Below are 56,443 nucleotides of genomic sequence, written 5' to 3' on the forward strand. Positions count from 1 at the left end.
ACTCCAGCCTCGCTGGCCTGACGCCATACGAATATGCTAACCGGTCAGAAGAGGACCAAAACCTGAACAGTGCTAACCTATAAACACGGACTCTCAGGGGAGCAGGTCAGGGGGCGTTCTGGCGGCAAATAAGTCTTTTGACACGCTGTGTCGGCCTCTCGGGCCCCACTTTCGTATCGCACATAGCCTATCCCGCTGGCCGCACCCAAAACTTTACCCATTTGCACGATGACAGCGTGGCCCGAAACACGACACGTCAGGTTGGCCCCGTCACGGATCGACCTGTAGGCCCCCGCGTCGTTCAGATTTTGCAACGCCGGGCCCTTGCGTCATTGGCGCAGTCACGTGTCTGTTTGGGTTCCGCGAAACCCGGTCGCAACCACGAATTTCTCTGAACTGTCGGACCGTGATGCCGGGGGTTTGACGTTTGCCACCTTGTCAAAACGCTGTTTCAGCAGTTTCTGCAAGCTGCCCTCGGCCCCGCCTGCGAGCACTTTGGCGACGAATGTGCCGCCATCTTCCAGCACGTCGAAGGCAAAATAGGCTGCCGCCTCGCACAGCGAAATAATCCGTAGGTGGTCGGTCTGTTTGTGCCCGGATGACGCAGCCGCCATGTCCGACATGACCACATCCGCCTTGCCACCGAGCCATTCCTTGACCTTGAGGTCGGCGTCATCTTCCATGAAATCAAGCTGGTGCAATTCGCAACCCGCGATGGGTTCCATTTCCTGCAAATCCACACCCAGAATGGTGCCGACCGCCTTGCCCGAGCGTTCGTTTAGCGCATTGACCCGCTTGACCGCCACCTGGCACCACCCGCCCGGCGCCGCGCCAAGGTCCACCACCCGTGCGCCGGGCACGAGAAAGCGGAACTTGTCGTCGAGCTCGAGGATCTTGTAGGCCGCGCGCCCGCGATAGCCCTCGGCCTGGGCGCGTTTCACATAAGGGTCGTTCAACTGGCGTTGCAGCCAGCGGGTCGAGGACAGCTTGCGCCCGCGCGCGCTCTTGACCTTGACCTTCAGCTCGCGCTGACCACGCCCGGAAGTGTTCTTGCCTGTCGGGGTCTTGCCCACGATGTGCCGCCTTTCGCATGTCAGGCACCCGCCCTACACCGGCGCGCGCACCGCTTCAAGTCAGACCGATTGTTCCTCAAGCACGCCGTCCACGCTCATCTGCGCATAAAGCAGCCCCTCGCGCAGGCCGCGATCTGCGACCGACAGCCGGTCCGTGGGCCAGCAGCGCATAAGCGCTTGCAGGATCGCCGCCCCCGACATGATCAACGCATGCCGGTCCGAGCCGATGCGGGGGTCAGCCCTTCGCCCGCCCGGCCCCATGCTGAGGTAGGAGCGGATCACCGCATCAATCTGCGGCGAGGTCATGCGCAACCCATCGACCTTTGTGCGGTCATAGCGTTTGAGCCCCAAATGGGACGCTGCAACGGTGGTCACGGTGCCGGAGGTACCGATGATCTGAAAGCCTTCTGTCAGTTCGGTGTCGTGATAGGGTGTGAAATCGGCGAGGTTCTCTTCGAAATACCAGCTCATCAGCGCAAAGCGGGCCGCGTCGTCCTCAACGTCGTTGAACTGTTCGCGCAAGGTGGCGACGCCGAGCGGCACGCTGATCCAATCCACGACGCGCGCCTCTGGAATGTCCGTCACCGCCTGCACGAACCCGGAATGCAGCCGCATGATCGCCTGTGGACGGTCGGGGCCCGGCACGTGGGACAGGTCAATCCAGACCAGTTCGGTCGAGCCCCCCCCGATATCCACCACCAACAGGTTCTCGGTCTTGGGGCTGACCAGCGGCGCGCAGGAGATCACGGCCAGCCGCGCCTCTTCCTCGGTTTCGATGATATCAAGGCGCAGGCCGGTTTCGCGGTGGACACGGTTGATGAATTCGCGGGCATTGGCTGCGCGTCGGCACGCTTCGGTCGCGACCAGCCGCATCCGCTTCACGTTGTGGCGTTTCAGCTTTTGCTGGCAGATCCGCAGGGCCTGCACCGTGCGCGTCATCGAGCCGCGCGACAGCATTCCCGAACGTTCAAGCCCCAGCCCCAACTGCACCGATTTCGAGAAACTGTCGACAACATGAAACCCCGCGCCTCGCGGCTCGGCGATCAACATACGACAACTGTTCGTGCCCAGATCCAGCGCGGCATAAAGCTCGGGCGATCCTGGGGCACGCGGCACGGGCTGGGACAGATGCGACCTGTCCCGCTTTTGTTGCGCGCCCGCACCATGGGGACGCTTTGGCGCCATCTTGATGCGCCTTTCATATCGAGTTGCCTTGACGATATGGGCTGCACGCAATCCGCGCAAGTGGGTTGCGATGTATTATGACATAGAGTGCGGATTTGGCTGATATTCTTTATGAACCCTTTGACGTTGAACGGGCTGGGCAATCGGCGTTACCCATGCCCCGCCGGTGTCCCTGCCCGGCCCCGCGTCGCAACCGTCTTCGCACTTGTCGAAAACAGCCCGCGTGGATGGGTGCACGGCTAGTATGGAGGGGCAACCGACCGAGGAGGAATCACATGCCTGACGTCACCATCGTTTACTGGCGCGATATCCCGGCCCAAGTGATTGTGGGCAAGGGCCGCCGTGGCTCGAAACGGCAATTGCCCGAACGGTTTGAGCAAGCCATTGACCGCGCCGCGATGAAGGTGAACGCCAAGGATGCGGACGCCTATCTGGCGGAATGGCGCAAGGCGGACCCCTACCCGATGGACGGCGAGCCCGATGCGGTCGCTGACGCCGAAGCCACCCGTCTGGATGCCGAATATGACACCGCGCGCATCAAGGCGCTGATCGACAACGAAGGCTGGGCCTGACCCACCCGCTCACTGCGAAAGGTGCCGCTATGGCGTTGCTGAATTTCAAGAAAGACGACGGCCCGGTGCCCGGCAGCCTGTCCCCCGAGGTCGAGGCGTTTCTGGACGGCTATTCCATCGAGGTGATGCCGCGCACGGCTGAAAAGGTCGAGGATTTCCGCGCCCTGCTGCCCGCTGGCACCCGCGTCTATATCGCCCATATCGAAGGCACGCCGATCGAGGATATGGTCGCCACCGCCAAGCGCCTGAACGCCGAGGGTTTTCCGGTGATGCCCCATTTCCCCGCCCGTATCATCAAGGACACCGCCACCCTCAAGGACTGGATCGCGCGCTATCAGGGTGAGGCGAATGTGGATCAGGCGCTGTTGCTGGCCGGTGGTGTCGATCAGCCCCATGGCGACTTTCACAGCTCCATGCAGTTGATGGAAACCGGGGCCTTTGAAGCGGCGGGTTTCAAGCACCTGCACGTTGCAGGCCATCCCGAGGGCAACCGCGATATCGATCCCACTGGCGGCACGGCCATGGTGGACGAGGCGCTGCGCTGGAAACAGGATTTCGCCAATCGCACCGACGCCAAGATGGCGATTGCCACCCAGTTCGCGTTTGAGGCGGCACCCATCATCGCTTGGGCTGACAGCCTCAAGGCGGCCGGGATCGACCTGCCCATCCATATCGGCATCGCTGGCCCGGCCAAGTTGCAGACCATGATCAAGTTCGCCATCGCCTGCGGTGTCGGCCCGTCCCTCAAAGTGCTGCAAAAGCGGGCCAAGGACGTGACCAAGCTCTTGCTGCCCTTCTCTCCTGCCGAAGTGATTTCGGATCTGGCCACCCATAAGGCCGCCAACCCGGATTTCAACATTACTCAGGTCCACTTCTTCCCCCTTGGCGGGATCAAGACCAACGCCCACTGGGCCATCGAAAACGGGGGCCGCGCCGCGGTCCCGGCCAACGCCTAAAAGGACTGCCCATTCATGGTACGCACCATCGTCGAATCCAAATCCAAGACGGCCGTGATCGGCTTTGACCAGCCCTTTGCCGTGATCGGAGAGCGGATCAATCCCACCGGACGCAAGGTTCTGAACGAAGAGCTCGAGCGCGGCGATTTCTCCCGTGTCGAAGCCGATGCAGTTGCCCAGGTCGCCGCCGGTGCCACGATCCTCGACATCAACTCAGGTGCCGTGTTCTCGAACAAGATGGCCGAAGATCCCCGCTATGCGGACAACAACTTCGTCGAGCCGACCCTGATGAAAGAACTTGTGGAGCGCGTGCAGGCCGTCACCGATTGCCCGCTCTGCATCGACAGCTCCGTGCCCGGTGCGCTTGAAAACGGGTTGGCCGCTGCGGAGGGCCGTCCGCTCCTGAATTCCGTCACCGGCGAGGAAGAACGGCTGGAGTTGGTCCTGCCGCTGGTCAAGAAATACAACGTCCCCGTTGTCGCCATCTCCAATGACGATACCGGCATTTCCGAAGACCCCGATGTGCGCTTTGCGGTCGCCAAGAAGATTGTGGAACGCGCTGCCGATTTCGGCATTCCAGCCCATGACATCGTGGTGGACCCGCTGGTGATGCCCATCGGCGCGATGGGCACGGCGGGCTTGCAAGTCTTTACCCTGGTGCGCCGTCTGCGCGAGGAATTGGGGGTCAACACGACCTGCGGGGCCTCGAACATCTCCTTCGGCCTGCCAAACAGGCACGGCATCAACAACGCCTTCCTGCCGATGGCCATGGGCGCGGGCATGACCTCTGCGATCATGAACCCCGTCGCCCTGCCCGTAGGTCCGACCAAGATTGCCGAAAAACGGGCCGAGATCGAAGCGGCCGGGATCATCCTGCCTGACGGCATGGACGATGAAACGCTGGTGCAGATGTTCGGTCTTGGCTCGACCAGACCGCGTGCGGGCAAGGAGATGGAAGCCATCCGCGCCGCCAATTTCCTGACCAACAATGACGAGGGCGGAGGCGAGTGGATCAAGTTCAACCGCATGCCTCCCAAGGCCGGTCAGGAAGGACGCGGACGGGCCGGTCGCAGCGGCGGACGCCGCCGCGGCTAAGTCACGGTTAGCTAAAATTTTTGGAACCCGCGTTTGGATCGAGCGCGGGTTTTTTTGTGCGCTTTACGTGGTCTTAACATAGCGTCCGCTACACCGACGACGACATGGTTGTTTGGCGAAAGGTCGGTCTGTTGAAACCCTATTTTGTGTGGGCGCGGGTGCCCTATGTCTGACTCGCTGGTGTTACCTGCCCGGCTGGATGTGGCGGGTGTGGGGGATGTTCATGCGCGTTTGCACGCTGTTCCTGCGGGCGCTGAACTCCGCGTCGACGCATCCAAAGTGACCCTGATGGGGGCGCTTGGCGCGCAACTGTTGCTCAGCGCCGGAAAAACGGCACGCAATGCGGGTGGAACTCTTGATCTGATCGATGTGTCCGAGCGTGCCGTGGAGCAATTGGCTGACATGGGGCTGACCCCGGAAATTCTGATGGAAGGTGCAACATGAACCTTGAAGTCCTGGCTGTGGATGACAGCCGCACGATGCGCGACATGATCCGCCTGGCGCTTGAGCCCGCAGGGTTTCGGGTTCACACGGCCGATGATGGCGTGCACGGCACCGAAGTGTTGGCCAATATCGCGCCCGATGTGATCATCACAGACATCAATATGCCGCGCATGGACGGATTTGGATTCATCGACGCGGTGCGGGATCAGACGGGGCACCGCACAACCCCCATCCTGGTCCTTACGACCGAAGCGGCCCCCGAATTGAAGATGCGCGCACGCGCGGCAGGGGCAACAGGCTGGATCGTGAAACCCTTTGATCCCTCCAAACTGGTCAAAGCCCTGCAAATGGTTGCTGGATAGGATCGTCACATGACCACGCCCGATCCCATGGCAGAAATTCGGGCCTCTTTCTTTGTCGAATGCGACGAATTGCTTGAGGCGATGCAGGACGGTCTGCAAGCCTTGGAAGACGGCACCGATGACGCTGAAACGATTCATGTGGTCTTTCGCGCGGTTCACTCGATCAAGGGCGGGGCCGGCGCGTTTGGGCTTGAGGCATTGGTGCGGTTTTCCCACCACTACGAGTCTGTGCTTGACCGGGTGCGCAGTGGTGAGCTCGCTGTCGATATCGATTTGCTCAAGCATTTCTTCCGCGCGGCAGATCACCTGTCAGACCTTGTCCGCGCAAACCGGGACGGCACCGAAATTCCATCCAGTGCGGGCGATGCCATTTTGGCGGAGATGGATGCGCATATCGGCGCGGGTGTGCCCCCGGATGAAGTCGAGCCGGAGATTGAGTTTCAGCCTCTGGGCTTGGCCCTCGATCTTGATCTGGACCTGCCAGCTCTGGACGATCTTCCGCCCGCACCGCAGTTCAAAATCTGCTTTGCCCCCGATGCAGAGATGTTTGAAACTGGGAATGATGTCTTTCCGATCCTGCGCTCGTTGGCGGCTTTGGGGACGTGTGATATTCAGTGCGATACGGCGCGGGTGCCTGCGCTGTCTGACATTGTGCCGGAGACCTCCTATCTGTCGTGGACGATCTTGCTGACAAGCGAGGTGGACGAGGCCGAAGTGGCCTCTGTCTTCGAATTCGTCGAAGGGCTGTGCAAGCTGAGCATTGAACGGCTCGCCGGTTCAGACACAACAGATAACCCCACACCGCCACCTGTTTCGGATCAGGTTTCCGAGCCGCTTCCTGAGCCCGAAACCGACAGTGCTGAACCGGAACAGGCCCCACAGCGCGCCACGCCTGCGGCAGCAAGATCAGTGGTGCGCGTGGATTTGGATCGGATCGAACGGCTCGTCAATCTGGTTGGTGAGTTGGTGATCAATCAGGCGATGCTGGCTCAAAGCCTGCAAGGCGCCGGGTTGTCCCCGCACTCGGACGCCATGAATGGGCTCGAGGAGTTTCAGCGTCTCACACGCGACATTCAGGACAGCGTGATGATGATCCGCGCGCAGCCGGTCAAACCACTGTTTCAACGGATGTCCCGGATCGTGCGCGAGGCGTCCGCCGCTGTGAACAAGGATGTGCGCCTGATCACGGACGGTGACGCGACCGAGGTCGACAAGACGGTGATCGAACGGCTTGCCGATCCGCTAACCCATATGATCCGCAACGCCGTTGATCACGGGCTGGAGCCGACGCATGAACGCGTCGCCAACGGTAAGGACGCGCAAGGGCGTGTGACACTCAGCGCCGCGCATCGCTCCGGCCGGGTGATCATCGAGGTCAGCGATGATGGGGGCGGTATCAACCGGCCCCGTGTCCTTCAAATAGCAATGGATAAAGGTCTGATACCGACCGACGCGACCCTGTCCGACAGCGAGATCGACAACCTTTTGTTCCTGCCTGGATTTTCGACGGCCGACACGGTGTCCGATCTCTCCGGACGAGGCGTTGGGATGGACGTCGTGCGCACTGCGATCCAATCGCTTGGCGGACGCATTTCAATAACCTCGACCCCCGGTCTGGGCACCAATTTTTCGATCTCGCTGCCCCTCACATTGGCCGTGTTGGACGGGATGGTCATCGAAGTGGCGGACGAAACGCTGGTCTTGCCGCTGAACGTGGTCGCGGAGACCGTGACACTGTCAGCGGAAACCCTCGACGCGATCCAGCCCGGGCTGGACGTGGTGCGGGTGCGGGATGGTTTGGTGCCGCTGTTCGATCTTGGCTACCTGCTTGGCTACCGCGCGCGCAAAGACAGTTATGTCGACGGCGTCGCGCTGCTGATCACCCATGATGATGGTTCTCTGGGCGCGCTTGTGGTGGACGAGATTCAGGATCAGCGCCAGGTGGTGATCAAAGGGTTGGACGATACACTGTATCGCGCGCCGGGCATCGCCGCGGCGACCATTCTTGGCGATGGACAGATCGCGCTGATCGTCGACCCGTCCGACATTATCGCCCGCGCCGGCGAGCCCCCGCACGCAAAATCTCAAAAGATAAGAATGGAGTCATAAGATGGAAGATTTGCAAACATCCCACCCCGTAGAACTCCTCACGTTTGAGTTGGGAGAACACGAATACGCCCTAGATATTATGTGTGTGCGCGAGATCCGGGGTTGGGCCAAGGCAACCCCCCTGCCCCACGCGCCCAGTTTCATGCGTGGTGTCATCAATCTGCGCGGTGCCGTCTTGCCCGTTATGGACCTGGGGGAACGGCTCGGGCTGCCAACCCGCCCGCATTGTGATCGCAACGTGATCATTGTGGTCAGTTTTGAGGAGACGATGACCGGGCTCTTGGTCGATGCGGTCTCCGACATCATTGCGCTGCCGCCAGATGCCTTGCAGCCGCCACCTGATGCGGCAAATTACGGCGCACAAACGGTCGTGAAGGCGCTGACCCTGATCGAAGATCGCATGATCCGCGTGCTCGACCTGAACAATATCGTCGTCCTTTCGCAAGGCGAGGCCGCTTGATGACGAGTGAGGTCGGGTACGCGCGACTGAGCGAGGCGACCTTTGATGCGATCGCCGCTCTGACCTACCGCGAAAGCGGGCTGAAGCTCGTGCCCGAAAAGATACTGATGGTGCAATCGAGACTGCGCCATCGGCTGCGCGCGTTGAATATTGGCGATTTTGACCATTACTGCGATCTCGTGAAATCAAGGCGCGGCGCGGACGAACGACGGTTCATGATTTCGGCGCTGACGACCAACGTGTCCCATTTCTTTCGGGAACCGCATCATTTTGACCTCTTGGCAAAACAGCTGGCGTCAAAGCTGAGGAATAGCCCCGATAGCGATCAGCGGATCCGCATTTGGTCAGCAGGATGTTCGAATGGCCAGGAACCCTATTCGATCGCAATGCACTTGCTTTGTGTCGAGCCGCGCCTTGCAGACATGGATTTCAAGATATTGGCAACGGACATCGACCCCAATGTCATCGGGTTTGCGCGCCGGGGACAATACAGCGCCCGACAATCTGCCGAAATTCCCGATGAGGTCCGAGGGCGTTTTCTGGCACCGCACAAGAAGGGTTCGGCGGCGATCCATATTCCCGACGAAGTAAAGGCCCGCGTGGTATTTCACGAACTCAATCTGTTGACCCAATGGCCGATGAAACATGCCTTCGACGCGATTTTCTGTCGAAATGTCGTCATCTATTTCGATATCGAAACACAGTGCCGCCTGTGGCCCCGATTTGAGCGTGCGCTGAAACCCGATGGTCAATTCTTCTTGGGTCATTCCGAGCGCATTACCGATGCCGCCACATATGGGTTCAAATCAATAGGTCCCACCGCCTACGCCAAGACCGGTACCGGCATATGAATCTTAGATTGGAAGAATAGTCATGGCCCTTCGAGATCAAATTCGCATCATGGTGGTGGATGATATGTCCACCAGTCGTGGCATCATCACGCAAAGCCTTGATGGCATGGGCATTCGCCACATCTCGACAGCCGAGGACGGTGCGGATGCCTTGCGCACCTTCGCAGCCTACCCGGTGCACTTGATCATTTCCGATTACAACATGCCAAATATGGATGGTTTGAAGCTGCTGCATCATTTGCGCAGTGGTCCGAGGACCAAAGGTGTGGGATTTATTTTGATCACCGGGCGGGCCGAGCAGCAGATCATTGATTACGGTCAGAAACTGGGGATGAACAACTATCTGAAAAAACCATTCCAGCCGGCCGACTTGCGCAAGTGTATTGAGACCGTTGTGGGTCCGCTTTGATGTCTGCGCGATCCGCCGATCATGGGCGCGACAGCACCACCCTGACGAACATGGCGGCCCACCTGAATGTATTGGCCGCGAACGTTGCTGAAATCGAAAATGTCCTCGTTGCGGCGGTACAAAATACCTCGCTCGAAACGCCAGACATCGTCCATTTGCAAAAATTTGATGCGATTGGTCAGTCGCTCAGGGATTTGTCACGGCTTGCAACGGCTTTGGCCGCAACGGGACCCGGCCGCGAGACAGCGCTGAGCGCCGTGATTTTGGAAAGTACGCGCCTGCTGATTGATACGCCCGCGGCCACATCTCAGCCCAATTCCGGTGCTGTCGATCTGTTTTGAGATTGATCGACATCTCACCGCACCTGGCACACTGGCTCCACCCGAGTGTTGGGCTAAAATAGCTCCAATCCAGAGGGTGGCGGATGCGGGGGCTTAACCTCGACTTCATGCATCCGGGTGTTGGTCAGTTTTTGCATCACCCGCCCGGTGGTCGGCCAAAAGCGCAGGCTGCGCGCTTGCGTGCCCCCCAGGGACTGCGTCACCAACGGGATCCGCTCTTGCGACAGATAGGAGACAGAAAATTCAGCATTTTCGGCACCGATGTCAGACAGACCCGATATCATCCGGGCACCGCCAAAGACTTTGGCTTTCAACCGATCACGCCGCGCCCCAAGCTTGATCAGATCGTTGATCAAAACCTCCATTGCGTTTATCCCCGACAGCGTGCGCGCAGTGCTGCCACCGGTCCCATTGGCCAGCAATATATGGTTCATCCCTCCAACCCTGACCGCGGTGTCCCACAAGCAGCACGCCACGCATGACCCGAGCAGCGTGGCGATCACAAGGTGATCAGTGACCCCGGTCGCATGCTCACCTTGGGCGATATATATGCGATGTTCCGAGGTCATAAGGTCGCCTGACCCGCGCGTTTGCCCTGCATCCGCGACAGGATTTCGGCACCGATGGTGTCGATATCGGCCTCGGCCTCTGATGCGTCCAGCGCGAGCGCGGCCCCGGGCATGCCGTAGATGACGCAGCTGTTTTGGGATTGGCCCATTGTGCGCGCGCCATTGCGACGCAGCGCCAACATGCCCTTGGCGCCATCACTGCCGAGCCCGGTCAACAGCAGAGCGCCCACCTGAGGCGCCCATGTCGTTGAGGATGCGAAAAGAACGTCGATAGATGGGCAAAATCTATGCGCGTTGTCCCGCGCAATTTCCTGGATGTGCCAGGCGTTGCTGTGCCATGTGACACATGTCTGAACGTCAAAGGACGGCGCGATGCGGATGTCGCCCGGTGCCAGCTGCATGCGACTGCGTGTGAAATCAACGCGGTGCGGTCCAAGCCGGTCAAGCCGTCGCACGAAACTCTCGAGAAAGCTTTGCGGCATATGCTGAGCGATCACGATGGGGGGGATGTCATCGGGCAGCCGCGCAAGCAGCCGCTCGATCGCGGTGACCCCGCCGGTCGATGCACCGATCAACAGGATCTTGTTATGATATGCGCTCTGATCTGCGTCATGTCCGTTTTGGGCATGACCGTGCGCGGCTGCAAAAACGCTGTCACACAGAGCCGCCATAGACTCTGGTGTCGGCAGCGTCGGTTTTGGCACGCAAGCCACAGCCCCTATCGCCAATGCGCGCCTGACCAATGCACTGTCGGGACTGACGGCTGAGGCCAACATAACCACCGGCATGGGCCGCAGTCTCATCAGGTGTGCCAGAAATTCGATACCGTTCATGCCCGGCATCTCGATGTCCAGGGTCAGCACATCCGGGTTTGTCGCCTTGATGACGGCGCGCGCCTCGGTCGCTGAGCCAGCAACACCGACAAGGTCCAACCGTGGATCCTTGGACAGAACGCTGCGCAACCAGCGTTGCATCGTGACTGAATCGTCCACGACGACCACGCGCACAGGTGCCTGATCAGAACCCCGCAGCCCCATCAGACAAAGCGCAAGCGCACGGCATATGCCGTGCACGACTGCATCTGTTTGCTTGCCCGATTACGTGGCCACACCATCAACTTTGCCTGCGAAAGCCCTGTTTCCCCAAGGCACTCTATCGCTGCAAGTGTGAAGGCTACCTTAATCGCAGGGGCCAACCGCGCATAGGGGAGCGGTTGACCCTGATTGTCAGGCCCCGACGGCTTTCATAAACCGATCCTTGATCACGACCGGGTCCATGGTGATCACCGGCAGTTTGATGTTGCCGCTGTCGCATTTCACCACAATCACCGTCATCTTCTTGCTGTCGATCGCCGCCTGCAGCACCTCACCTGTGTCCACATCCTGACACGTCACCACATTCTCGCACCCACAGGCCGCCGCGACCGCTTCGAGCTTGGTCTTTTTGCCCGCATAGGTCGGCTGATCCCCCGTCGAGCCGTAAGAGCCATTGTCGATGATCATCAGGATGTAATTGTCGGCCACGTTGTTGGCGATGGTCGGCAAGGTCCCCAGATTGGTCAGAACCGAACCATCCCCGTCAATGGAAATCACCGTCTTATCCTGGGCCAGCGCCAGCCCCAGACCGATGGAGGACGACAGGCCCATCGTTCCGAGCATGTAGAAATTCGTGGGTTGATCGTCGATCATGTGCAGCTCCTGGCTGGGCAGACCGATATTGCACACGACCAGATGGTCACGCAGGATGGGCGCGATTTCGCGCAGGATTTCAGAACGGATCATTGGTCGCCATAGCCTCCCCAAAAGTTGGCATCCGTCAGGATCGCCACGGGTTTGTTGCACATGAAGGTGTATTTCAGGATCATATCCAGCTCGTCCACATCGGACTGTTTGTGGAAGTGATAGGTGGGGATGTTCATCTGGGCCAGAAGCGCCTTGGTGTGCACGGCCATTTCGACCTGACAGGCGACGGGTTCGCGCAGCTCGCCGCGGTAGGAAATCAGCATGGGAAGCGGCATCCGGTAGTACTGGATCAGCGTGGCCAGGGTGTTGATGGTGACCCCGATGGCGGTGTTCTGCATGATGATGGCCGGGCGTTTGCCGCCCATCCAGGCACCGGCACACAGGCCCATGCCCTCGTCTTCCTTGTTGGAGGGGATATGGAAAATCTCGTCCCGCGCCTCGATCTCGTCAATGACCCCGGCCAGTTGCTTGCACGGCACGGTCGTCACAAACGAGACGCCATTGGCTACCAGATCGTCCGTGATCTTCTTGTCTATGTTCATGATTTTTCGAAACCTTCCTTGGATTTGAGATGCGACATCTTTACTGCGATGCGCGTTGTACATGGACGGCGCAACCGGCTTGGCGCACCACGCGAGAGGCGGTCGAGCCGAGGAAACAATCGGACAGCCCCGGTTTGTGAGAGCCGATCAAGATGCCGTCGATGTCGTTGGCATTTGCATAATCGATCATGGTCCGGGCCGAGTGCCCCTTGACCATGCAGGGTGTGACGCCCGCTTGATCCGCCAGCTTTTCGGCAAGGTCGGTGCGCACCTTTTCAAACCCGGTCGCCACTGTTGCTTCGTCCAGATAGGCGCTGACAGAGCCTTGCGGGGCCTCGTGAACGTGCAAGGCGATGATCTCGGCCCCACTGCCGCGCAGGGCGTTCTCAATCTCGAGCGTGTGGATCGACACGCCATGATCCAGCGCCATTGGAACGAGGATTTTAGTGTACATGACCTGTCTCCAATTCCGTCGCTGTTTGTGTCATGCCCACGGATCCAGAACGATCTTGGGCGCAGCAACGGTGCCTGCCCGCAGGTCGGCAAAGGCTTGCGGCGCTGCGTCAAGGCTGCGCTGTTCGATCCAGTCGAGCGGGCCGAGCGCGCCATCAAAGATCGCGCTGCAGGTATCGCGGAAATCCCGCGGCGTGTAGGTATACGTGCCGATGAACGTGATTTCCTGCAAGGTCATGCGGCGAATATCGAGACCGCCCATGTCCTCGCCCAGACCGATATGCACGATGACGCCGCCCGGGGCGCAGCGCGCAGAGGCTAGCGACCGCGTCGCTGCATAACCCACCGCATCGATGACCATGGCATATGTACCGTCGCTTTGTGCAACGGCGCGCTGGTCGCACTGGTCTGTCAGGAAGGCGCGGCGCACCTCGTTGGGTTCGGCGATCGTAACATCCTCGATGCCTTGCGCCCTCAGCGCAAGCGCAGCGGCCAACCCGATGGCCCCGCCCCCGATCACCAGCGCATTTGCACCAAGCGCATGGTCCAGCGTTTCGAGCCCCAGTCGCACCGAATGCCAACTGACGGCAAGCGGTTCGGCCAGCGCCGCCTTTTCCAGCGGCACATGATCGGGCACCACGACAAGGTTGTCATCCGCCATCGCCACATATTGCGCAAAGGCCCCTTCGCGCGGCGGCATGGAGATGATCAGACGCTCCGGGCACAAGTTTGAGCGCTCCGCGCGGCAAGCCGGGCAAGTGCCGCAACTGACCAGCGGATTGATCGTGACGCGGGTGCCGTCCCGGTGCCCGCCCTCAATGATACCCGCCGCTTCGTGGCCAAGGATCAGCGGCGCGGGGCGGCGCGCGTCATGGCCCAGATAGGCATGCATGTCCGACCCGCAAATCCCCGAGGCCGTGATGCGGACCAAGGACTGCCCGGGCCCGACTTCGGGGTTTGGCACGTCGCGGACGTGCAGCGTTTCGACCCCTTCATAGACCAATGCTCTCATTTCGCCGTGAACCCTCCGTCAACCATCAGCGTCTGACCGGTAACATAGCCAGACGCATCCGAGCACAAGAACAGCATTGGGCCGTCTATATCTTCAAGCCGCCCGTTGCGTCCCATGCAGGTTTGGGCTGCATTGCGCTTGGCCCGTTCTGGATCCGAAAACACCGCTTGGGTCAATTCGGTTGGGAAAAAGCCAGGGCCGATGGCGTTGGCGGTGATCCCGTGGGGTGACCATGCTTCGGCCATGGCGCGGGTCAACTGAGCGATACCGGCCTTGGTCGTGCCATAGGCAATCCCGCCCGGAAAGGCGCGGGTTGTCTGCAGCGAGGCAAAATTCACGATGCGCCCCCACCCCTTGGCTTTCATCGCGGGCACGAGGGCCTGGGTCAGGAAAAACGGGGCCGAGATGTTGAGAGCCAGCGTTTGGTCCCACCCCTCGGATGTCACCTCATCCGCAGTCTGGCGTGTATTGATGCCCGCCGCATGCACGATGATGTCAGGGCTGCCGAAGGGTGCAGCGATGGCTGATACGACCTCGGTCACCGCATCGCGCAAGGCAACATCCGCCACAACCGCCGCTGCGTTTGCGCCAATCTCGGCCGTCAACGCGTCCAGATCATCCGTCCGCCGGGCCACGCCTACAACTTGCGCCCCGGCTGCGGCCAAGGCCACTGCCGCACGTCGCCCGAGGCCGGAGCTGGCCCCGGTGACACAGGCTACACGGCCCGTCAGGTCAAAGAGATCACGTGGGTCAGCCATCAGCGGACAGGTCGAAATTCTCACCGGGGAAATATTTGGCCAACCGCACATCAGCGGCACGCGCATGCCCTTCCATCCCCTCGAGCCGCGAGATGCGCGCGGTGGCTTCTGCCACGGGTTTTGACCCTTCGCGCGTGGCGCGCTGCCATGTGACGATCTTCATGTACTTGTGCACGGACAGCCCACCGGTATAGCCCGCCGCCCCCGAGGTCGGCAGCACGTGGTTGGTGCCCGACGCCTTGTCGCCATAGGACACGGTCGTTTCCTCGCCCAGGAACAGCGAGCCATAGCAAGTCAGCCGGTCCAGCCACCACTCCAGATCATCGGCCTGCACGGTGAGGTGTTCGGGGGCGTATTCGTCCGAGCAGGCGGCCATCTCTTCGCGGTCCGCACAGACGATCACCTCCGCATAGTCGCGCCATGCGGCAAAGGCGTTTTCGCGGTTCAAGTCCGGCAGATCGTCGATCAGTCCCGGCACCAGCCCCATGACCGTTTCGGCCAGCGCCTGATCATCCGTGACCAGCCAGACGGGCGAGTTGTAGCCGTGTTCGGCCTGCGAGACCAAATCCGTCGCCACGATCAGCGGATCGGCAGTCTTGTCCGCCAGAACAAGACTGTCGGTAGGTCCGGCAATCATGTCGATGCCGACGCGACCGAACAGGATACGCTTGGCTTCGGCCACGAACTGGTTGCCAGGCCCCACCAGAATATTCGCCTTGGGCAGTCCGAACAGACCAAAGGTCATCGCCGCAACACCCTGTACACCGCCCATCGCGAGGATCTTGTCCGCCCCGCAGATATGGGCTGCATAGACGATGGCCGGGGCCACACCGACGCCCGGGCGCGGGGGCGAACATGCTGCGATATGCTTGCAACCCGCCACCTTGGCCGTCGTCACGGTCATGATGGCCGACGCGATATGGCTGTAGCGCCCACCGGGCACGTAGCACCCTGCCGCATCCACCGGGATCGCCTTTTGACCAGCCATCAGGCCCGGCACGACCTCTACCTCGAAATTGGCGACAGTGCTTTTCTGGGCTTCGGCAAAGGTGCGCACATTCTGGTGGGCAAACTGGATATCGGCCTTGAGCTTGTCTGACACCTGCGCGCAGGCGGCCTCGATCTCGGCGGCACTCAGCACCACATTGCCCTCATAGCGATCAAACTTCGCCGCATAATCGAGTGCTGCGGCATCACCGCCCTTTTCGATATCCGAAAGAATGCCGGTGACAATCTCGCTCACGTCGGACGCGCCGGATTGGGCGGTGAGGGTTGCTTTCTTGAGGTATTGGCGTGCCATAAATGATCAAATCCCTAAACTGTACGGGGGCATAGGCCGAACCGGCCCCATGCGTTGACCTTAGGTACGCGCGCGGGCGTGCTGCGCGCAAGCGGCATGCGGCGTGGAAAGATCGGCTTTGAAAACAATCGATCCGATTTTTGTGTTTTTGAAATGTGCGTGCGGCATTGGCGTACTTTTCGTCAACACTGCGCACGTCGGAAATATCAACGTGGCCTGCGAAGCGTCGCGATGCCTATGAACCGTTCCAGCGACAGGGGGTGGCGACGCGGTTCGAACAAGGGTCGAACCCGAGCCATCGTGCTCAAGTCGCCGGAGGCAATAGCGCAATCAGAAAGTGGCGGACAGACAGGGATTCGAACCCTGGAGACGGTCTCCCGCCTACACACTTTCCAGGCGTGCGCCTTCGACCACTCGGCCACCTGTCCGTTGACGCGTCTCTATCCAATTGTCGTGGTCAAATGCAAGCCGCAAGATGAAAGAAAACCTCGGCGTGATCTCAGCTGTCCAGATGCAGATAGATGCGACGGTTCATCCGGCCCTTCTTTTCGATCTTGCCGATGCGCAGCGCGCCGATTTCGCCGGTGCGTGCCACATGGGTGCCGCCGCAAGGTTGCAGGTCGATCACGTCGTCGCCGTCCCCGATCCGCACAAGACGGATGCGCCCTGCATTGCGCGGGGGCTGCACAGACAGGGTTTTGACCATGCCGGGGTTGGCGTCGAGATCGGCTCCGGTGATCCAGTCTTCGCTGACCCGCAGATCGGCGGCGACATATCCGTTCAACATCTCTTCGAGTGCGTCGCGGTCTTCGGGGGCGTGTTCCATATCGAAATCGAGCCGCCCGCGCGTCGCCCCGATCGAGCCGCCCGTCACCCCAAAGGGCACAGCGACCGACAACAAATGCAGCGCGCTGTGCACCCGCATGTGCCCAAAGCGGCGATCCCAGTCGAGCACCTGTTCGACCTCCGCCCCAATCGGCGGCAGGGCACGTGGTTCGGAGGGCACCAATATGATCGCCTCGCCGTCGCCCTTGATGGTTGTGGCGATGCCCATGTCAGCCCCATCCCACCGCAGCGCACCGCTGTCGCCGGGTTGGCCGCCGCCCGTGGGGTAAAAGATGCTTTGATCCAGCACGATCCCGCCCTCAGTGGTGTGGGCCGTCACAGTGGCAGACGCCTCGCGCAGATAGGCGTCCTGTCGAAACAGCATATCGGTCATCGCCCGTCTCCGTCCGTGTCCATGTCGCCGTCGGTGGGCGTCATGATCTCGGGCTCTGCCGCCGGTTCGGCGCCTTGCGAGCCGCGTGCATCGCGGGGGTGCAGCGTTTCGGGATTGCGCAGCCAGACGTCGCGTTGCGCGAAGGGGATTTCGATATCCTCTTCGATAAAGCGCGCGGCGATCTGGTGGTTGATCTCGTTCTTGACGGCCAGCATCCAGTTCACATCGCGCAGGATCATGCGGATTTCAAAGTCGAGACTGTCCGCCCCGAAACCCATGAAAAGGGCCTGCGGGGCCGGGTTGGCCAGCGCCATGGGATGAGCATCGGCGATTTCCTTGAGGATGCGTTCCACGCGGCGGGTATCGGTGCCATAGGCGACGCCGACCGGCACGATGACCCGCCCGATCGTGTTGCCCCGCGTGTAGTTCGTGACCGTCCCCGAAATGAGATCGGCGTTGGGCACGATGACGTCCGTGCGATCAAACGTCTCGATCCGGGTTGAGCGGACAGAGATCGAGCGGACGTAGCCCATCTGTCCCCCCACCTCGATCCAGTCCCCTTCGGCGATGGGCCGTTCGATCAGCAGGATGATCCCGGACACGAAGTTCGACACCACCGTTTGCAGACCAAAGCCAATGCCGACGGACAAGGCACCAGCCACAATCGCAAGGCTCGACAAATCAATGCCCGCAGCGGTGATCGAGATGAGGGCCGCCAGAAAGATACCCACATAGCCAAGGCCCGAAATGATGGCCGTCTGCCCGCCGGGGTCGATTTTCGTCTTGGGCAGCACCGAGGTGCGCATGGCCCCCTGCACCGCGCGTGTCAGCAGATACCCCAAGGCAAAGACGATGATCAGCGTGAAAAAGCTGCCCGGTGAGATCGTCATGTCCCCCACCGTCAGGCCGCCACGGATCCGTGTCCACACTTCGGTCAAATCCGTGACCCGCGCGCCCCAGATCAGCGCCAGCAGCGGCAGAGCCATCAGCACCAGCACAAAGCTCGCCAAGGTGGGGATCAGGCTGTCGCGCGCGCCTTCGCCCGGTCGTACCGCCGCATAGACGTCGCGCAAGACGCCCTGCAACAACGCAACCGTCCCGATCAGCGCCAACGTCAGGATCGTGGGAAAGGTCAGGAATTGCGCCGCTGTGCCGTACCCGAACGCGGCCAGGATCGGTGCCAGAATGCCAACGGCAATGACGCCCTGGCCGAGCACCCCAAGGAAACGGGCGGAGAACTGGCGTTCGCCGGAAACCTCGTCAAGCGGCTCTCTGAGCGGGCGGCGCAGGAGCCAGCCCACCCGTGCCAGCAACAGCCCCGCGACAAGGATCAGCGGGAATTTGAGGACCGCGTTGACGGCCATGTCGTAGCGGTCAAAGTCGCCAAACACATCCACGAGGATGAACAGGCCGAACACACCGCCCAGGATGCAGGTGTAGACACCCCCCTCGACCCGCCGCTCAGGTGGCAGGTGCAAGGGCGTGGGCACCGCATCGCTGCGTGGAAAAATGCGGCTGGCCAGCCAGAACGAATAGAACAACGTCAGCCCAATCGGCTCGAGCGTGTCGAGCAGCAATTGCCCGCGCGGGCCAAACAGCTGCGTGGCCCCAATGGCGCGCACAATTGCAAACAGGCCCAACATCGGCAGGATGATCTGCCCAAGGGAGACCACAAAACCCGCAACCCCCGCGCCCGAACGGTGATCGCCGCGCTGGATGCGCACGGCCAACAGCTCGGACCAATGACGCGACCGCGCCAGCAGTACGAGGCCGATGACCAGAAAGATGATGACAAGCGGCAGGTTGTCCTGCGCATTCGATCGGCGCGACGGATTTTTCCACGCTTGCCCAACCCCGGTGGTGACGGCCACCACGCTTTCGCCCAGATGGCGGGCCGCATCACCCCAGTTCGCAGGATTGACCGGCCACGGGCCCATGTCCAAAAGCTCTTCGGTCTGGCGTTGGCGCAGGATGTCGTCAATTTCGGTGATGATCCCGTTGGCCCGGCTAAACGCCTCCTCGGCGGTGCGGCGCGGCGTACTCAGTCGTTCAAGTTGCGCGTTGAGCTCTGCGCGACGGGCGGCGATTTCGGTGGCCTCCTCGGCCCCTTCCTCGGGTGCGGGGCCAAGCGAGGCGATCTGTTCGCGCAGCGTTTGCAGGCGGCTGTCATTGGCGTTGAGCTGGGTTTGGAACTGCTGGCGCCACATCGCGACTTCGGAGCGCAACTCGATCAGTGCCGCGTCCGACGCCTCGGCTGCTTCGACCGCCGCCTCGGCACGTGGGGCCACGTCGCGCCATGCCTCGTAGTCCGGTGTGTCCGATTGGGCGAGCGCCAGAACAGCCCAAAGGCCAAACACCAGCGCCGCGCACAAGCGCACCATAAAGCGTCGCAACATCAAGCGTCCTCGAACACGCCGGGGATGGATGAGGGCCCCTGATCGAGCCATTCCGGCACAGGCAGCCCCTTCTCGCGCAGGAAATCGGGGTTGAACAGCTTGGACTGATAGCGCGTGCCAAAGTCGCACAGGATCGTCACGATGGTATGTCCGGGGCCCAGATCGCGGGCCAGCCGGATCGCCCCCGCCACGTTGACCCCCGAGGACGCACCCAGACACAGCCCCTCGTGCTGCAACAGATCGAACACGATGGGCAGAGCCTCGGCGTCGGACACATTGTAGTTGAAGTCGGGCTTCAGCCCTTCGAGGTTCTTGGTAATGCGGACCTGTCCAATGCCTTCGGCAATCGAACCGCCCTCTGTGACGATCTCGCCGGTGGTGAAATAGCTATAGAGCCCTGCCCCGTCCGGATCCGCCAGACCGATCTTGACGCCCTTAGGTTGCAGCACTTCGGCGACGCCAGCCAAGGTTCCCCCTGACCCTACCGCGCAGATGAAGCCATCAACCTTGCCGTCGGTCTGTTCCCAGATTTCGGGACCGGTGGTTTCGATATGGGCGCGACGGTTTGCGGTGTTGTCGAACTGGTTGGCCCAGATAGCTCCATTTGGTTCGGTTTCGGCAAGTTTTTCCGCCAAACGACCCGAGTATTTGATAAAATTATTGATATTTCGATAGGGTGCGGCGGGCACCTGGATCAATTCTGCCCCCGCCAGGCGCAGCATATCCTTCTTTTCCTGGCTCTGGGTTTCGGGAATCACGATCACCGTCTTGAAGCCCATTGAGGCCCCGACAAGCGCCAGACCGATACCTGTATTGCCTGCCGTCCCCTCGACAATCGTGCCGCCCGGGCGCAACGCGCCCGAGGCCACCGCATCCTGAATGATCGACAGGGCCGCACGGTCCTTGACCGACTGGCCGGGGTTCATGAACTCGGCCTTGCCGAGAATGGTGCAGCCCGTCGCGTCGCTGGCGCGGCGCAGCTTGATCAGGGGGGTGTTTCCAACGGCCGCAGCCAGATCCGGAGCATAGCGCATGACAGCGTTCCTTTTTCAGTTGGTTCAGGTGTAGCGAGGGCGTCAGGCGACCTCAAGCAAAACGGGGTCAGGCGTGTCCGGCGCGCAGCTGATCGCGATGATGCGCGAGCCAGTATATCAGCATGGTCAGGGGGACATTGCCGATCTGCCCCGTCTCGGCCATGCGCAGCAGCGCATCGTAAGACACCAGATGCGAGCGGATGTTTTCGTCCTCGTCTTCTGCACCGCCAACGCCGGCGATCTCGTCTGGCAAATCGCAGGTACCGACAAATGTGTGAAAGAAATCCGTGGCGGACCCGGGTGAGGCATAGCCCGCACCAACGGTTTCCATCTGATCCAGCACCAGCCCCGCCTCCTCTGCCGCTTCGCGGCGCGCGGCCTCTTCGGGCTGTTCACCGGGATCGACCATACCCGCGATCGGCTCAAGCTGCCAACAGGCCGGATCATGGCGCCCGATGGGCCCAAGGCGGACCTGCTCGACCAGCAGCACACGGTCGCGCACCGGATCATAGGGCAGCACCAGCGCCGCATCAGAGGCCACAAAGACCGCGCGCGTCAGCACGGGCGACATCGCCCCGTCAAATGTCTCGTGGCGCATCTTGATCTCGTCCAGCGCGAAAAAGTCGGAATAGGCGCGCGTGCGTTCGAGAACCTCAACCTTGCCGCGCAAGGTGTCGGGGCTGTGGCGACCCGATTGCGCCAACACCCGACTCCACGCTCGGGCGCGGATGCGCGGAAAACGGCGGGCGATCTCCCTGGCGCTGATCTGGCCAAAGTTGCTCATGACTTCTTCGGCGGCGGCAACGCTTATCTCGGCCCAGTCCCTTTGCCAGCCCACGATGTCCCACAGCCCGTCCGAGGCTATATGGTGCAGCGGCACATAGACATCTGCCGCCACGCCGGACTGCAAGGTGAGGCGTTGCAGGTCATAGGCAAAGCCGGCCTCGTAGTAGTCGAGCCGCGCAATATCGTCCGCCGTCAGCCCGCGCACCAGAACGCCCGTTGCGTTGCTGTCGGGGTCGACCGCCAGCAAGGGGAACGGGCCGTCAGACGCCGCCATAATCCGATGCCCGGGCAAGACGTCCGGCGTGATATCAAGGTCACCAACCGCCCGCCCCATCACGCATTCCAGCAGCGGCACATGGCGCAAGGTGCCGTAAAAGAATATGGATTTCATAAGGTTATCGCCAGTGTCGCGAGGCGTATTCAGTGGCGATCCCGGTCAGCACACCGCCCACCAGCAGCGTGGTCCAGATGGGGACGGTTGTCATCAGCAAGGCCCATTCCGCCCCGATTTCAAAGATGGACACCAACGCCTCGAACGCGCCGTCATAGCGGTTGCGCATGGCAATGCGGACCATTTCGTTGCAGGACTGGATGAACAGTGCCCAGAACACCATCACGACCGGGCCCGTCAGGCCGACGTTTATCGCCGACACCATGCCGCGCCCCGCGCGCCGTCCAATCACGATCCACCCGACAAAGAGTCCGACGATCACGTTGACATAGACGAAGATGCCAAAGTTTTTGTCCTCTTCGAACAGCGGGGGGATCATGCCCGATACGATGAACGCCAGGATCGCCAATCCCAAAGCGGCCACCAATTTGGCTGCGCTAGGCATGACAGTGAACTTTCATCTTTATCCGGGCCGCTTAATTGTGATCTGAGTCACATCGCAGTTGGCACTTTCAAAGGTCGCCGCGCAAGAGGTCAGATAAAAATTCCACATCCGGCGAAACCGGTCATCAAAGCCCATCTCGGCGATCTGATCCCACTTGTCGTTGAATGTCTCGTGCCAGCGGCGCAGCGAAATGTTGTAGCTTTGGCCGAACTCGACCGAGCGCTCGACACCCAGGCCCGCGCGCGCAATCTGTTCGCGCAGCACTGTGGGGCTGGGCAGCATGCCACCGGGAAAGATATATTTCTGGATGAAATCCACGCCGCGTTTGTACACTTTCCAGCGCCGGTCCTGAACGGTGATGATCTGCAGCGTTGCGTTCTTGCCCGGCTTCAGCCGTTCCTTGACCGTCTCGAAATAGACGGGCCAGTATTTTTCGCCCACGGCCTCGAACATCTCGATAGAGGCGATCCCGTCATAGGTTCCGGTCTCATCCCGGTAATCCTGTAACTTGAAATCGACCAGATCGGAAAGCCCTGCGTTGTCAATGCGTTCTTGGGCGTACTTGAACTGCTCTTCGCTGATCGTCAGCCCCGTCACCTTGAGCCCGCGCTCGCGTGCGGCGTATTCGGCAAACCCGCCCCATCCGCAGCCGATCTCAAGGATATGATCACCGGGCTGCGCGCCCATCTGATCGACCATGCTGGCATATTTGGCGATCTGCGCGGCCTCGTGGCTTTCCTGCCCCGTCTTGAACAAGGCGCTGGAATAGGTCATCGTGTCGTCCAGCCACAGCCCGTAAAAGTCGTTGCCCAGATCATAGTGATAGCTGATGTTCTTGCGCGCCTGATCGCGGTGATTGCGCTGCAACCAGAACCGGAATTTCTCGAACCGACGCACCAGACCCATGCCTGGAAAGCCGTCATAGATGTTCTCGTTATCCGCGTGGACAAGGTCCATGAAGGCTTGCAGATCGGGGGTCGTCCACCACTCGTCCAGATAGGCATCGCAGAACCCAAGGTCACCTTCGCGGATCAGACGGGCGAACAGATCGTCGTTGTGGATGTGGACTTCGGCCACCGGGCCGGGTTTTACCCCTTCGGCCCGGAACTGACGCCCATCAGGCAGCACAAAGTCGATTCGTCCGGTGTTTATCCCCTGCGACATCGCAAAAACGCGCGCGAAATAGCGCGGCAGACCGCTTTGGCCTTCGGTGGTTGTCAGGATCATGCAACTTCCCCGTTCGCATTTTGTGTCACGCTAGCTTGACAGTTGAGAGGGCGCAACCATGCGCACATGTTTGTCATCAGAATTTCCGGTTCTCATAGGCACTTAGCGCGCGTTTACGCCCCTCGTCCGCCGGTACGATCGGATCGGGATAGTCGTCATCAGGCGTCATTGCCCAATGCCGCGGGATGGCCTCAAAGAACTTGAGCGCGTCATCATGCTTGTTGCTGCGCCCTTCGGCGATCCAGCGGCTGACATAATCGCGGTTCTTGTCGAATTTATCCAGCTGCGTGACCGGATTGAACACCCGGAAATAGGGCGTCGCATCCGGGCCGGAACCTGCAGACCATTGCCAGCCCATCGCATTGCTGGCCGGGTCCCAGTCGATCAGGCAGTCGTCAAACCACGCCTGCCCGATCCGCCAGTGGGTCAGCAGGTGCTTGGTCAGGTAACTCGCCACAATCATACGGCCCCGATTGTGCATCCGGCCGGTCACGTACATCTCTCGCATGGCCGCATCCACGAACCGGATGCCGGTGCGCCCCTTTTTCCAAGCCCAGACTTCGGATGCCCGCGCATCCTCGTTCCAGGGGAAAGCGTCCCAATCCTCTTTCCAATTCTGATCGAGGATGCGCGGCGTATGGTGCATCAAGTGGTAGGCAAACTCGCGCCACACCAACTCCTTCAGAAAGACCTCGGCACCGTCCTTGCCCTCCTCACGGGCGCGCATCCCCGCATGCCAGCACTGGTGCGCGCTGATTTCCCCAAGGGCGAGGTTTTCGGACAGGTTAGAGGTGCGATCCTGCCCCGGAATGTCGCGCCCCTCCACGTAACCCGCGACTTTGGACGCGATAAAGGCGCCAAGGCACGACTGTGCCGCCTGTTCGCCCAGTTGCACGAACGGGCGCACCACATCCGCGCCACGGTTCATCTCCGCGCCCAAATCCCAGTCTTCAATCACTTCGCTATCTGGCCATGCGTCAGGTGCGGGGATGCCGCCCGGTGTCGACAAAGGCGCGTCGACGTCCCGCCCTTTCACCGCGTTCCAGAACGGCGTGTAGACTTTGTAAAAGCCGCCCGTTTTCGTCTCGGTTGTCCAGGGTTCGAACATCAAATGGCCGCCGAAGCTGCGCGCGTCGATGTCCTGATCCTTGAGGGTCGATTTCACATCCGTATCGCGGCTGATGGCACAGGGATCATATTGGCGCGTCCAATAGACGGCCCCTGCCCCCGTCTCCTTGATCAGCGCCTGCAACACGTCCAGCGCATGGCCCGAGCGATAGATCAACCTGCTGCCCTTGTCGCGCAACGACCCGTCCAGATGCGCAGCACCAAGGCCCCACCGCCATTTCGGAGCCGCGCCCAGATCATCCACGCTTTTGTCGCGGATTGCGACTGGGATGACGGGCCGTCCCGTCTCGCAGGCCGCACGCAGCGCCGGATGATCGCTCAGCCGGAAATCCCTGCGAAACCATAAAATAATCGGTGTGCTGCTCAACGCCCCGTTTCCCTTTTGTTAAGAGAGGTTACGTAGCGCCCTTGCATATGGATCAAGTCGGGCAAGGTTGACCTTGGGTCAAAGAACGGCGTCCAGCGCCTCGAGCAGCTGTGTGATCTCGGGATCGGACGTGTAATGCGTGAAACTCAGCCGCAAGACGCCGACGTCCGGATCGACCCCCATCGCACTCAGCGCGCGCACCGCGTAGAAATCGCCGCCCCCTGCCATGATCCCATGTTTGGCCAGCTCGACCGCCACGGCCACGGGATCACGCCCCAGATCAAGCGCCAGCGTCGGTGCCCGTATGGCAGCATCCACGGGCCCGATTACGCGCAGATCATTGCGAGCCTTGACTGCCTCCAGCACGCGGGCCAAAGCCCCCTCTTCCCGGGCGCGCATCAGATCATGCACCGCCGCCCCGCGCGCCGTCGCATCAGCCTCCCCCCCGAAGTGATGGGCATAAAGCGCATCCACATAATCCGCCATGCCCGCGCAGGCCGCGACTTGCGCATGGTCCGGGCCTGCCGGGGTGAAGCGTTTGTAGAGGCTGCCCCCGTTGAAATAGTGCCCCTGATTGGGCAGCAACTCCGCCAAGGCGCGGCGGATCACCATCAGCCCTTGATGCGGCCCGTAAGTCTTGTAGGCCGAGAACAGATAGATGTCGGGCCCAAGCGTGCCCACATCCGGGAACCCATGCGGCGCATAGCTGACCCCGTCCACGCAGACAAAGGCACCCGCAGCATGGGCCAGCGCGGTGATCTCTGTCACCGGATTGATCTCGCCCACGACGTTGGAACAATGCGGAAAACAGACAAGGCGCACGGTCTCATCGAGCAGCGCCTCGAGCGCGTCGGTGTCCAGATGTCCGGTGCCCGGGTCCACTTGCCACTCGCGCACCTCGATCCCCCGATCGGCCAGCCGACGCCATGGCCCGGTATTGGCCTCGTGATCCTGATTGGTAACGATGATCGCCTCGCCCGGCTGCATCATCTGCGCGAAGGCCTGCGCCAGCACATAGGTGTTCTGGGTGGTCGAGGGTCCAAAGCTCAGCTCGTCCGCATCGACGCCGAGGATGGCGGCCATGCGCGTGCGCGCCTCGTCCATCTCCTCTCCGCCAAGGCGGGAGGCGTCGTAATCGCTGTAGGGCTGCACCTTGCGCTGCGTGTAAAAGCGGGTGAGCCGGTCAATGACCTGCCCGCAGGCATAACTGCCGCCCGCATTTTCAAAGAACGCCTGGCCTTGCAGCGACGGTTCGGAAAACGCAGGAAACTGCGCGCGGACGAAATCAGGATCGAGGGTCATATGTGAGGGCCTCTGCGTTTGGGTGCGCGCAGGATCGCGACATATGACCGAAGGATCAAGGGCTCGGTGGCCTGGCTTGTGCCGCGCCGCGCTCAGCAGCCGCGCTGCCGGGCCAGCGTTTGCACGTTCGCCTTGAGGTCAGGATCGGCATTGGGGTTTGCAATCAGCCGGTTGGCATAGCCACACCACGCCCCCGGATTGTCCGGCTCGAACAGGGGAACGGGTTCGGGTTCCGGCTCAGGCTCGGCCGGCAGTTCGACCCCCGCGACACAGGCCGTCAGACCAAGACACAAGAACGCCAAGCAAAAGAACCGCATATCATCCCCCAAAGTAAGTGCGGACATGTTCGCAAGGCCACGGGGAAATGCAAGGGAAAGTTGGGTTGTGGGATGGTGAGGGGTAACTTGCTCGATGCAGCGACGGTCTGCTCTCCGCCCAGTCCGTGGAAAAACAACGTGTTGCTGGTACAATAAGTGGGTCTTGGCTCGCGGCGCGAGCGCCTTTGTTGTCAGGCTTCGCGCATTTGCTGCGGTGCAGGAAAGACTTTGCCAGTTTGCGGAGGTTTTGGGCGGTGGCTGCGAGGGTGAACTCGTCTTGAACGCCGCATGGCCCTCGCAATCGCAGCCTTCCCAAACCAAGAATGCGTTTGAGGTGGGCAAAGAGCCTCTCGCCTTTCTTCCGGAGCTTCGTCGAGATATCAAACTGGCGGGTCTTGGTGATATCGCTTGCGACCTGACTGGCGTCTTCCGTTTCTTCGCGGCTGATCTTGCGGGCCTCAGCGTTTGGGCTGCACCTCGCTGGCCGTGCCGAATGCAGCCTCATCCAGCGTGTCGAGATACTCGCGAACGGCACGTGGCGCATCTGCCGGGTTGATGTCAGAGGCGTTCCACTCTTCCTTCGGTGTCGAGTTCTGTTTGTTCGCATCAGCCTCGATCAGGCTGGCATCGATGGCCATGCGCTGGCCAGACCTTCTTCAATGCAACGTGCCACGGTCATCTCGAACAGATGGCGCAGCAACTCACTCTCGCGGAATCTGCCATGCCGGTTCTTTGAAAAGTTAGAATGGTCGGGAACGCGGTCGCTGAGATCGAGACGGCAGAACCAGCGGTACGCGAGGTTCAGATGCACCTCCTCGCAGAGCCGCCGTTCGGACCGGATGCCGAAGCAATATCCTACGAGCAGCATGCGGACCAGCAGCTCAGGATCAACCGATGGACGACCTGTGTGGCTGTAGAACTCCTTAAGATGCGTCCGAATACTGCTCAGATCTACGAACCGATCAATCGACCGCAGCAGATGATCTTGAGGTACGTGGCCCTCCAGCGAAAACTCATAGAACAGTGCCGCCTGCGCTTCCTGTCTCGGTCCCATCATCACCAATCCCTCCCTGCAGGGAGAATTGAATCAGCGACTTACCCGGCAATCAAGGACGAGTTCTTCAACGAAATACGCCCAAACGAGTCGATGCTACGGGTTGCACGAGTGTCTGGTTCTGGGAGCAGGCGAATTCATTTTTAGTGCCACCACCATCATTGCAGGCAGCCGTCAATGAGTGGGGTGGTTAGGTGTCAACCTTCCCATCCAGTATCTATTGGAAGGTGGTGCCCGCGGCGGTGTAGTTCTTGCAAACTACAGTTCGCCACCGGCTTGGCGTTCCTGCCATTTGAGAAAAAAGTTAGCGCCGATACTCGACAATGGAGCAGGCGGAAGACGTGATGGCAAGTCGGCAGCGAGTGCGCGGCTGAGACTGTCGGAGGACCTTCCCATTGCCAGATCCACTGCGAGGCCACCAGCCAGTGTGCCTTTGGCCGTGCCCAATCCGTTCTGACAGCAGGCGGAATATAGCCCCTCATCCAACTCGCTGATGACCTGCACATTGTTTCGGCTTACGCACAACCTACCGCCCCAGCGAAAGTCCATTCCGACATCGGACAGATTTGGAAATCGGGCCGCAAATGCACGGTCGTGATCGCGGGCGACGTCGTTGATGCGTTTGTCACTGACCTCCATCGATGGATCGAAGGTAAACCGGTTGCGGATGATGATCCTGTCCCCGCCAATACCCGAAATGCGCCGGACGGTCGTGCCCATCGGGTCCGCAGGGGTAAGGCCCCATGCCGCGTGCCCTCCCAAACTTGAGCGTTCTTGCTCGCTGAGAGCGCGGGTCATTGAGGCGTAGGTAAAGACGTGCATCAGTCGACGCGGCAGGTATCCAAAGCTGTTCAGATGTCCGTTGACCGCAAGAATAACCCGTGGTGCGATAACCCGACCCTTGGGAGTGGTGGCGACCCAATCCGTTTGGCGCTCAAGGCTGGTGACTGGGCTCATCTCATGGATGGAAACGTGATTGGATCTTAGCCCCGATGCAATCCCGCGCATGAACATGGCGGGCTGGATCATGGCGCAGCCGGGCGTAAACAGCCCGCTTTGATAGTAGTCGCTGCCAGTGATGTCACGCATTTGGGCCACGTCCAGCATCTCGTGGGGTTCGCCCAATGCGGTCAGATGTTTGGCGAAGCTCACGTTGTGCGCGTGGCCCTTCGCCGTCGCCGCACCGTTGATCTTGCCCGAGACACTAAAGGCCTCATCGCTTAATCCGTATTCCTGCGCCATCTCGCGGGCATGGGCGATGCCCAGTCGGTTGTCCTGCGTTTGCGCCTTATCTGACTCAAGCGCGCCAGCGTAATCGGCAGAGGTCAGATCGTGCGGCAGATCGATCATAAACCCCGAGTTGCGCCCTGCTGGTCCGTCCCCCACCCGCACTGCGTCCAGCACCACGATCCGGTCGCCTGGGGCCTGCTTTGACAAACGGTGCGCGGCGGCAAGCCCTGCGAACCCCGCGCCGATAATGAGCCAGTCGGCGGTGATGTTCTCCTCTAGCGGTGTTGCAGGGTCCGCATCTGGCAAAAGCCGGTTCCACGCCGCCGGGCCGGGGTCCTTGGGAAGTCGGGCGACCTTCACTCTAGTGGTCCTGATTGAGCGCATCGACGGCGGGAATTTCTCGTTCGCGGCGCGCTATGTAATCCAGAAGGGCCTCGTTTACACCCGCATCAAGCGTGGGCTCTTCATATTCGTTGAGCATCGCGCGGGCCTTCGTCAAGGCGCGTTCAGTGATCTCGACACTGCCTTCGGCTTGCCATTGCTCGATTGAATTGTTGTCAAACATTTCAGGCATGAAGAACGCGTTCTGGAAATTCTCCAGTGTGTGCGGATGTCCGAGATAATGGCCGCCGGGGCCGACGTCAGGCACAGCGGCCATCGCGGCGTCGAAATCTGTCCAATTGATTCCTTCGGCCATGCGGTAGCCCATTTCGCATATCTCTGCGTCGACGATGAATTTGGCGGTGGAACAGTGCATCCCCGCTTCGTTCCATCCGGCAGAGTGCCACATGTAATTGGCCCCCGCCATCAGCACGGCGTTCATTGTCATGGCACTTTCATAGCCCGCTTGGGCATCAAACGTCTTGGCCCCGCCAAGGGTGTTGGATGTGCGCCACGGCACACCATAAAACCGCGCCATCTGCCCGATCATAAAGTTCATCAGGCTGATTTCTGGCGTGCCCGCCATCGGCGCACCTGATTTCATGCTGACGGTAGACAGATAATGCCCGTAAATCGCGGGCGCACCTTTGCGCACGACTTGCGTGTAGGCCAGCGCACTCAACGCTTCGGCATTCAACTGCGCCACTGTTGCGGGCACGCTGGCGGGCGTGTTTGCCCCACCCAGCACAAAAGGGCTGCACAGCACAGGTTGGTTGCGTTTACTGAACGCTCGCAGCGCGCCAAGCATCGTTTCGTCCCATACGAGTGGCGAGTTGCCATTGCAGTTGCCGGTCACGACAGGGTGGGTGTCGATGTAGTCATCCCCAAACAGAATGGCGCACATCTCGATCACATCCTCGGCGTTTTTGGGGCTGGTGGTCATGCCCATAAACGTCTTGTCGGAATGTTTCATCGAGCTGTAGGTGATGCGCAGATGCCGCTGGCTGATCGGGTGATCATAGGGTTCGACAATGTGGTGAGCGGATGAATGGATCGCAGGCAGCATGTGGGACAGCTTGTGAAAGTTCGCCAGATCCTCCAGCGTCGGGTTGCGGCGCACGTCGTCCAGATCGCGCAGGAACGGCGCGCCGGTCATGGGAATGAACATCCCGTGATCCCGCCCGAACGGCAGGTTATTGGCCGGATTGCGCGCGTGATAGGTAAAGGTCTCCGGGATGGTCTCGATCAGCTCGCGCACCAGATGGCGGTCGAGATAGACCATCTCGCCCACGACCCTTGCGCCAGCACGTTTCCAGTCGGCCAGCGCGATATCATCACGGAACTGCACGCCGACATTTTCCAGAATATCCATGCTTGCCGCGTCGATCTTTTCGATCTGGTCGGGCGTCATGGGTTCGGTCAGCGGCAGTTTGCGCTTGAGCGCAGGCAGCATCGTCACATTGCGGGTCAGACGCTGCGCCTTGCGTGCCCCCCGACCCCTGCGAACGGTGCCGACTGCATCAACGCTCATGCGAGGTTGTCTCCGTCTGCGGGATCGGTCAGATCGATCCAGATGGTTTTGAGTTCGGTGTATTGATCATGGGCATGGATGCCGTTGTCGCGCCCGCCAAAGCCGGATTGTTTGTAGCCGCCAAATGGGGTGGCGATGTTGCCCTCGCCGTAACAGTTGACCGTGACCGTGCCCGCCTTGATGTCGCGCGCCGCTCGAATGGCGCTTCGTCCGCCTGCGGAAAAGACTGATGCGGCCAGCCCGTAGGCCGTGTCGTTGGCGACCTGCACGGCCTCGTCATTGCTGGCCACTTCGATCACGCTGAGTACGGGGCCGAAGATTTCATCGCGGGCACGTGCGTCATCTGCTTTGACCTCGACAAAGACAGGGGCCACGAACGGGCCATCCTCTTTGAGATCCAGAAAGCTGCGCACCTTTGCGCAGTGTTCAGCGTCAATCAGTGCTCCGATGTGGGTTGCAGGGTCCAATGGGTCGCCGACTTTCCAGTCTCGAAGCCGGGCTTCGATCTTTTCCATCAGAGCAGGTTTAACAGATGTGTGGACAATCAAACGCGACGTAGCCGAGCAGTTTTGCCCCGCATTCCAGAATGCGGCATGGACCACATGCTCGGCCACATGATCCAGGTTTTCCGCATCATCAAACACCACGGCAGGGTTCTTCCCACCACATTCCAACACGACCTTCTTAAGATTGCTGTCCGCCGCATAGCGCAGGAACCGTCGCCCCGTTTCAGTCGACCCCGTAAACGTCACCAGATCGATGTCCATGTGCCGCCCCAATGGTTCGCCTACAGTTGGGCCATCGCCCGGGAGGACTTGCAGCACGCCGCGCGGCACACCTGCTTCATGCGCCAATTCGGCGAGGCGCAAGGCCGTCAGGCTGGTTTGCTCTGCTGGTTTCACGATGACAGAACAGCCCGCCGCGAGTGCAGGCCCGATCTTCCATGCCAACATCATCAGCGGGAAATTCCATGGCAGAATGGCCGCAACCACGCCGATGGGTTCACGCAGGATCACAGCCAATGCCCCGTCCCCCGTCGGGGCCGTCTGGTCGTAAATCTTGTCAATCGCCTCAGCATGCCATTTGATGCAGTGGATGGTTTCGGGCAGATCAATCGTTTCGCAATCAAGGATCGGCTTGCCGCTCTCGACGCTTTCCATGACGGCCAGTTCGCGCCGGTTGCGGGTGATCAATTTACACAGACGGATCAGCACATCCTTGCGCGCGTCAGGGTCCATTTTGGACCAATGGCCCTGATCGAAGGCCTCGCGCGCTTTGAGTACAGCGAGGTCAACATCCTTGGCGTCCGCTGTCGAAATCTGTGTGATTTCTTCTCCCGTCGCGGGGTTGGTTGTCGCCATCATTGGACCACTGCCGCGTCGGTATTTGCCATCAACAAACGGGCTACGGGGCAAATCAAGCGTGCCTGCAATGGCTGCGTATTCGGCTTTGGTCAGCAGATCGGTCATATCGGTGCCCCTGTGATATTTGAAATGGCAGTGTTCATGGTGCGGATCACCTCGGCCAATTCGCGTTTGTCGTCTTTGTTTAATGGTTGCAGCGGCTTGCGCGGTGGACCCGCATCAATGCCGCGCAGCGTCAGCCCGTATTTGATGCACTGGACAAACTTGCCGCCCTGCTCCAGCACCCGCATCAGTGGCAACATGGCCGACATAATCGCGCGGCCCTTGGTGAAATCACCCTCAACCGCACAGGCCTGATACAGCGCGATATGCGCTTCGGGCGCAAAATTCGAGCCCGCACAAACCCAGGACCGCGCACCCCATGCAAAAAACTCCAACGCCTGATCATCCATGCCACACGACAAGGCGATATGCGGATAATCGCGGGCGAGCATATGCAGACGGTTCACATCGCCAGAACTTTCCTTAATCGCGCAGAAGTTGGGCGAACGGCCCAAACGATCTAAGCAGTCTTCGTCCATGTTTACCGACATCCGGCCCGGGTAGTTATACAGCATCACCGGCAGGTTCGCGGCGCGATCAACCGCCAGCGCATGCAGCGCAATTTCGCGGCCCGTCGGATAGGCATAGGGCGGCGTGGCCACCAAAAGCGCATCGGCCCCTGCGGCCTTGGCGGCGGACGCAAACATCACGCTGTCCTCGGTTCGGATCGCGCCCGTGCCGACAATCATTGGAACACGCCCGTCAATCAACGCGGCGCAGCGGGTCATCATATCCAGCCGTTCTTCGGCTGTCTGGGCGTAGTATTCACCTGTTGATCCGGCGACGATGATGCCGTGCACACCGGCGGCCACGAGATGGTCCACCGTGTCTGTCAGCGCTGTCTCGTTCAACGTGAAATCATCGTGATACGGCGTCACGAGCGGCGTGTAGATGCCTTCAAAGTGCATTGGTGCGGTCCTTAAATGAGATGACGTCGACCGGCAGCGGGTCGGGGCGTACAAAGCGTTCCATCCGGTCACGGCTGAGGTCCCAGTGCTGCAGTGTGAAATCGATCGCCAACGCTCCCTCGCGGGCCTCGATCGCGCCGATCATCGCGTCGTGTTGTTCGACTGCTTTTAGGACGAGCATCGCCTCAGACGCGGCCGCAGGGCGATAGAATGTCTGGCTCATTCGCGTATGGTCAATCTGCAGTCGCGCGAGTGAGGCGACCAGATACGTGTTGTGTGCCATTTCACCGATCGTTGCGTGGAACTGATGGTTGGCAAGCGCTGCTGCCGCTGCATCGGACGATTTTGCGGCCGTGGAAAACGCCAGTTGCGCCGTTTTCAATGCATCGATCTGACGGCCGGTCCGGTTCTCGCACGCGAGCCGCGCAACATTGGCGTAGATCATGGGGGCGGTTTGAAAAAAAGTCCGCAAAACCGCAATGTCCATCGAAGCGACCTTTGCACCGCGGTTCTCGCTCATCACGACAAAGCCTTCGCCTTGCAGCCTTTGAAGAACCTCGCGCAGTGGTGTTCGCGACATCTCGTATTGTTGTGACAGCTTCGCTTCATCCAAATCCAGTCCGGGTTCAAGCTCCGTCGACAGGATGCGACAACGCAGGTCCTCCAGACAGTCTGATTTTGAGAAGCGACTCATCATGTCTCCGTAGTATTTGTATACATCGTGTATACATCAAACATAATTGGTCAAGTGATCTGAATTTCAGTGCTTTCCTGTGTGAAAGTTGACTGAGTTGAACAGACACGGTGTGACGAATCCCAACTTTGAATCCACTCATGTGCTGGGGCTTTAACTTAGTGAAGCTTACGACAGGTCTCATGAAAGCACCCTGATCGGGGTCATGATCGTAGAGCGGATAGGCCAAGAATGTGAGCCTTTCGCAGTTCGATCCGGTTATTTGAAAAGCGGTCGTTGGCGCAGCCGCAGCGAATTGGCGCTTCGTCCCGCAAACCAGACTTCCTCAATCGGCCTACCCCGCCCGCCCTCGAAAACAACTACTCTGCCACGAGAGGAAGGTCGTGAGAGGCTCGAACTCCCGACCCAGAGTGGCCGCGAAGCGGGCGCGCGTCGGTCGGGCCAACCTGAGTCCACAACGACAGAGAAGCGCGAAGCCGTGGCTGAATGGTGGGTCGTGAGAGGCCCGAACTCCCGACCCAGAGTGGCCGCGAAGCGGGCGCGCGTCGGTCGGGCCAACCTGAGACCACAACGACAGAGAAGCGCGAAGCCGTGGCTGAATGGTGGGTCGTGAGAGGCTCGAACTCCCGACATCTTCGGTGTAAACGAAGCGCTCTACCAACTGAGCTAACGACCCGACGCCGCTTCCTCTAGCGCAACCGGCCCCGCGACTGCAAGCGGTCAGCTCCGCTTTTTTCAACACAGGTCAGACTTTCATGATCTGCGCCACATGCCGCGTTCGGACTCAGGTGTCCGTCAGCTTGCTCTGAACGCCGCCCGACAGGTGATAGACCACCCCCTGCCCGCCCGGCAGATCGGCAAATTCTGCGGCCTCCAAACCCAATGCGTGACAGCGCAGCATGCGTGACGTGATGCCGTGGGTGACGATCACGCTCGGGCCGGTGCATTGCGCCAGAAACGCGCCCGTGCGGGCGTAAAGCGCTGCAAGCCCCTCGCCGCCGGGCGCATGGTCGTACCATCCCAGATCATTGCCATCCTCAAAGAGGTAGGGCATCTGCGCGACGATCTCGGCCCGTGGGCGGCCTGTCCAGGTGCCCATGGTAATCTCGGACAGCCGCGGATCCTTGATCATGTCGCCGGCGCGCGTGCCATAGGCGATCTGCGCAGTCGAGACGGCCCGCCCCTGCGGACTTGCATAGAGCGTCCACCCCTCAATCCCAAAGCGCGACAAGATGTTGGCTTGCGCACTGGCTTGCGCGCGACCTTGCGCGGTCAGCGGGCTGTCCTGCGCGCCCTGCATGCGGCCCGCACGGTTCCATTCGGTTTCGCCGTGGCGCAGGATCAACAGGTCAGGATGGGTCATGCGTGTAGGGCTAATCACATAGTGTGGCGGCCACAAGGGCCAACACATCGTCGCAGACTGCGCGCACTGCAGGTGCGTGGCGCGTGCGCGGGTGGGTCAGACACCATAAGGGGCGTGCGCGCGCGGCAAAGCCCGGATCGGGGTCCGTCGCGAGGCAGGTCGGAAGCCAGCCCCGCCCCAACCCCGCCGCAATGGCCGTCGTCACCGCCCCCTGATCCGACACGCGCAGACCAATCGGGCCCTCCATCTCGGACGTCCAGCGGGCTTGTGGCAGATGGGCCATCTCGGGCACATAGCCGATCCAATCTCCCTCGCCCGCAACCACAAAGCGGACATCGCCCAGTTTGCGTACAACCACATCACCCTGCACCTCAGGGCGGGCCAGACGCAGGGCGATGTCCGCCTCGCCGTGCAGCAGGTTGAGGCTGTCATGCGCCCCGATCAAGGACAGCGTCACGTCAGGCAATCGCGGGCGAACCCGCTGCCAGCTTGGCACCACGGCGGCCTCGATCACCCACGGCACCGCTGTCAGACGGACGGCACCGCGCGGCGCAGCGCGTCCTGACACCGCTGCCTGAGCCATCACTGCATGATCGGCCATGACGTTGACATGAGCGCACAGCACGGCCCCTTCCGGGGTCACACCTGCCTCTGGCCCGCGCCACAGGATTTGACCCATCTGGCGTTCAAGTCGCCGCACTGCGCGGGCGATGGTCGTTTCGTGCATCCCGAGCGCTTGGCCTGCGCCCGCAAAACTGCCTGCGCGCGCGACGGCCTGAAAGACACGTAATCCGTCCCAATCCACATCCTGCATTTTCGCAAGTCCTCCTTGCGTATCGGGCCATATAGCCCGCCGATGCGCAAGGTTAGGATGCGCCCACAGTCAAGATTGGAGCACCCATGCCTTACCTCATCCTGTTTGAAGATGCCGAGGGATATGACCATATCCGCGGTGAAAAGATGCCTGACCATCTGGCGTTCTTGCAGCAGAACGCGGCCGTGATCACGGCGGCTGGACCGTTGTTTGAGGGGGATCAAGGGGCTGGCGGGGCCTGGATTGTGACGACCGATACAGCCGCCGCTGCCGAGGCCCTGGTGCATGCAGACCCGTTCTGGCCGACAGGCTTGCGCAAATCCGTGCGTATCCTGCGGTGGAAGCAGGTTTTTGCGGATGGATCTGTCGCGGGGTAATGGCGGATGCAGGCTTGCACGTTTGTCGACGCATCGGCGTGACACTTGGTAGCCGTTGGATCGACCAGCACACGCCCAAACAAGGGCAACACTATGATATTCAAAGGAAAATGGTGGGTGATAAGGGATTTGAACCCCTGACATCTTCGATGTGAACGAAGCGCTCTACCACTGAGCTAATCACCCTGAAGTCCGCGCGTTTTAGCCGCCCACGCAAAGGCATGCAAGAGCGCGCGGATGAAATTCTATTCCGCGGCGGCGGGGGTCGTGTCGGCCCCTTCGATATCCTTGGGATCAGGGTTCGCCGTTTCGGATGGCAGGTCCTTGGGCTGGCGAATCTTTGCGTGCATCACCTTGCCTTCGGGCAGCTTTTTCTCGCGATTGATCTTGATCTTGCCCATCGGTTCGAGGTTCAACTCGCGCCCACTTTGCAATGCAGATCCAAGAACGGCCAACGCTGCCTCTATGATGGGTTTGACGTCTTTTTTCTTCATCCCGGTCTTGGCCACGACCGCGTCTACCAGTTCGGGTTTGCGCATCTTGGGGCCGGACACCACCGGCACTGCCGCCGCCACGACCACGGGTGCGCTGGCAGGTGCGGCCTTGGCCGCTGCGCTTTTCGTCGCCGCCGTCATCGAAGACGTTTTGGTAGATTTTGTTGTGCTGGTCTTGGTTGATTTGGCTGTGGTTTTGCGAGTCGTCGCCATGGGTGCCTCATTTGGGTTTTATTATTGTTGCTCAAGTCCGCTCATACCGCCAAATCGTGTGGAATTCCATAAAAACAGAACAAAATAGATCATTTGATTGAGATTGGTTCGTTTAAGGCAACAAACGTGATGAAACGGACCGGGCACACCCCACGCGGGAAAGGGACACCGGTGCGTGAAACGCATTACAGCAGACCCAAACGAAAAAAAGGCGCGCAAGCATAGACTTACGCGCCCTTCCTCATGTTTTTCTCAGACGTTAGTGCGCCGTTGCAATCGGTGGATCGTTGTGCGCCGCTGCCGCAGCCGCAGCGGCGGCTTCCTCGGCGGCTTCATCCCATTCGATCGCCTCGGGCGTGGCGGTCAGTGCGCGCTTCAAAACTTCACGCACATGGGTCACCGGCACAATCTCGAGACCCTCTTTGACGTTGTCAGGAATCTCGGCCAGGTCCTTCTCGTTCTCTTCGGGGATGAGAACGGTCTTGATCCCACCGCGCAAGGCGGCCAGCAGCTTCTCCTTGAGACCGCCGATGGGCATTGCGTTGCCGCGCAGCGACACCTCGCCAGTCATCGCGATATCACGACGCACGGGGATGCCCGTCAGCACCGACACGATTGAGGTCACCATCGCGAGCCCCGCGCTCGGCCCGTCTTTGGGCGTCGCACCATCGGGCACGTGGACGTGAATGTCTGTCCGGTCAAATTGAGGCGGCTTCACCCCAATCTCGGGACTGATCGAGCGCACGTAACTTGAGGCTGCGTCGATGGACTCTTTCATGACGTCACCAAGTTTTCCGGTGGTCTTCATACGACCTTTGCCCGGCAGCTTGAGCGCCTCGATGTGGAGCAGATCGCCGCCCACCGAAGTCCATGCCAAGCCGGTCACAACACCGACCTGATCCGCCTGTTCTGCAAGGCCATAGCGATGCTTGCGTACCCCGAGGAAATCGCTGAGATTTTCAGAGGTTACAACAACTTCCTCAACCTCTTTCTTCACGATCTTGGTCAGCGATTTGCGCGCCACCTTGGCGATCTCACGCTCAAGATTCCGCACCCCCGCCTCGCGCGTGTAGTAGCGGATGATGTCCGACAACCCGTCATCCGTCAGCTCGAACTCGGACTTTCTCAGCCCGTGGTTCTTGACCTGTTTGGCGATCAGGTGCTGCTTGGCAATCTCGGCTTTCTCATCCTCGGTGTAGCCAGCCAGCGGAATGATCTCCATCCGGTCGAGCAGAGGCCCGGGCATGTTGTAGCTGTTGGATGTTGTCAGGAACATCACGTTCGAAAGGTCATATTCGACCTCAAGATAGTGATCGACAAATGTGCCGTTCTGTTCCGGGTCCAACACTTCCAGCATGGCCGAGGCCGGATCACCGCGGAAATCCTGGCCCATCTTATCGATTTCATCGAGCAGGATCAGAGGGTTGGTCGTTTTGGCCTTTTTCAATGCCTGAATGATCTTGCCGGGCATCGAGCCAATATAAGTCCGGCGGTGCCCGCGAATTTCGGATTCATCGCGCACCCCACCAAGCGAGATGCGGATAAATTCGCGCCCTGTCGCCTTGGCGACCGATTTGCCAAGTGAGGTTTTACCAACGCCGGGAGGGCCGACCAAGCACATGATCGGGCCTTTCATCTTTTTGGAGCGTTGCTGCACGGCGAGGTATTCGACGATGCGTTCCTTCACCTTTTCAAGACCATAGTGGTCATTGTCCAAGATCCGCTCGGCGCGGCCCAAATCCTTTTTCACGCGGGATTTGACGCCCCACGGGATCGACAGCATCCAGTCGAGATAGTTGCGCACGACCGTCGCTTCGGCCGACATGGGCGACATGTTCTTGAGCTTTTTCAGCTCGGCATCCGCCTTCTCGCGGGCCTCTTTGCTCAGCTTGGTCTCGGCGATTTTCGCTTCGAGCTCAGCAACTTCGTTCTTGCCGTCCTCGCCATCGCCCAACTCGTGCTGGATCGCCTTCATCTGTTCGTTGAGGTAATATTCGCGCTGCGTCCGCTCCATCTGGGATTTGACGCGGGTCTTGATCTTTTTCTCGACCTGCAGCACCGACAATTCGCCCTGCATCAGGCCATAGACCTTTTCAAGCCGCTCACTCACCGCAAGCGTTTCAAGAAGGTCCTGTTTCTGGTCGACTTCGATGCCGAGATGCCCGGCCACAAGGTCGGCCAGCTTGGCAGGTTCTGTTGTTTCACCGACAGCGGCCAGCGCCTCTTCGGGGATGTTTTTCTTGACCTTGGAATAGCGCTCGAACTCTTCGGCGACCGAGCGCAACAGCGCCTCGGTTGTGGCCATGTCACCGGGCATCTCTGTCAGATACTCGGCACGGGCCTCGAAAAAATTATCGTTTTCAAGGTATTCGGTGATGCGCACCCGCGCCTGGCCTTCGACCAGCACCTTGACGGTGCCATCGGGCAGTTTCAGCAGTTGCAGCACATTGGCCAGCACACCGGCCTTGTAGATACCATCGGCTTCCGGGTCGTCGATGGACGGGTCCACCTGGCTCGACAGCAGGATTTGTTTGTCGTCGGCCATCACCTCTTCGAGCGCGCGAACAGATTTGTCACGCCCCACAAACAGCGGCACGATCATGTGTGGAAAAACCACGATGTCGCGCAATGGCAGCACGGGGTAAGAGGCGTTCAGGGGCTCTTGCATGCGTTGTTCCTTATCTGGGCAAGACAGCGGGGTCCCGATTGCGGCAACCGCGTGCTGTCTCCTTCATGGGTCAGGACTGCTCGATGTGTGTGCGCGGCCCTGTGGTTTCAAGCCCCATCCTGACCTGAGCGCGGCATGGGCGCAATGGGACGGATGCAACTGTCCACACTTTTTTGGCACATTCTGTCGTTGTTAGGCTGATGGAACGCACAATATGTCGGCTGTGCCCGGACAAGGGGCAGCCGCGTGCATCTGCGGCCCAAGGATCAGGCGGGATGCTTGCGCTGTGGCGCTCAAAGGTCGCGCGTTCTCACACCAGGGTCAGGACCGCCAACAGCGAAACTATGAACCAAGAAACTGAAATAACCGCAAGCTGCATGACGATCCCTCCCCAGGGCGTGTGAACGCACTGACCCTATCGTGAAAAGGATGAACAAACGATGGAGGTATTCCTGACCTTCGCTCAAAGCGGGTCGATATCGCCCTCAGCCCGCCCCGCGTGGAAGTCGGCCTGCCATGCCGCGAACGTCCCTGCGGCAATTGCGGCGCGCATCCCGGCCATAAGGTCCTGATAATAATGTAGGTTGTGCCAGGTCAGCAGCATGGACGAGATGATCTCCTGGCTGCGGAACACGTGATGCAGATAGGCGCGGGAATAGCCGCGACAGGCCGGGCAGCCGCAGTTTTCGTCTAGAGGGCGCGGATCGTCCATGTGCCGCGCGTTCTTGATGTTAAGCACGCCGTGGCGGGTAAAGACCTGCCCCGTGCGCCCGGACCGCGACGGCAGCACGCAGTCCATCATGTCGATGCCGCGCGCGACGGCACCCACGATATCGTCAGGCTTGCCCACGCCCATAAGGTATCGCGGCTTGTCAGCCGGAAGCTGTTCAGGCGCGTAGTCAAGGCAGCCAAACATCGCCTCCTGTCCCTCGCCGACGGCCAGACCGCCGACGGCGTAGCCCTCAAACCCGATATCGATCAAGGCGTCGGCGCTTTGGCCGCGCAAGTCTTCCTCAAGCCCGCCTTGCTGAATGCCGAACAGTGCGTGACCGGGGCGGTCCCCAAAGGCGGCGCGTGACCGAGCCGCCCACCGCATCGACAATTCCATGCTGCTCGCAATCCGGTCCCGGTCCGCAGGCAGCGCCGGGCATTCATCGAAACACATCACGATGTCGGACCCCAAAAGCCGTTGGATCTCCATCGACCGCTCAGGCGTCAGCGCATGTTTGGACCCGTCTATGTGGGATTTGAAGGTCACGCCCTCTTCGGTCAGCTTGCGCAAGCCCGCTAGCGACATCACCTGAAACCCGCCACTATCCGTCAAGATCGGGCGGTCCCAGTTCATAAAGCTGTGCAAACCGCCGAGGCGGTCGATCCGCTCCGCAGTGGGGCGCAGCATCAGGTGATACGTGTTGCCGAGCAGAATGTCGGCCCCCGTCTCGCGCACCGATCCGGGCAGCATCGCCTTGACAGTGGCCGCAGTGCCCACGGGCATGAAAGCAGGCGTGCGAATATCCCCGCGCGGGGTCGAGATGGTGCCGGTGCGGGCGCGCCCATCTGTGGCCGCCAGATCAAAGGAAAATGTGCTCATGGGCTGCCTCATGCCGCCCCTTGCGACAAAAGCCAAGCCCCAAGGCGGAACGGCCCGATACAGCTTGGCGTTGTGAGCGCGAGTTAGTCTTGATAAACAGGGCCTTCACCACAGCCGAAAGGGCATCGCGCATGGAGACTTTGAATTTCGGCTGGGAAGAATGGATTGAACTGCCCGACCTCGGATTGCCGGCCCTCAAGGCCAAGATCGACACGGGCGCGCGCACCTCGGCGCTGCATGCCCATGACATCGAAGTGTTCGGCCCCTCCAAGGCGCCCAAGGTCCGCTTCAACGTCTATCCGGTGGCGGGCAAGGATCACGTGTCAATCACCTGTTCCGCCCCGATCCTGGATCGCCGCGAGGTGACCTCGTCCAATGGCGAGGCGGAATTGCGCTATGTCATCGAAACGAAACTCTCCGTCGCCGGGCAAAGCTGGCCGATCGAGATCACGCTGACGGACCGGTCCTCGATGACCAGCCGGATGTTGCTGGGTCGCCAGGCCTTGCAGGATCACATCACCATCACCGCCTCTGAAAAGCGGCTGCAACCCGAGCTGAACTACGACGTCTATCACTCGGCCACGATGCGCAAGGTCGCGCCGTCGCGCAGTTTGCGCATCGCGGTGCTGAGCCGCGAGGACAACTATTCCACGCGCCGTCTGGTCGAAGTGGGCGAGGCGCGCGGTCACACTGTCGAGGTCATCGACACCACCCGCTGTTACATGGCGATCAATGCGATGGCCCCCGAAGTGCATTATGACGGCAAACGCCTGCCCCGCTATGACGCGGTGATCCCGCGCATCGGGGCTTCGGTGACGGCCTATGGCACCGCCGTCATCCGCCAATTTGAAACCACCGGCACCTATTGTGTGAACGGCTCGGCGGGCATCACGGCCAGCCGGGACAAGCTGCATGCGCACCAAATTCTGGCCGGGAAAAAGATCGGGATGCCCACGACCGCCTTTGCCGCCTCACCCCGCGACACGGCCAATATTCTGGGGCTGGTCGGGTCAGCGCCGGTGATCGTGAAACTGCTGGAGTCCACCCAAGGCAAAGGGGTCGTGCTGGCCGAAACGAAAAAAGCCGCCGAGTCGGTGATCGATGCCTTCCGGGGGCTGCGCGCGAACTTCCTCGTGCAGGATTTCGTCAAGGAGGCGGCCGGCGAGGACATCCGCTGCCTCGTGGTTGACGGCAAGGTGGTTGGTTCAATGAAACGGACCGGGGCGGAGGGCGATTTCCGCTCCAACCTGCACCGGGGCGGATCGGCCACATCCGTGCGCATCAGCAAGGAAGAGCGTGACACAGCCGTGCGCGCCGCGCGCGCCTTTGGGTTGGGCAAATCCGGGGTGGACCTGCTGCGATCAGAGACGGGGCCTAAGGTGCTTGAGGTCAATTCGAGCCCCGGTTTCGAGGGCATTGAAAAGGCCACGGGCAAGGATATCGTCGGGAAAATCTACGACATGATCGAAATGCGGGTGAAACCGCAACCTGCGCGCCGCCGCAAATAGGGCTGCCGCGCGCGCACCACAGTTTTTCAGCAATCATATGGACGACGCCCAAATCCGGTTGCACCGTGCCCGCTACGCTTCATTCTGAGGCAACACCACAGCGCGGAGCGTCCCATGGGCCAGACAGAACTTATGTATGATATTCCCTCATATCTGGTCTCGGGCGGGTTGTTCCTGCTGATGATCGCCGCGATGTGGCTGGGCATCGTCACCGGCAAACGCCTGCAACGCAACGAAAACGACGAAAGCAAAAGCCAGGCCAACGCGGTGCAGGGCTCCTTGCTGGGTCTTTTGGCGCTGCTTCTGGGCTTCACGTTCTCGCTGTCGCTCGGGCGCTATGACGAGCGGGCCAGCCAAGTGGTGAACGAAGCCAACGCCATCGGCACCGCGTGGCTGCGCACGGACCTTGTGGCCGAACCGGCCCAAAGCGAGGTGAAGGACCTGTTTCGACTTTACGCGCAGTTGCGCCTGACGGCCTCGACCGTGCCCTCGATCGAGGCCGACACCCGTGACCGGCTGATCGCGCAGGCCGAAGGCATGTTCGACCAGATTTGGGAGATCGCCGCCGAAGAGACGCAGCGCGCGCCCTCACCCGTTACGATGGGGTTCGCCGCCAGCCTCAACGATATGATTGACGCACTGGCCACACGGGATGCCGCCATCGACCGGCACGTGCCCGAACTGGTGCTGTTTCTGCTCTTCGGCACCTTCATCCTGCTTGGGGCTGTGATCGGATTCGCCTCGGCCATCTCGAATGTGCGTCCCGGCGTGCCCGTCTATGCGATGATGACACTGATCGTGATCCTCGTGTTCCTGATCATTGATCTGGACCGGCCGCGGCGCGGGCTCATCGAAGTCGACCAGACCAAACTGATCACAACCGTGCAGCAGATTCGCGAGTGATGGGCCCCCCGCCCTTTACCGCTGCGCCGCCTATCCCTATATAAACACTCAGGAACCAAAGCGGGGATGACATGAACCAGCCCAATGAACAGCTTGAGGGGACGCCACTGATTGCGCCCTCATCTACCGACCACCCCTTGCACGAGGCGGTCGTCGAGGCGTGCCGTTCGGTCTATGACCCTGAAATCCCTGTGAATATCTTTGAGCTTGGGTTGATCTACACGATCAATATCAATGCCGAGAACGAAGTGAATATCACCATGTCCCTGACCGCGCCCGGCTGCCCCGTGGCTGGTGAGATGCCCGGTTGGGTTGCCGATGCGGTCGAACCGATCCCCGGTGTCAAACAGGTGGACGTGGCCCTTGTCTGGGAACCGCCCTGGGGGATGGAGATGATGTCGGACGAAGCGCGCCTCGAACTGGGCTTTATGTAGCGAGTGTTGCTTCGAACTATCGAGATGTAAAAAGGGGTCGCCGGTATCATGCCGGCGGCCCTTTTGCATGTGTCATAACCGGCGCAGCACCCACATCAGCGCGCGACGGCGGCGCTGACGACGTTTGCAATTCTGCATCCGCTCTTGCATTTCTGCAAACGCGCGTTGCTCCTGCCGATAGATTGTATCGACTTGCCCTTGAAAGTAGTCATGTTGCATGGTTTGCGCTCCTTGGCATGACCCTGATATGGCAGCTCGAGCCGCCTGTTGTCAGACCCCAAAAACGCACATACACTTTCAGATATGCAAATCACCGATTGGACAGATTTCGGGCTGTTTACAGCCGTGGCCCGCAACGGCTCGCTCGCGGGGGCAGCGCGTGAAACCGGCCTCAGCCAGGCTACGCTGTCGCGACGCATGACCGCGCTGGAACAACGCACCCGGCGACGCCTGTTCGTACACGGTGCCAGCGGCTACACCCCCACAGCCGAGGGGCGCGCCCTGCTTGAGCGGGCCAAGAAGATGGAGGCGGCGGCCCGCGACATCGCCCATTGGTCCGCCGAACAGTCAGGGGCCCCGCGCGTGCGGGTGTCGGCAGGCACATGGACGTCCGAATATCTCGCGCGCACCCTGCCCGACTATTGGACACCGGACGCCAAATGGACGCCGGAGTTTGTCAGCTGCAACCGCGATATGGACATCGAACGGCGCGAGGTCGACATCGGCGTGCGCAACCGGCGGCCCACCCATCCGTGGCTGGCCGGACGGCGCACGGGTACCGTCACGCACGCAGCCTACGCGACCAGCGACGCGGTGATCGGCTGGATCGGGCCAAGCGATGACACCGCCACCCTGCCCTCCGAGGCGTGGACCGTGACCCATCACGGCGACAACATGGTGGCCGTCTCAAACGAGCCGCAGATCCGTATGGCCTTGGCGCGCGGCGGTGCGGGTCGGGTCGTTCTGCCCACCTTTGCGGGAGACGCGGTGCCCGACCTCGTCCGCGTGTCCGGCCTGATCGATGCGCTGACATCCGAGGAATGGCTGGTCTGCCATCAGGACACCCGCCACGACCCGGCCATCCGCGCCGCGCTCGACGCGCTCGCCCGCGCGCTCGTCCGGCGTGCCCCCTTGCAGGACAACGCGCAAAGCCCTACCTTAACAGTCGGATAATCGAGGTTTTTCCCATGTTTTCGATCCCCGGCAAGCAAGCCGTCAGCATCACCGACCGCGCCGCCGCGCAAATCGCCAAATTGATGGCGAAAGAGGGCCATTCCGGCCTGCGCATCGGCGTCAAAAAGGGCGGCTGCGCAGGCATGGAATACACGATGGAATATGTCGATCAGGCCGACCCCAATGATGAGGCGGTCGAGCAGGACGGCGCGCGGGTCTTGATCGCACCCATGGCGCAGATGTTCCTGTTCGGAACTGAAATCGACTACGAAACCTCGCTTCTCGAGTCCGGGTTCAAATTCAACAACCCCAATGTGGCGGATGCCTGTGGTTGTGGGGAATCGATCAATTTCAAGGACTTGGATACGCTGGCCGCCGAACAAAGCGCATCCTGACATGGCCGTCTCGGACGAAGAGATCGCCCACGCGCTTGATCTTTTCGCCGACCTCGGATCGCTCAGCACCCGGAAAATGTTTGGCGGTTTGGGCATGTATCATGCCGGCAACATCTTCGCCGTGTTGATGTCAGATGGGCGCTTGTTGCTCAAAGGTCAGGGCGAGATGCAGGCCCGTCTCGACGAGATGGGCCTGAAACGCTGGACCTATCAACGCGAGGGCAAGGCCCCGGCGTCCATGCCGTACTGGGAACTCCCCGACAGCGCGCTCGACGATGCAGAGGAAGCGGTCATGCTGGCCCGCGCCGCAATCGCTCATCTCTAAGCTCAAGTAACAGGTGCGTTAACCAAGATACTCTTATGCTTTTGCTTGCAAATGCACGTAAGTTTCGCGAAACCGCGCGCTTAAGTGATCCCCCGCTTTGATCACCTCATCACTGCCGGGCGGGGCCACGTTCGTGTCGTAGGTCGGATTGAAAAACAGCGGGATTGAAATCCTCTCCTGTGTGCCACCGACCACCCGGTGCGGCGTCGCCTTGACCACCCCATCGGTCCAGAACTCGATCATCTCGCCAAAATTGATGATGAATTCGCCCGGCGGCGCACTAAGCGGGATCCACCCCCCGCCACGCTTGCGCACCTCAAGCCCCGGCGAGCCATCCGTGGCCAATAGCGTCAGGCAACCATAATCCGTATGCGTTGCGATCCCGAAATCCCTGGCCCCGGCCCAATCGGGACGTGCGGGATAGTAATTCCCACGCAGCAGCGCCATGGGAGCCATGAACGCTTCATCAAAATAGGTGGCATCCGCCCCAATCGCCTGAGCCAATCCGCGCAACACATTCATCGCCACCTTCAATGCATCACTGTAATAGGCCGAAATCACGGCGTAAAATGCAGGATCATCCGGCCACACATTGGGGGCATAAAACGTCTCACCCCCAAGCGGATGCCCTTCTGGCAAGGCAAATCCGACATCAAAGAACTGCTTGTAATCCGGGTTCGCATTCGGGTCGACCTGCTCCGATCCAGCGGCACCCCACCCCCGGTTCGATCCGGTGCGGGCCATATCCACCGCTCGTTTCTCGGCCTCCGGCAGATGAAAAAACGCAGCATAGGTCGCGATGGCCTCAGCCACCCGCGCAGGTGTCAGCGCGGTGTTGTAGACGGTGGCAAAGCCCACGCCCGTTGCCGCCAAGCGCAACGCCTCAAGCGCGTCCGGCGCACCGGCCGCAAGTGCGGCTGCATCAATCCGTGGGATCATATCACCTTCCCTCACCCTTTCGCACAGCCCTAGCGCAGCGTCGCGCCCAATGCTAGGACCAAGGCGATCCTAACGAAAAGGCGACAGGCACATGCGGCGCAAACTGGCAGCAGGCAACTGGAAAATGAACGGCGATGCAGCGCTCTTGGCTGAGCTCGGCACTTTGGCCGAACATCAAAACGCAAACGGCCCGCAAATCATCATCTGCCCGCCCGCGCCCCTGCTCAGCCGCGCCCATGAGATCACCAAAGACAGCCCCGTCGACATCGGCGGCCAAGATTGCCACGCGGCCACCTCAGGCGCGCATACCGGCGATGTGGCCGCCTCGATGATCGCTGACACAGGGGCCACATCCGTCATCGTCGGTCACTCCGAACGGCGCGGGGATCACGGCGAAACGAACGCCGAGATACGTGCCAAGGCGCAAGCCGCCTGGGCCGCCAACCTCACCGCCATCATCTGCATCGGCGAATCCGAAGCGGAGCGGACAGGCCCCGACACACTCGACGTTATCGCCGCACAGCTGGACGCATCGGTGCCAGACGGGGCCACAGGGGAAAACACGGTCATCGCCTATGAACCCATCTGGGCCATCGGGACGGGCCGCGTGCCCACGCTCGATCAGATCATCGAAACCCACGACATGATCCGCACCAAACTGACAGACCGCTTCGGCAAGACGGGCAACGCTTTCCGCATCCTCTACGGCGGATCGGTCAAGCCTACCAACGCAGCCGAAATCTTCACCGCCGAAAACGTGGACGGTGCACTGGTTGGCGGCGCATCCCTCAAGGCCGCAGACTTCCAACCCATCATCGACGCGTTGGACGCCTCCTGATCTTCCTTTCGCCCCAAATACCTCGGGGGGAAGCCGACAGGCTGGGGGGCAGAGCCCCCGACCCGCCCGCCGCAGGCGAAACCCGTGATGATATCTAGCGCACGATAATCTCCGGGCCCATCATCAGCGTCGGCAGCCAGATTGAAATCGCCGGGATGTAGGTGACCATAATCAGGAACACGAACAGCACTGCGAGAAATGGCAACGCGGCCTTCACCACACGCATCATCGGCATGCCCGCCACGCCAGATGTCACGAACAGGTTCAGACCCACCGGCGGCGTGATCATCCCGATCTCCATGTTGACGACCATGATGATGCCCAGATGTATGGGGTCGATCCCCAACTCAATCGCGATGGGAAAGACCAAGGGGGCCACGATCACCAACAGACCCGACGGCTCCATAAACTGACCGCCAATCAGAAGGATCACGTTCACGATGATCAGGAAGACGACGGGGCCGAAGCCAGCATCCAGCATCGCGCCCGCAATCTGCTGAGGGATCTGTTCATCCGTCAAAACATGTTTCAGGATCAAAGCATTGGCGATGATGAACATCAAGGTGATGGTCAGCTTGCCCGCCTCAAAAAACGCGTGCTTGGTGTCGCGGTGCACGAAAGCCAGCGGCATGCGGATCAGGTCGGACCCGATGGCGACAGGATTCAGATCAAGGCCGCGTGCGACCCGTTCGATCACGGCCAGGACGGCGGCCACGCCAAAGCCAACCAACACAGACAGGGTCAGATCCATGGCCCCACCCGAGGCCAACCAGATCACGATGCCGACCCCCAAACCACCCATCAACGTGATGCCGGTAAAGTTGCCCGCGCGTGGCGGCACTTTGGCGAACGGGCCCATGTCGCGATAAATGTAGCTGGCGATCAGGAAGGAATAGACAGCCGCGACCGCCGCCGCTTCGGTCGGAGTGAAGATGCCCCCATAGATGCCGCCCAGAATGATGACGATCAGGAACAAACCGCCCGAGGCGGCAGCGGCCGAGGCCCCAACCTCGCCCCAGCCCAGCCATTCGCCTTTGGGCAGGTTCTTGATCTTGGCCATCGCGTAGATGGTGATCATCAGCATGGACCCCGCCATGAGGCCCGGGATCACACCCGCCAGGAACATCCGCCCCACCGACACGTCCGTGGCCGAGGCATAGACCACCATCACGATGGACGGCGGGATCAGGATGCCGAGCGTGCCCGCATTGGCGATCACACCGGCAGCGAAATCCTTGGTATATCCCACCTGCGTCATGCCCGCGATCACGATGGACCCGATGGCGACAACCGTCGCCGGGCTCGACCCTGACAGGGCCGCAAACATCATACAGGCAAAGACGCCCGCAATCGCGAGGCCACCCGGAAAGTGGCCGACCACAGCGATGGAAAAGCGGATGATGCGCTGCGCCACACCGCCCGTCGACATGAAGGTCGAGGCAAGGATGAAGAACGGGATCGCCAGCAGCGTGTAATGCCCCGCCATCGCCTGAAACAAGGTCTGCGCGATGGAGGCAAGCGAGGTGTCACTCAGCACCAGCAGGAACAGGATCGAAGACATGCCAAGCGATACGGCGATCGGCACGCCGATCAGCATCAGGCCGATGACGAGGCCAAAAAGAACTGCAACTTCCATGCCTTAATTGCCTTCGTTCATGTGTTTGACGGCCTCGACATCTTCCTCAGCCTCGTGGCTGACGATCAGGCTTTGCGCGGTGCCATTGGCCAGCCGCACCGTGGCCTGCACAAAGCGAAACAGCAGCAGCGCCATGCCGAAAGGCAGGATCGCATAGGGGATGAAGCGGGGAATTTTCTCGTATGCTTCGCCTTCGTTCATGATCGGCTCAATCCAGCGCAACCATTCAGGCAGCGGAATGTCGATCACCTCATACCACCCGCGAAAGGAAGAGCGTTTCATCTCTTCAAACCCGGTGGGAAACCACTTGCCCGTGGTCTGCGGCAGATTGGCAAAGTTGGCCCAATAGTCCCACGCGCCTTTCAGCAGCAAGAACGCATAGGCCAGACACACGGTCGCGGCAGCCAGCGCAATGATGCGGCGCACGGGTGGTGAAAACAGGTTGATCACCGCGTCCACTCCAAGGTGCGCCGTGACCTTTACCGCATAGGACACCCCGAACAGCACCAGCCATGCAAAGAGGAAGGTGACCGCTTCAAGCCCCCAGATCAGGCCGGTGTTATAACCATAGCGCAGAACCACATTCGCAAATGTAATCAATGTCATACCAGCCAGAAGTAACGCGATCATCGTCTCTTCGATTTCATTGACGAAGCGGCCCAGAGGCGTGGTCGGGGGTGCGGGATGTGCCATGTGTCGGCCTTCCTGATGGTCGAGAAAAGCGGGACAGCCGCACGCTGCGCGCGGTGTCCGAAAAGAGGCGCGCGCAAGATTGCGCACGCCTCAGTCTTGGCGATGCGAGGTCAGAGACCGGCGTTGATAGACTGTGCCGCGTCGATGTTTTCCTGACCAACGTCGTCCTTGAACTGCTCCCAAACGGGCTTCATCACCGCCACCCACTCTTCGCGTTGCTCGGGTGTCAGCTCGCGCACAACACCGCCTGCGTTGATGATCGCCGCCTTGGCCTCTTCGTTCACCTTGGTGGATTCGGAGTTGCGGGCCGCGGTGACCTCTTCGACGATGGTGGCCAGTTGCGTGCGGGTGTCATCGGGCAGCGAGTCCCAGAAGTCGGTTGAGGTCACGACCAGATAGTCGATGATGCCGTGGTTCGTTTCGGTCACACCGTCCTGCACTTCAAAGAACTTCTGGCCCCAGATGTTGGACCAGGTGTTTTCCTGACCGTCCACAACGCCGGTTTGCAGCGCACCGTAGACCTCAGAAAACGCCATGGGCTGTGGCGAGCCGCCGATGGCCGCCATTTGCGCCTTGAGCACGTCCGAGTTTTGCACCCGGAATTTGAGGCCATTGGCGTCCGTCGGCGAGTTCAGCGCGACATTGGCCGACATCTGCTTCATCCCGTTGTGCCAGAACGCGAGGCCCAGCAACCCGCGACGCGTCATCGATTCCTTCATCGCCTGACCCGTTTCGGAGTTCTGGAAGGCGTCGACCGCTTCGATGTTCTTGAACATGAATGGCAGGTCGAAAATGCGGAACTGCTTGGTGAACTGTTCGAACTTGGACAGCGACGGAGCCGCCAGTTGCACATCGCCTTGCAGCAGCGCCTCCAACACCTGATCATCGTTGTACAGCGAGGATTGCGGGAACACCTCCATACACGCCTTGCCGTTCATCTCGTCGTTGACGCGGGTTTGCAGCAGCGAGGCGGCGATGCCTTTGGGATGCTTGTCCGTGTTGGTGACGTGGCTGAATTTGATGACGATTTCACCGCTGTCACAGGCAGCGGCAACGGCACCCGCACTGACAGTCAGGGCAAGGGCAGCAGCAGTCAGAAATTTCATGTAGGTCTCCTCCCAGAGAATAGTCTTTCTTGGTTCCGTTCCCGCGGGAACGCACCGCCTCATATGATCAGAATGTGGGGGGCGGCGCGCATTAACTTTTTGTTTGGATACTCCAATACCCTTATAGTATTTAATATCTGATACTTAACCGCCTCTTCTAGTCTTCTCCACTGACCGCGCGGAGGACGGCTGTGCGGAAAATCGGACATTTTCACACAAAAGTGAGCGACTTTCCGCACAGTGTTAGCGCCGGTAGTCCTCGGCCCGAATCCCGTAGCGTTTCAGCTTGTCATAGAAGGTCTTGCGCGGCAGCTTGAGCGCCTCTGCCGCAGCACTTGCATGCCCGTTCTGCCGCCCCAATGCCGCGATCAGCAAGGCTCGTTCGACCCGTGCCAACTGTTCGGCAAGCCCCTGATCGGCGACCTTGCCGACCTCTTCGGGCATCCCCAGAACAAAGCGCATCGCCGCACTCATCAAGGATCGCGCGTTGCCTGGCCAATCCTGCGCCATCAAGGACGCCATATGATCCGGTCCAATCTCGGGCGCTGATAATCCAGCCTGTTCAGCAGCTTGCGCGACGTAGTGACGAAACAGCACCGGTATGTCCTCGGGCCGTTCGGACAGTGAGGGCACGCGCACCGGCATCACTTCGATCCGGTAGTAAAGATCCGCATTGAGCAACCCCGCCTCAACCGCCGTAGCCAAATCGCTGGTGCTGCCCGCGATCAACCGGGCGCGCGTGCCACCCTCGATGGCTTCGAGCAGGGCCAGTTGGCTGGCGGCCGGCAAGCGTGTGATTTCATCCAGAAACAGACTACCCTCCGCCGCGACTTCCATGGCTTTGGCCAAAACGCGCGGCGCGAGGTCGGCAGCCGCCCGTTTCACGAACGGCGCTTTGGACCGCAATGAGGACAGGTGAATCACCTCGGCCACCTTGGAAATCCCGGTCCCCGGCGCGCCGGTCACCAGCACTTCGGTCTCCAGTGGCGCGACGAGGCGCACGCGGGCGCGCAACCCGTCAGCTTGCGCGGACTCTCCAAACAACATGCGCGCCGCCGGATCACCGCTTTCCACCAAAGTGCGCAGGCGACGGTTTTCCAACACCAAAGCGCGGGATTTCAGGGCGCGTTCAAGAACGGAGAGCAAGTCACTCGGCGCACAAGGTTTTTCTAGGAACCCGAACGCGCCTTCGCGCATCGCCTTGACGGCCATCGGAATGTCGCCCTCGCCCGTCAACAAGATCACCGGCAGGTCCGCATCGACCTTGCGTGTGTGCGCGAGCAGGTGAAACCCGTCCCGCCCCGGCATCCGGATGTCTGACACGATCACCCCGTCGAAATCACGGGTGATATGGTCCTTGGCGACCACAAAAGACCCGGCCGTCAGAGGGCTCAGGTCCGCTAATTCCAGCGTCTGGGCCAATGCATCCCGCACGGCCGCATCGTCATCCACGACCAGAACCCGTACCGTCATTCCGCAGCCTCGACATGGGCCACCCAGGGTCGCAAATCCACCGTGAATTCAGCACCTTGCGGGCCGTTCTTTCCAGAAATACCGCCGCCGAAGCTTTGCACGATCCCGTAGGAAATCGACAACCCCAGCCCCATCCCTTCGGAGGCGCCTACCTCTTTGGTGGAATAGAACGGATCAAACACCCGATCGGGCACCGCAATGCCGGGGCCGGTGTCGCAGATCCGCACCTGCGGCCCCTGCACGACAATCCGCAACACGCGCGTCTCGCGCCCAACCATCGCGTCCATCGCATTCGAGATCAGGTTGACGAAGACCTGCCCAAGCCGAACCTCACCGCCCGATACCCAAATCGGCGATGTTGGCGGGTCATAATCCAGCATCACATCCAGTTGCCGCATCCGTGGTTTGGTCAATTCCACCGCGCTTTCCAGCACGTGAGCCAGATCGACCCGCACCGCAGGTTCATTTTCCTGCCGTGCAAAGGCCCGCAAGTTCTTGATGATCCGCCCCATGCGTCGTGCCATGTCCGAGATGCGCTTTAGGTTGTCACTCGCCCGTGCGGGCTTGTCGCGCTCAAGGAAGGCCACGGCGTTGTCCGCATAGGTCTGGATCGCCATCAGCGGCTGGTTCAGCTCGTGGCTGAGCCCCGCGCTCATCTGCCCAAGCGCGCTGAGTTTACCGGCCTGCGCCAGATCGACTTGCGCGCGGGCCAGGGCGGCTTGCGCCTCCTCCCTTTCGATCGCTTCGCGGCGCAATTGGGCGTTGCTGTCAGACAAGGCAGCGGTGCGGCTGGCCACGCGGGCCTCAAGCTGGGCGTTGGCCTCGGCCAAGGTGCGCCGCCGCTCGGTCGCGAGAAACAGCAGCGCCCCGAACGCCAGACACAAGGCTGCCACTGCCGCCGCCTGCAAGGTCGCAAGTCGGCGTGCGGGGGTCACGTCCACCAATGCCTCGCCCGTCATCCCGATCACCGGCAGCGGGCGCACCAGATGCAGCGCGTTTTGCGGCAGATAGGGCCCCCACCCCATCTCCCACACCTCGTGCCGGCCGATCCGGTAGCTGTCAAAAGGCAGGGCGCTGCCATCAGCGGGGACCAGGCCCGGCCCGTCTGCGGGGCGTTGCCAGAAAACGATTTCGGAGCGGTTGGTGATAAACACCCGGTCCGCCGCATCCGTGAAAAAGACCGCCGGGTTCGATCCGACCCAATCCCATTCGATCCCGGCAAGGTCTGCCGTCACCACGACCGCGCCTTTGACCTGCGAGCGGGCGTCAAACACCGGTGCCGCATAGGCAAAAACACGGGCACCTGACGCACTTTGCCCGTTGCCCCACCCAAGCGCCCCTTGGGTTGCGCGCCGCACCAAGGGGGCGATATCGACCCCGGTGGGTTCGATCCGCGCGCTGGCCAGAACGTGCCCCGCAGCGTCTGTCAGCCGGATATCTTCAGCCGCAGTTTTGTCCGCAATTTCAAGAAACAACGCTTCGGCCGCGCGCACGTCTTCGCCCGCCAACACGGTGCCGATTTGCGGGTGATCCGCCACCAGCACTGCCAGCTCGCGATAGCGTTGCAGTTGCCCGGTCAGCCGGTCGCTGGCCAGCGCGAGGTCGGACGCCCCCTGTCGCGACAACTGGTCAAGCGCCTGGAAATAGCCGTAGCGCCACACCCCTGCCGCCGCCGCCGCGACCAGCGCCACAAACCCGACGATCACCGCGATCCGTCTGCCAAAGCCAACCTTCATGGCGCGCACTCTATCCCTGCGGATCAGGGCTTGCCAAGGCGCAGCCCGCCTGAGACATCATGGCTCATGTTGATCCAGTCGCCGCACGATCCCGCCTTTATCCAGGACCCCTACCCGGTCTATGACACCGTCCGCGCGGCAGGTCCGGTCATGTTTTGGCAGGATTACGGGATGCTGGCCGCCTTTGATCACGCCACGGTCCACGCACTGCTGCGCGACCGCCGTTTGGGCCGCGCGGTGCCGGGGCGCACCGAGGCACCGGCCCATTTGGGCGCGTTTGACGCGGTCGAACGGCACTCCCTGCTCGAGCTCGAGGCCCCCGCTCACACCCGCCTGCGCCGTCTCGTGCTGCATGCGTTCACCTCGCGCCGCATCGCGGGGCTTGCGGGTGACATCACGGACATCTGCGCCGATGTGCTGGCGCACCTGCCGGATGGCTCCTTCGATCTGATCCCTGCCTATTGCCAGCACGTGCCCGTGCGCGTCATCGCGCGTTTGCTTGGCGTGCCCGAGGCGATGGGCCCGGACCTGCTGCGCTGGTCGGCGGCAATGGTGGCGATGTATCAGGCCGGACGGACGCGCGAGATTGAGGATGCGGCCAACACCGCGGCGGGCGAATTTGCCACCTTCCTGCGCGGCTATATCGAAGAGCGGCGCAGTGACCCGCGCGATGATCTGATCACCGAGTTGATTGCCGCAGAAGAGGATGGTGCCCGTCTCTCCCCCGACGAGATGATCGGCACTTGCGTGCTGTTGCTGAATGCTGGCCACGAGGCGACGGTGCATTCCCTTGGCAATGCGGTGAAGTGCCTGATCGAGACCGGCAGCACCGGCGCGTTGACCCCCGACAGGATCGAGGGCACGGTCGAGGAGCTGCTGCGTTTTGACCCGCCGCTGCATATGTTCACACGCTACGCCTATGAGCGGATCGAGGTCGGCGGGCACGTTCTGGAACCGGGCGATGAAATCGCGCTGATGCTGGGGGCGGCGGGGCGTGATCCAGATGTGTTCAATGATCCGCACCGCTTTGACCCGGATCGCCCCAAGCCCGCGCATCTCGCCTTCGGCGGCGGCGTGCATTTTTGCGTCGGCGCGCCGCTTGCCCGGCTTGAAATGCAGATCGCCCTGCCCGCCTTGTTCGCCCTTGCGCCAAATTTGCAAGTTGCCGAGCCACCGAAATTCGCGGACGCCTATCATTTCCACAAACTTGATCGGCTGATGGTGCGCGCCTGAGCGTTTAGGTCTCAAGCGGCAGCATGGTGGTCGACTTGATCTCCTCCATCGACAAAAGCGCCGTCACGTTGTGGACCCGCACCTCCGATATGAGCGCCTGATAGAACGCATCATAGGCGCGCGCATTGCGCACCCGCACCTTGAGGATGTAGTCAATGTCGCCCGCAAGCCTGTGCGCCTCCTGCACTTCGGCGCGGTCGCGCAAGGCTTTGAGAAAGCACGCCTGCCAATCTGCCTCGTGCTCTGACGTGCGGATCAACACAAAGAAACACGCCTCGAACCCAAGCGCCTCTGCATCCAGAAACACAGTCTGCTGGCCAATCACGCCTGCCTCTTTCAGCTTGCGGATTCGGTTCCACACCGGCGTCTTTGAGGACCCAACAGCCTTGGCGATATCGTCCAGCGACTGGCTCGCGTCGCGC

The 56,443-nt window shown here is 60.8% G+C and carries 56 protein-coding genes, 3 tRNA genes and 1 pseudogene (1 of these 60 cut by a window edge); 19 read left to right on the plus strand and 41 right to left on the minus strand.

The window, feature by feature from the left end:
- Nucleotides 1-341: 341 nt before the first annotated feature.
- Entirely contained in the window at nucleotides 342-1,073 is a 732-nt protein-coding gene (locus tag Q0908_RS18150; protein ID WP_299287957.1) for an RlmE family RNA methyltransferase, read from the minus strand.
- A gap of 60 nt (nucleotides 1,074-1,133) precedes the next feature.
- On the minus strand, nucleotides 1,134-2,258 hold the full coding sequence (locus Q0908_RS18155; protein WP_299287960.1) for a Ppx/GppA phosphatase family protein: 1,125 nt from the start codon (nucleotides 2,256-2,258) through the stop codon (nucleotides 1,134-1,136).
- A 275-nt stretch (nucleotides 2,259-2,533) separates the two neighbouring features.
- Between Q0908_RS18155 and Q0908_RS18160 the strand changes: the two genes are divergently transcribed.
- The 10 genes from Q0908_RS18160 (at nucleotide 2,534) to Q0908_RS18205 (ending at nucleotide 9,857) form a co-directional block, all read left to right on the plus strand.
- Complete coding sequence (locus tag Q0908_RS18160; protein ID WP_299287963.1) at nucleotides 2,534-2,830, plus strand: virulence factor; 297 nt, start codon at nucleotides 2,534-2,536, stop codon at nucleotides 2,828-2,830.
- A 29-nt stretch (nucleotides 2,831-2,859) separates the two neighbouring features.
- The gene (locus Q0908_RS18165; protein WP_299287966.1) at nucleotides 2,860-3,786 is read left to right on the plus strand and encodes a methylenetetrahydrofolate reductase; all 927 of its coding nucleotides are present in this window, start codon (nucleotides 2,860-2,862) and stop codon (nucleotides 3,784-3,786) included.
- Between the two features lie 15 nt (nucleotides 3,787-3,801).
- Nucleotides 3,802-4,881 (plus strand): methyltetrahydrofolate cobalamin methyltransferase, encoded by a 1,080-nt coding sequence (locus Q0908_RS18170; RefSeq protein ID WP_299287969.1) that lies wholly within the window; start codon nucleotides 3,802-3,804, stop codon nucleotides 4,879-4,881.
- A 165-nt stretch (nucleotides 4,882-5,046) separates the two neighbouring features.
- Complete coding sequence (locus tag Q0908_RS18175) at nucleotides 5,047-5,325, plus strand: STAS domain-containing protein (RefSeq protein ID WP_299287972.1); 279 nt, start codon at nucleotides 5,047-5,049, stop codon at nucleotides 5,323-5,325.
- Nucleotides 5,322-5,687, plus strand: coding sequence for a response regulator (locus tag Q0908_RS18180; protein ID WP_299287975.1), 366 nt, complete (start codon nucleotides 5,322-5,324; stop codon nucleotides 5,685-5,687). Before Q0908_RS18175 ends, Q0908_RS18180 begins: the two co-directional genes overlap by 4 nt.
- A gap of 9 nt (nucleotides 5,688-5,696) precedes the next feature.
- Nucleotides 5,697-7,796: a chemotaxis protein CheA gene (locus tag Q0908_RS18185; RefSeq protein WP_299287978.1), complete on the plus strand. Its 2,100-nt coding sequence runs from the start codon at nucleotides 5,697-5,699 to the stop codon at nucleotides 7,794-7,796.
- Nucleotide 7,797: 1 nt separating this feature from the next.
- Nucleotides 7,798-8,256, plus strand: a complete 459-nt coding sequence (locus Q0908_RS18190; RefSeq protein WP_299287981.1) for a chemotaxis protein CheW — start codon at nucleotides 7,798-7,800, stop codon at nucleotides 8,254-8,256.
- Nucleotides 8,256-9,107, plus strand: a complete 852-nt coding sequence (locus tag Q0908_RS18195; RefSeq protein ID WP_299287984.1) for a CheR family methyltransferase — start codon at nucleotides 8,256-8,258, stop codon at nucleotides 9,105-9,107. Before Q0908_RS18190 ends, Q0908_RS18195 begins: the two co-directional genes overlap by 1 nt.
- A 22-nt stretch (nucleotides 9,108-9,129) precedes the next feature.
- Nucleotides 9,130-9,516 (plus strand): response regulator, encoded by a 387-nt coding sequence (locus Q0908_RS18200; RefSeq protein ID WP_299287987.1) that lies wholly within the window; start codon nucleotides 9,130-9,132, stop codon nucleotides 9,514-9,516.
- A gap of 50 nt (nucleotides 9,517-9,566) precedes the next feature.
- Nucleotides 9,567-9,857 carry a hypothetical protein gene (locus tag Q0908_RS18205; RefSeq protein ID WP_299287990.1) on the plus strand — a complete coding sequence of 97 codons (291 nt, stop codon included), beginning with the start codon at nucleotides 9,567-9,569 and terminating at the stop codon, nucleotides 9,855-9,857.
- 53 nt (nucleotides 9,858-9,910) lie between these two features.
- Here the strand turns inward: Q0908_RS18205 and Q0908_RS18210 are convergent, their stop codons facing one another.
- From Q0908_RS18210 to Q0908_RS18340, 27 genes and pseudogenes are all read right to left on the minus strand, one after another.
- Entirely contained in the window at nucleotides 9,911-10,291 is a 381-nt protein-coding gene (locus Q0908_RS18210; protein ID WP_299287993.1) for a chemotaxis protein CheD, read from the minus strand.
- Between the two features lie 131 nt (nucleotides 10,292-10,422).
- A complete protein-coding gene (locus Q0908_RS18215) occupies nucleotides 10,423-11,499 on the minus strand; it encodes a chemotaxis protein CheB (RefSeq protein ID WP_299287996.1) in 1,077 nt (358 codons plus the stop codon).
- Between the two features lie 153 nt (nucleotides 11,500-11,652).
- Complete coding sequence (comE, locus tag Q0908_RS18220) at nucleotides 11,653-12,207, minus strand: sulfopyruvate decarboxylase subunit beta (RefSeq protein ID WP_299288000.1); 555 nt, start codon at nucleotides 12,205-12,207, stop codon at nucleotides 11,653-11,655.
- Nucleotides 12,204-12,710: a sulfopyruvate decarboxylase subunit alpha gene (comD, locus tag Q0908_RS18225; protein ID WP_299288003.1), complete on the minus strand. Its 507-nt coding sequence runs from the start codon at nucleotides 12,708-12,710 to the stop codon at nucleotides 12,204-12,206. The genes comE and comD overlap by 4 nt, the downstream gene beginning before the upstream one ends.
- Nucleotides 12,711-12,750: 40 nt before the next feature.
- On the minus strand, nucleotides 12,751-13,164 hold the full coding sequence (locus Q0908_RS18230) for a universal stress protein (RefSeq protein WP_299288006.1): 414 nt from the start codon (nucleotides 13,162-13,164) through the stop codon (nucleotides 12,751-12,753).
- A gap of 30 nt (nucleotides 13,165-13,194) precedes the next feature.
- On the minus strand, nucleotides 13,195-14,175 hold the full coding sequence (locus Q0908_RS18235; RefSeq protein ID WP_299288008.1) for an alcohol dehydrogenase catalytic domain-containing protein: 981 nt from the start codon (nucleotides 14,173-14,175) through the stop codon (nucleotides 13,195-13,197).
- Nucleotides 14,172-14,933: an SDR family oxidoreductase gene (locus Q0908_RS18240; protein WP_299288010.1), complete on the minus strand. Its 762-nt coding sequence runs from the start codon at nucleotides 14,931-14,933 to the stop codon at nucleotides 14,172-14,174. The genes Q0908_RS18235 and Q0908_RS18240 overlap by 4 nt, the downstream gene beginning before the upstream one ends.
- The gene (hisD, locus tag Q0908_RS18245; protein ID WP_299288012.1) at nucleotides 14,926-16,233 is read right to left on the minus strand and encodes a histidinol dehydrogenase; all 1,308 of its coding nucleotides are present in this window, start codon (nucleotides 16,231-16,233) and stop codon (nucleotides 14,926-14,928) included. Before hisD ends, Q0908_RS18240 begins: the two co-directional genes overlap by 8 nt.
- Nucleotides 16,234-16,571: 338 nt before the next feature.
- Nucleotides 16,572-16,661: transfer RNA gene (locus Q0908_RS18250), tRNA-Ser, on the minus strand.
- 71 nt (nucleotides 16,662-16,732) lie between these two features.
- On the minus strand, nucleotides 16,733-17,452 hold the full coding sequence (locus Q0908_RS18255; protein WP_299288015.1) for an alanyl-tRNA editing protein: 720 nt from the start codon (nucleotides 17,450-17,452) through the stop codon (nucleotides 16,733-16,735).
- A complete protein-coding gene (locus Q0908_RS18260) occupies nucleotides 17,449-19,848 on the minus strand; it encodes a DUF3772 domain-containing protein (protein ID WP_299288018.1) in 2,400 nt (799 codons plus the stop codon). Before Q0908_RS18260 ends, Q0908_RS18255 begins: the two co-directional genes overlap by 4 nt.
- On the minus strand, nucleotides 19,848-20,882 hold the full coding sequence (locus Q0908_RS18265; protein WP_299288022.1) for a cysteine synthase A: 1,035 nt from the start codon (nucleotides 20,880-20,882) through the stop codon (nucleotides 19,848-19,850). The genes Q0908_RS18260 and Q0908_RS18265 overlap by 1 nt, the downstream gene beginning before the upstream one ends.
- A gap of 67 nt (nucleotides 20,883-20,949) precedes the next feature.
- The gene (locus tag Q0908_RS18270; protein WP_299288025.1) at nucleotides 20,950-22,059 is read right to left on the minus strand and encodes an NUDIX domain-containing protein; all 1,110 of its coding nucleotides are present in this window, start codon (nucleotides 22,057-22,059) and stop codon (nucleotides 20,950-20,952) included.
- Between the two features lie 4 nt (nucleotides 22,060-22,063).
- Nucleotides 22,064-22,504, minus strand: coding sequence for a TrgA family protein (locus tag Q0908_RS18275; RefSeq protein ID WP_299288028.1), 441 nt, complete (start codon nucleotides 22,502-22,504; stop codon nucleotides 22,064-22,066).
- 18 nt (nucleotides 22,505-22,522) lie between these two features.
- Nucleotides 22,523-23,731, minus strand: coding sequence for a cyclopropane-fatty-acyl-phospholipid synthase family protein (locus Q0908_RS18280; RefSeq protein ID WP_299288032.1), 1,209 nt, complete (start codon nucleotides 23,729-23,731; stop codon nucleotides 22,523-22,525).
- A 76-nt stretch (nucleotides 23,732-23,807) separates the two neighbouring features.
- Nucleotides 23,808-25,226: a deoxyribodipyrimidine photo-lyase gene (locus Q0908_RS18285; RefSeq protein WP_299288035.1), complete on the minus strand. Its 1,419-nt coding sequence runs from the start codon at nucleotides 25,224-25,226 to the stop codon at nucleotides 23,808-23,810.
- A gap of 78 nt (nucleotides 25,227-25,304) precedes the next feature.
- Nucleotides 25,305-26,528 carry an aminotransferase class V-fold PLP-dependent enzyme gene (locus tag Q0908_RS18290; RefSeq protein ID WP_299288038.1) on the minus strand — a complete coding sequence of 408 codons (1,224 nt, stop codon included), beginning with the start codon at nucleotides 26,526-26,528 and terminating at the stop codon, nucleotides 25,305-25,307.
- A gap of 92 nt (nucleotides 26,529-26,620) precedes the next feature.
- Entirely contained in the window at nucleotides 26,621-26,845 is a 225-nt protein-coding gene (locus Q0908_RS18295) for a hypothetical protein (protein WP_299288041.1), read from the minus strand.
- A 191-nt stretch (nucleotides 26,846-27,036) separates the two neighbouring features.
- A pseudogene (locus tag Q0908_RS18300) lies at nucleotides 27,037-27,902 on the minus strand (transposase).
- Nucleotides 27,903-28,157: 255 nt separating this feature from the next.
- On the minus strand, nucleotides 28,158-29,489 hold the full coding sequence (locus tag Q0908_RS18305; protein WP_299288044.1) for an FAD-binding oxidoreductase: 1,332 nt from the start codon (nucleotides 29,487-29,489) through the stop codon (nucleotides 28,158-28,160).
- Between the two features lies 1 nt (nucleotide 29,490).
- Nucleotides 29,491-31,041 (minus strand): trimethylamine methyltransferase family protein, encoded by a 1,551-nt coding sequence (locus Q0908_RS18310; RefSeq protein WP_299288047.1) that lies wholly within the window; start codon nucleotides 31,039-31,041, stop codon nucleotides 29,491-29,493.
- On the minus strand, nucleotides 31,038-32,510 hold the full coding sequence (locus tag Q0908_RS18315; protein WP_299288050.1) for an aldehyde dehydrogenase: 1,473 nt from the start codon (nucleotides 32,508-32,510) through the stop codon (nucleotides 31,038-31,040). The genes Q0908_RS18310 and Q0908_RS18315 overlap by 4 nt, the downstream gene beginning before the upstream one ends.
- Nucleotides 32,507-33,415, minus strand: a complete 909-nt coding sequence (locus tag Q0908_RS18320) for a dihydrodipicolinate synthase family protein (protein WP_299288053.1) — start codon at nucleotides 33,413-33,415, stop codon at nucleotides 32,507-32,509. The genes Q0908_RS18315 and Q0908_RS18320 overlap by 4 nt, the downstream gene beginning before the upstream one ends.
- On the minus strand, nucleotides 33,405-34,109 hold the full coding sequence (locus tag Q0908_RS18325) for a GntR family transcriptional regulator (protein ID WP_299288057.1): 705 nt from the start codon (nucleotides 34,107-34,109) through the stop codon (nucleotides 33,405-33,407). Before Q0908_RS18325 ends, Q0908_RS18320 begins: the two co-directional genes overlap by 11 nt.
- A gap of 600 nt (nucleotides 34,110-34,709) precedes the next feature.
- Nucleotides 34,710-34,785 (minus strand) — tRNA-Val (locus Q0908_RS18330).
- Nucleotides 34,786-34,893: 108 nt separating this feature from the next.
- Nucleotides 34,894-35,472: a histidine phosphatase family protein gene (locus Q0908_RS18335; protein WP_299288060.1), complete on the minus strand. Its 579-nt coding sequence runs from the start codon at nucleotides 35,470-35,472 to the stop codon at nucleotides 34,894-34,896.
- Between the two features lie 10 nt (nucleotides 35,473-35,482).
- Nucleotides 35,483-36,286 carry a LysR family transcriptional regulator gene (locus Q0908_RS18340; RefSeq protein ID WP_299288063.1) on the minus strand — a complete coding sequence of 268 codons (804 nt, stop codon included), beginning with the start codon at nucleotides 36,284-36,286 and terminating at the stop codon, nucleotides 35,483-35,485.
- An 86-nt stretch (nucleotides 36,287-36,372) separates the two neighbouring features.
- Between Q0908_RS18340 and Q0908_RS18345 the strand changes: the two genes are divergently transcribed.
- Complete coding sequence (locus tag Q0908_RS18345; protein WP_299288066.1) at nucleotides 36,373-36,663, plus strand: YciI family protein; 291 nt, start codon at nucleotides 36,373-36,375, stop codon at nucleotides 36,661-36,663.
- A gap of 111 nt (nucleotides 36,664-36,774) precedes the next feature.
- Here Q0908_RS18345 and Q0908_RS18350 read toward each other — a convergent pair.
- From Q0908_RS18350 to tgt, 4 genes are all read right to left on the minus strand, one after another.
- Nucleotides 36,775-36,849 (minus strand) — tRNA-Val (locus Q0908_RS18350).
- Between the two features lie 59 nt (nucleotides 36,850-36,908).
- A complete protein-coding gene (locus tag Q0908_RS18355) occupies nucleotides 36,909-37,370 on the minus strand; it encodes an HU family DNA-binding protein (RefSeq protein WP_299288069.1) in 462 nt (153 codons plus the stop codon).
- 259 nt (nucleotides 37,371-37,629) lie between these two features.
- On the minus strand, nucleotides 37,630-40,038 hold the full coding sequence (gene lon / locus Q0908_RS18360; RefSeq protein WP_299288072.1) for an endopeptidase La: 2,409 nt from the start codon (nucleotides 40,036-40,038) through the stop codon (nucleotides 37,630-37,632).
- A gap of 463 nt (nucleotides 40,039-40,501) precedes the next feature.
- Nucleotides 40,502-41,629, minus strand: a complete 1,128-nt coding sequence (tgt, locus tag Q0908_RS18365; RefSeq protein ID WP_299288075.1) for a tRNA guanosine(34) transglycosylase Tgt — start codon at nucleotides 41,627-41,629, stop codon at nucleotides 40,502-40,504.
- Nucleotides 41,630-41,760: 131 nt separating this feature from the next.
- Here tgt and rimK point away from each other — a divergent pair, with 131 nt between their 5' ends.
- The 3 genes from rimK to Q0908_RS18380 all read left to right on the plus strand — a co-directional run bounded on the left by rimK (nucleotide 41,761) and on the right by Q0908_RS18380 (nucleotide 44,474).
- Entirely contained in the window at nucleotides 41,761-43,137 is a 1,377-nt protein-coding gene (gene rimK, locus Q0908_RS18370) for a 30S ribosomal protein S6--L-glutamate ligase (protein WP_299288078.1), read from the plus strand.
- Nucleotides 43,138-43,251: 114 nt separating this feature from the next.
- Nucleotides 43,252-44,040 (plus strand): hypothetical protein, encoded by a 789-nt coding sequence (locus Q0908_RS18375; protein ID WP_299288081.1) that lies wholly within the window; start codon nucleotides 43,252-43,254, stop codon nucleotides 44,038-44,040.
- A gap of 71 nt (nucleotides 44,041-44,111) precedes the next feature.
- Nucleotides 44,112-44,474, plus strand: a complete 363-nt coding sequence (locus tag Q0908_RS18380; protein ID WP_299288083.1) for an SUF system Fe-S cluster assembly protein — start codon at nucleotides 44,112-44,114, stop codon at nucleotides 44,472-44,474.
- Between the two features lie 72 nt (nucleotides 44,475-44,546).
- Here Q0908_RS18380 and Q0908_RS18385 read toward each other — a convergent pair whose 3' ends face one another.
- Nucleotides 44,547-44,693, minus strand: coding sequence for a hypothetical protein (locus tag Q0908_RS18385; RefSeq protein WP_299288086.1), 147 nt, complete (start codon nucleotides 44,691-44,693; stop codon nucleotides 44,547-44,549).
- Nucleotides 44,694-44,777: 84 nt separating this feature from the next.
- On the opposite strand from Q0908_RS18385, the gene Q0908_RS18390 reads away from it, so the two are divergent.
- The 3 genes from Q0908_RS18390 to Q0908_RS18400 are packed head-to-tail and all read left to right on the plus strand — an operon-like array spanning nucleotide 44,778 to nucleotide 46,367.
- On the plus strand, nucleotides 44,778-45,647 hold the full coding sequence (locus tag Q0908_RS18390) for a LysR family transcriptional regulator (protein ID WP_299288089.1): 870 nt from the start codon (nucleotides 44,778-44,780) through the stop codon (nucleotides 45,645-45,647).
- 14 nt (nucleotides 45,648-45,661) lie between these two features.
- A complete protein-coding gene (locus Q0908_RS18395; protein ID WP_299288092.1) occupies nucleotides 45,662-46,042 on the plus strand; it encodes an iron-sulfur cluster assembly accessory protein in 381 nt (126 codons plus the stop codon).
- A 1-nt stretch (nucleotide 46,043) separates the two neighbouring features.
- Entirely contained in the window at nucleotides 46,044-46,367 is a 324-nt protein-coding gene (locus Q0908_RS18400) for a TfoX/Sxy family protein (RefSeq protein ID WP_299288095.1), read from the plus strand.
- 33 nt (nucleotides 46,368-46,400) lie between these two features.
- Here Q0908_RS18400 and Q0908_RS18405 read toward each other — a convergent pair whose 3' ends face one another.
- A complete protein-coding gene (locus Q0908_RS18405; RefSeq protein WP_299288098.1) occupies nucleotides 46,401-47,306 on the minus strand; it encodes a 2-oxoglutarate and iron-dependent oxygenase domain-containing protein in 906 nt (301 codons plus the stop codon).
- 91 nt (nucleotides 47,307-47,397) lie between these two features.
- Between Q0908_RS18405 and tpiA the strand changes: the two genes are divergently transcribed.
- Nucleotides 47,398-48,144, plus strand: coding sequence for a triose-phosphate isomerase (tpiA, locus tag Q0908_RS18410; protein ID WP_299288101.1), 747 nt, complete (start codon nucleotides 47,398-47,400; stop codon nucleotides 48,142-48,144).
- Between the two features lie 94 nt (nucleotides 48,145-48,238).
- Here tpiA and Q0908_RS18415 read toward each other — a convergent pair whose 3' ends face one another.
- The 5 genes from Q0908_RS18415 to Q0908_RS18435 all read right to left on the minus strand — a co-directional run bounded on the left by Q0908_RS18415 (nucleotide 48,239) and on the right by Q0908_RS18435 (nucleotide 54,788).
- Nucleotides 48,239-49,780 (minus strand): TRAP transporter large permease, encoded by a 1,542-nt coding sequence (locus tag Q0908_RS18415; protein ID WP_299288104.1) that lies wholly within the window; start codon nucleotides 49,778-49,780, stop codon nucleotides 48,239-48,241.
- 3 nt (nucleotides 49,781-49,783) lie between these two features.
- On the minus strand, nucleotides 49,784-50,473 hold the full coding sequence (locus Q0908_RS18420; RefSeq protein WP_299288108.1) for a TRAP transporter small permease: 690 nt from the start codon (nucleotides 50,471-50,473) through the stop codon (nucleotides 49,784-49,786).
- A gap of 110 nt (nucleotides 50,474-50,583) precedes the next feature.
- Nucleotides 50,584-51,579 (minus strand): DctP family TRAP transporter solute-binding subunit, encoded by a 996-nt coding sequence (locus Q0908_RS18425; RefSeq protein ID WP_299288111.1) that lies wholly within the window; start codon nucleotides 51,577-51,579, stop codon nucleotides 50,584-50,586.
- 243 nt (nucleotides 51,580-51,822) lie between these two features.
- Nucleotides 51,823-53,052 (minus strand): sigma-54 dependent transcriptional regulator, encoded by a 1,230-nt coding sequence (locus Q0908_RS18430; protein WP_299288114.1) that lies wholly within the window; start codon nucleotides 53,050-53,052, stop codon nucleotides 51,823-51,825.
- Nucleotides 53,049-54,788 carry an ATP-binding protein gene (locus Q0908_RS18435; RefSeq protein ID WP_299288117.1) on the minus strand — a complete coding sequence of 580 codons (1,740 nt, stop codon included), beginning with the start codon at nucleotides 54,786-54,788 and terminating at the stop codon, nucleotides 53,049-53,051. The genes Q0908_RS18430 and Q0908_RS18435 overlap by 4 nt, the downstream gene beginning before the upstream one ends.
- Before the next feature lie 66 nt (nucleotides 54,789-54,854).
- Here Q0908_RS18435 and Q0908_RS18440 point away from each other — a divergent pair, with 66 nt between their 5' ends.
- A complete protein-coding gene (locus Q0908_RS18440; RefSeq protein ID WP_299288120.1) occupies nucleotides 54,855-56,021 on the plus strand; it encodes a cytochrome P450 in 1,167 nt (388 codons plus the stop codon).
- A 4-nt stretch (nucleotides 56,022-56,025) separates the two neighbouring features.
- Here the strand turns inward: Q0908_RS18440 and Q0908_RS18445 are convergent, their stop codons facing one another.
- Nucleotides 56,026-56,443 carry the 3' portion of an Lrp/AsnC family transcriptional regulator gene (locus Q0908_RS18445; protein WP_299288123.1) on the minus strand. 50 nt of this gene lie beyond the right edge of the window, so 418 of the gene's 468 nt are visible here — the last part of the coding sequence; the start codon falls outside the window, past its right edge; the stop codon is at nucleotides 56,026-56,028.

It is taken from the genome of uncultured Tateyamaria sp. (assembly GCF_947494755.1).
Lineage (GTDB): Bacteria > Pseudomonadota > Alphaproteobacteria > Rhodobacterales > Rhodobacteraceae > Tateyamaria.

Coding starts and splice junctions, on each gene's coding strand:
- Q0908_RS18155 (WP_299287960.1), bottom strand. CDS start 2,258: ATGGCGCCAAAGCGTCCCCATGGTGCGGGCGCGCAACAAAAGCGGGAC.
- Q0908_RS18160 (WP_299287963.1), top strand. CDS start 2,534: ATGCCTGACGTCACCATCGTTTACTGGCGCGATATCCCGGCCCAAGTG.
- Q0908_RS18165 (WP_299287966.1), top strand. CDS start 2,860: ATGGCGTTGCTGAATTTCAAGAAAGACGACGGCCCGGTGCCCGGCAGC.
- Q0908_RS18170 (WP_299287969.1), top strand. CDS start 3,802: ATGGTACGCACCATCGTCGAATCCAAATCCAAGACGGCCGTGATCGGC.
- Q0908_RS18175 (WP_299287972.1), top strand. CDS start 5,047: ATGTCTGACTCGCTGGTGTTACCTGCCCGGCTGGATGTGGCGGGTGTG.
- Q0908_RS18180 (WP_299287975.1), top strand. CDS start 5,322: ATGAACCTTGAAGTCCTGGCTGTGGATGACAGCCGCACGATGCGCGAC.
- Q0908_RS18185 (WP_299287978.1), top strand. CDS start 5,697: ATGACCACGCCCGATCCCATGGCAGAAATTCGGGCCTCTTTCTTTGTC.
- Q0908_RS18190 (WP_299287981.1), top strand. CDS start 7,798: ATGGAAGATTTGCAAACATCCCACCCCGTAGAACTCCTCACGTTTGAG.
- Q0908_RS18195 (WP_299287984.1), top strand. CDS start 8,256: ATGACGAGTGAGGTCGGGTACGCGCGACTGAGCGAGGCGACCTTTGAT.
- Q0908_RS18200 (WP_299287987.1), top strand. CDS start 9,130: ATGGCCCTTCGAGATCAAATTCGCATCATGGTGGTGGATGATATGTCC.
- Q0908_RS18205 (WP_299287990.1), top strand. CDS start 9,567: ATGGCGGCCCACCTGAATGTATTGGCCGCGAACGTTGCTGAAATCGAA.
- Q0908_RS18210 (WP_299287993.1), bottom strand. CDS start 10,291: ATGAACCATATATTGCTGGCCAATGGGACCGGTGGCAGCACTGCGCGC.
- comE (WP_299288000.1), bottom strand. CDS start 12,207: ATGATCCGTTCTGAAATCCTGCGCGAAATCGCGCCCATCCTGCGTGAC.
- comD (WP_299288003.1), bottom strand. CDS start 12,710: ATGAACATAGACAAGAAGATCACGGACGATCTGGTAGCCAATGGCGTC.
- Q0908_RS18230 (WP_299288006.1), bottom strand. CDS start 13,164: ATGTACACTAAAATCCTCGTTCCAATGGCGCTGGATCATGGCGTGTCG.
- Q0908_RS18235 (WP_299288008.1), bottom strand. CDS start 14,175: ATGAGAGCATTGGTCTATGAAGGGGTCGAAACGCTGCACGTCCGCGAC.
- Q0908_RS18240 (WP_299288010.1), bottom strand. CDS start 14,933: ATGGCTGACCCACGTGATCTCTTTGACCTGACGGGCCGTGTAGCCTGT.
- hisD (WP_299288012.1), bottom strand. CDS start 16,233: ATGGCACGCCAATACCTCAAGAAAGCAACCCTCACCGCCCAATCCGGC.
- Q0908_RS18255 (WP_299288015.1), bottom strand. CDS start 17,452: ATGACCGATATGCTGTTTCGACAGGACGCCTATCTGCGCGAGGCGTCT.
- Q0908_RS18260 (WP_299288018.1), bottom strand. CDS start 19,848: ATGTTGCGACGCTTTATGGTGCGCTTGTGCGCGGCGCTGGTGTTTGGC.
- Q0908_RS18265 (WP_299288022.1), bottom strand. CDS start 20,882: ATGCGCTATGCTCCGGATCTGGCTGCGGCCGTTGGAAACACCCCCCTG.
- Q0908_RS18270 (WP_299288025.1), bottom strand. CDS start 22,059: ATGAAATCCATATTCTTTTACGGCACCTTGCGCCATGTGCCGCTGCTG.
- Q0908_RS18275 (WP_299288028.1), bottom strand. CDS start 22,504: ATGCCTAGCGCAGCCAAATTGGTGGCCGCTTTGGGATTGGCGATCCTG.
- Q0908_RS18280 (WP_299288032.1), bottom strand. CDS start 23,731: ATGATCCTGACAACCACCGAAGGCCAAAGCGGTCTGCCGCGCTATTTC.
- Q0908_RS18290 (WP_299288038.1), bottom strand. CDS start 26,528: ATGACCCTCGATCCTGATTTCGTCCGCGCGCAGTTTCCTGCGTTTTCC.
- Q0908_RS18295 (WP_299288041.1), bottom strand. CDS start 26,845: ATGCGGTTCTTTTGCTTGGCGTTCTTGTGTCTTGGTCTGACGGCCTGT.
- Q0908_RS18310 (WP_299288047.1), bottom strand. CDS start 31,041: ATGAGCGTTGATGCAGTCGGCACCGTTCGCAGGGGTCGGGGGGCACGC.
- Q0908_RS18315 (WP_299288050.1), bottom strand. CDS start 32,510: ATGACCGATCTGCTGACCAAAGCCGAATACGCAGCCATTGCAGGCACG.
- Q0908_RS18320 (WP_299288053.1), bottom strand. CDS start 33,415: ATGCACTTTGAAGGCATCTACACGCCGCTCGTGACGCCGTATCACGAT.
- Q0908_RS18325 (WP_299288057.1), bottom strand. CDS start 34,109: ATGAGTCGCTTCTCAAAATCAGACTGTCTGGAGGACCTGCGTTGTCGC.
- Q0908_RS18335 (WP_299288060.1), bottom strand. CDS start 35,472: ATGACCCATCCTGACCTGTTGATCCTGCGCCACGGCGAAACCGAATGG.
- Q0908_RS18340 (WP_299288063.1), bottom strand. CDS start 36,286: ATGCAGGATGTGGATTGGGACGGATTACGTGTCTTTCAGGCCGTCGCG.
- Q0908_RS18345 (WP_299288066.1), top strand. CDS start 36,373: ATGCCTTACCTCATCCTGTTTGAAGATGCCGAGGGATATGACCATATC.
- Q0908_RS18355 (WP_299288069.1), bottom strand. CDS start 37,370: ATGGCGACGACTCGCAAAACCACAGCCAAATCAACCAAGACCAGCACA.
- lon (WP_299288072.1), bottom strand. CDS start 40,038: ATGCAAGAGCCCCTGAACGCCTCTTACCCCGTGCTGCCATTGCGCGAC.
- tgt (WP_299288075.1), bottom strand. CDS start 41,629: ATGAGCACATTTTCCTTTGATCTGGCGGCCACAGATGGGCGCGCCCGC.
- rimK (WP_299288078.1), top strand. CDS start 41,761: ATGGAGACTTTGAATTTCGGCTGGGAAGAATGGATTGAACTGCCCGAC.
- Q0908_RS18375 (WP_299288081.1), top strand. CDS start 43,252: ATGGGCCAGACAGAACTTATGTATGATATTCCCTCATATCTGGTCTCG.
- Q0908_RS18380 (WP_299288083.1), top strand. CDS start 44,112: ATGAACCAGCCCAATGAACAGCTTGAGGGGACGCCACTGATTGCGCCC.
- Q0908_RS18385 (WP_299288086.1), bottom strand. CDS start 44,693: ATGCAACATGACTACTTTCAAGGGCAAGTCGATACAATCTATCGGCAG.
- Q0908_RS18390 (WP_299288089.1), top strand. CDS start 44,778: ATGCAAATCACCGATTGGACAGATTTCGGGCTGTTTACAGCCGTGGCC.
- Q0908_RS18395 (WP_299288092.1), top strand. CDS start 45,662: ATGTTTTCGATCCCCGGCAAGCAAGCCGTCAGCATCACCGACCGCGCC.
- Q0908_RS18400 (WP_299288095.1), top strand. CDS start 46,044: ATGGCCGTCTCGGACGAAGAGATCGCCCACGCGCTTGATCTTTTCGCC.
- Q0908_RS18405 (WP_299288098.1), bottom strand. CDS start 47,306: ATGATCCCACGGATTGATGCAGCCGCACTTGCGGCCGGTGCGCCGGAC.
- tpiA (WP_299288101.1), top strand. CDS start 47,398: ATGCGGCGCAAACTGGCAGCAGGCAACTGGAAAATGAACGGCGATGCA.
- Q0908_RS18415 (WP_299288104.1), bottom strand. CDS start 49,780: ATGGAAGTTGCAGTTCTTTTTGGCCTCGTCATCGGCCTGATGCTGATC.
- Q0908_RS18420 (WP_299288108.1), bottom strand. CDS start 50,473: ATGGCACATCCCGCACCCCCGACCACGCCTCTGGGCCGCTTCGTCAAT.
- Q0908_RS18425 (WP_299288111.1), bottom strand. CDS start 51,579: ATGAAATTTCTGACTGCTGCTGCCCTTGCCCTGACTGTCAGTGCGGGT.
- Q0908_RS18430 (WP_299288114.1), bottom strand. CDS start 53,052: ATGACGGTACGGGTTCTGGTCGTGGATGACGATGCGGCCGTGCGGGAT.
- Q0908_RS18435 (WP_299288117.1), bottom strand. CDS start 54,788: ATGAAGGTTGGCTTTGGCAGACGGATCGCGGTGATCGTCGGGTTTGTG.
- Q0908_RS18440 (WP_299288120.1), top strand. CDS start 54,855: ATGTTGATCCAGTCGCCGCACGATCCCGCCTTTATCCAGGACCCCTAC.